Annotated in this window: 53 protein-coding genes and 2 tRNA genes (2 of these 55 cut by a window edge); 28 read left to right on the forward strand and 27 right to left on the reverse strand. The window is 68.6% G+C overall.

All coding sequences use genetic code 11. From position 1 onward, the window contains the following. Positions 1–1,853, forward strand: the 3' portion of a protein-coding gene (locus tag GVN21_RS07770) for a TonB-dependent receptor (RefSeq protein ID WP_166574157.1). Its footprint begins 1,282 nt before the window's first position; the window shows 1,853 of its 3,135 coding nt (coding positions 1,283–3,135); its start codon lies beyond the left edge, outside the window; the stop codon is at positions 1,851–1,853. A 521-nt stretch (positions 1,854–2,374) separates the two neighbouring features. Beyond that, entirely contained in the window at positions 2,375–2,512 is a 138-nt protein-coding gene (locus tag GVN21_RS07775; RefSeq protein ID WP_166574158.1) for a hypothetical protein, read from the forward strand. Positions 2,513–2,608: 96 nt separating this feature from the next. Here GVN21_RS07775 and sppA read toward each other — a convergent pair whose 3' ends face one another. Further along, complete coding sequence (gene sppA, locus GVN21_RS07780; protein ID WP_166574159.1) at positions 2,609–4,393, reverse strand: signal peptide peptidase SppA; 1,785 nt, start codon at positions 4,391–4,393, stop codon at positions 2,609–2,611. A gap of 131 nt (positions 4,394–4,524) precedes the next feature. After that, positions 4,525–4,601, reverse strand: a tRNA-Pro gene (locus GVN21_RS07785). Between the two features lie 133 nt (positions 4,602–4,734). Between GVN21_RS07785 and GVN21_RS07790 the strand changes: the two genes are divergently transcribed. Further along, a tRNA-Gln gene (locus GVN21_RS07790) sits at positions 4,735–4,808 on the forward strand. Between the two features lie 90 nt (positions 4,809–4,898). Beyond that, positions 4,899–7,418, forward strand: coding sequence for a CHASE3 domain-containing protein (locus tag GVN21_RS07795; RefSeq protein ID WP_166574160.1), 2,520 nt, complete (start codon positions 4,899–4,901; stop codon positions 7,416–7,418). Position 7,419: 1 nt separating this feature from the next. Here GVN21_RS07795 and GVN21_RS07800 read toward each other — a convergent pair whose 3' ends face one another. The 4 genes from GVN21_RS07800 to GVN21_RS07815 all read right to left on the reverse strand — a co-directional run bounded on the left by GVN21_RS07800 (position 7,420) and on the right by GVN21_RS07815 (position 12,090). After that, the gene (locus GVN21_RS07800; protein ID WP_166574161.1) at positions 7,420–8,769 is read right to left on the reverse strand and encodes a hypothetical protein; all 1,350 of its coding nucleotides are present in this window, start codon (positions 8,767–8,769) and stop codon (positions 7,420–7,422) included. 83 nt (positions 8,770–8,852) lie between these two features. Next, positions 8,853–9,149, reverse strand: a complete 297-nt coding sequence (locus tag GVN21_RS07805) for a hypothetical protein (RefSeq protein WP_166574162.1) — start codon at positions 9,147–9,149, stop codon at positions 8,853–8,855. A gap of 31 nt (positions 9,150–9,180) precedes the next feature. Beyond that, positions 9,181–9,732, reverse strand: coding sequence for a GNAT family N-acetyltransferase (locus GVN21_RS07810; protein ID WP_166574163.1), 552 nt, complete (start codon positions 9,730–9,732; stop codon positions 9,181–9,183). Positions 9,733–9,927: 195 nt separating this feature from the next. Next, positions 9,928–12,090: a S9 family peptidase gene (locus tag GVN21_RS07815; protein ID WP_166574164.1), complete on the reverse strand. Its 2,163-nt coding sequence runs from the start codon at positions 12,088–12,090 to the stop codon at positions 9,928–9,930. 138 nt (positions 12,091–12,228) lie between these two features. Here GVN21_RS07815 and GVN21_RS07820 point away from each other — a divergent pair, with 138 nt between their 5' ends. Further along, a complete protein-coding gene (locus GVN21_RS07820; RefSeq protein WP_166574165.1) occupies positions 12,229–12,447 on the forward strand; it encodes a CsbD family protein in 219 nt (72 codons plus the stop codon). A gap of 138 nt (positions 12,448–12,585) precedes the next feature. Beyond that, positions 12,586–13,713 (forward strand): N-acetyltransferase, encoded by a 1,128-nt coding sequence (locus tag GVN21_RS07825; protein ID WP_166574166.1) that lies wholly within the window; start codon positions 12,586–12,588, stop codon positions 13,711–13,713. Here GVN21_RS07825 and GVN21_RS07830 read toward each other — a convergent pair. Beyond that, positions 13,710–14,156, reverse strand: coding sequence for a MaoC family dehydratase (locus GVN21_RS07830; protein WP_166574167.1), 447 nt, complete (start codon positions 14,154–14,156; stop codon positions 13,710–13,712). The two genes, GVN21_RS07825 and GVN21_RS07830, sit on opposite strands and share 4 nt — an antisense overlap. A gap of 125 nt (positions 14,157–14,281) precedes the next feature. On the opposite strand from GVN21_RS07830, the gene GVN21_RS07835 reads away from it, so the two are divergent. The 3 genes from GVN21_RS07835 (at position 14,282) to GVN21_RS07845 (ending at position 16,559) form a co-directional block, all read left to right on the forward strand. Continuing rightward, positions 14,282–15,100 (forward strand): helix-turn-helix transcriptional regulator, encoded by an 819-nt coding sequence (locus tag GVN21_RS07835; protein ID WP_166574168.1) that lies wholly within the window; start codon positions 14,282–14,284, stop codon positions 15,098–15,100. Positions 15,101–15,168: 68 nt separating this feature from the next. Beyond that, positions 15,169–16,251 carry a TIGR03032 family protein gene (locus tag GVN21_RS07840; protein ID WP_166574169.1) on the forward strand — a complete coding sequence of 361 codons (1,083 nt, stop codon included), beginning with the start codon at positions 15,169–15,171 and terminating at the stop codon, positions 16,249–16,251. Positions 16,252–16,361: 110 nt separating this feature from the next. Beyond that, entirely contained in the window at positions 16,362–16,559 is a 198-nt protein-coding gene (locus GVN21_RS07845) for a hypothetical protein (RefSeq protein WP_166574170.1), read from the forward strand. Positions 16,560–16,619: 60 nt separating this feature from the next. Here the strand turns inward: GVN21_RS07845 and GVN21_RS07850 are convergent, their stop codons facing one another. Further along, a complete protein-coding gene (locus GVN21_RS07850) occupies positions 16,620–18,155 on the reverse strand; it encodes an acyl-CoA synthetase (protein ID WP_166574171.1) in 1,536 nt (511 codons plus the stop codon). 183 nt (positions 18,156–18,338) lie between these two features. Between GVN21_RS07850 and GVN21_RS07855 the strand changes: the two genes are divergently transcribed. The 3 genes from GVN21_RS07855 to GVN21_RS07865 all read left to right on the forward strand — a co-directional run bounded on the left by GVN21_RS07855 (position 18,339) and on the right by GVN21_RS07865 (position 21,596). After that, positions 18,339–19,250 carry an aminotransferase class IV gene (locus GVN21_RS07855; RefSeq protein WP_166574172.1) on the forward strand — a complete coding sequence of 304 codons (912 nt, stop codon included), beginning with the start codon at positions 18,339–18,341 and terminating at the stop codon, positions 19,248–19,250. 208 nt (positions 19,251–19,458) lie between these two features. Beyond that, complete coding sequence (locus GVN21_RS07860) at positions 19,459–20,187, forward strand: HAD family hydrolase (protein ID WP_166574173.1); 729 nt, start codon at positions 19,459–19,461, stop codon at positions 20,185–20,187. 80 nt (positions 20,188–20,267) lie between these two features. Beyond that, positions 20,268–21,596 (forward strand): cytochrome P450, encoded by a 1,329-nt coding sequence (locus GVN21_RS07865; protein WP_166574174.1) that lies wholly within the window; start codon positions 20,268–20,270, stop codon positions 21,594–21,596. A gap of 15 nt (positions 21,597–21,611) precedes the next feature. On the opposite strand, the gene GVN21_RS07870 is transcribed toward GVN21_RS07865, so the two are convergent. From GVN21_RS07870 to GVN21_RS07885, 4 genes are all read right to left on the reverse strand, one after another. Next, positions 21,612–22,505: a pirin family protein gene (locus GVN21_RS07870; RefSeq protein WP_166574175.1), complete on the reverse strand. Its 894-nt coding sequence runs from the start codon at positions 22,503–22,505 to the stop codon at positions 21,612–21,614. A gap of 63 nt (positions 22,506–22,568) precedes the next feature. After that, positions 22,569–23,138, reverse strand: coding sequence for a YbhB/YbcL family Raf kinase inhibitor-like protein (locus GVN21_RS07875; RefSeq protein WP_166574176.1), 570 nt, complete (start codon positions 23,136–23,138; stop codon positions 22,569–22,571). A gap of 30 nt (positions 23,139–23,168) precedes the next feature. Continuing rightward, the gene (locus tag GVN21_RS07880; protein ID WP_166574177.1) at positions 23,169–24,443 is read right to left on the reverse strand and encodes a hypothetical protein; all 1,275 of its coding nucleotides are present in this window, start codon (positions 24,441–24,443) and stop codon (positions 23,169–23,171) included. 81 nt (positions 24,444–24,524) lie between these two features. Further along, positions 24,525–25,022 (reverse strand): Lrp/AsnC family transcriptional regulator, encoded by a 498-nt coding sequence (locus GVN21_RS07885; RefSeq protein ID WP_166574178.1) that lies wholly within the window; start codon positions 25,020–25,022, stop codon positions 24,525–24,527. Positions 25,023–25,164: 142 nt separating this feature from the next. Here GVN21_RS07885 and GVN21_RS07890 point away from each other — a divergent pair, with 142 nt between their 5' ends. Beyond that, entirely contained in the window at positions 25,165–28,596 is a 3,432-nt protein-coding gene (locus tag GVN21_RS07890) for an indolepyruvate ferredoxin oxidoreductase family protein (RefSeq protein WP_166574179.1), read from the forward strand. A 13-nt stretch (positions 28,597–28,609) separates the two neighbouring features. Here GVN21_RS07890 and GVN21_RS07895 read toward each other — a convergent pair whose 3' ends face one another. Continuing rightward, a complete protein-coding gene (locus GVN21_RS07895; protein ID WP_166574180.1) occupies positions 28,610–29,707 on the reverse strand; it encodes a hypothetical protein in 1,098 nt (365 codons plus the stop codon). A 44-nt stretch (positions 29,708–29,751) separates the two neighbouring features. Then, positions 29,752–30,681 (reverse strand): hypothetical protein, encoded by a 930-nt coding sequence (locus GVN21_RS07900; RefSeq protein ID WP_240902806.1) that lies wholly within the window; start codon positions 30,679–30,681, stop codon positions 29,752–29,754. Positions 30,682–30,762: 81 nt separating this feature from the next. On the opposite strand from GVN21_RS07900, the gene GVN21_RS07905 reads away from it, so the two are divergent. The 4 genes from GVN21_RS07905 to GVN21_RS07920 all read left to right on the forward strand — a co-directional run bounded on the left by GVN21_RS07905 (position 30,763) and on the right by GVN21_RS07920 (position 34,754). Continuing rightward, positions 30,763–31,095: a DUF1491 family protein gene (locus GVN21_RS07905; RefSeq protein WP_166574181.1), complete on the forward strand. Its 333-nt coding sequence runs from the start codon at positions 30,763–30,765 to the stop codon at positions 31,093–31,095. 72 nt (positions 31,096–31,167) lie between these two features. Further along, complete coding sequence (locus GVN21_RS07910) at positions 31,168–31,548, forward strand: hypothetical protein (RefSeq protein WP_166574182.1); 381 nt, start codon at positions 31,168–31,170, stop codon at positions 31,546–31,548. Between the two features lie 68 nt (positions 31,549–31,616). Next, positions 31,617–33,089: a DUF1570 domain-containing protein gene (locus tag GVN21_RS07915; RefSeq protein ID WP_166574183.1), complete on the forward strand. Its 1,473-nt coding sequence runs from the start codon at positions 31,617–31,619 to the stop codon at positions 33,087–33,089. 75 nt (positions 33,090–33,164) lie between these two features. Next, on the forward strand, positions 33,165–34,754 hold the full coding sequence (locus GVN21_RS07920; protein WP_166574184.1) for a peptide chain release factor 3: 1,590 nt from the start codon (positions 33,165–33,167) through the stop codon (positions 34,752–34,754). Between the two features lie 3 nt (positions 34,755–34,757). Here GVN21_RS07920 and GVN21_RS07925 read toward each other — a convergent pair whose 3' ends face one another. Continuing rightward, the gene (locus tag GVN21_RS07925) at positions 34,758–35,039 is read right to left on the reverse strand and encodes a hypothetical protein (protein ID WP_166574185.1); all 282 of its coding nucleotides are present in this window, start codon (positions 35,037–35,039) and stop codon (positions 34,758–34,760) included. Between the two features lie 179 nt (positions 35,040–35,218). Between GVN21_RS07925 and GVN21_RS07930 the strand changes: the two genes are divergently transcribed. Further along, positions 35,219–35,566 carry a hypothetical protein gene (locus GVN21_RS07930; RefSeq protein ID WP_166574186.1) on the forward strand — a complete coding sequence of 116 codons (348 nt, stop codon included), beginning with the start codon at positions 35,219–35,221 and terminating at the stop codon, positions 35,564–35,566. On the opposite strand, the gene GVN21_RS07935 is transcribed toward GVN21_RS07930, so the two are convergent. Further along, positions 35,563–35,868 (reverse strand): hypothetical protein, encoded by a 306-nt coding sequence (locus GVN21_RS07935; RefSeq protein ID WP_166574187.1) that lies wholly within the window; start codon positions 35,866–35,868, stop codon positions 35,563–35,565. The two genes, GVN21_RS07930 and GVN21_RS07935, sit on opposite strands and share 4 nt — an antisense overlap. A gap of 139 nt (positions 35,869–36,007) precedes the next feature. On the opposite strand from GVN21_RS07935, the gene GVN21_RS07940 reads away from it, so the two are divergent. From GVN21_RS07940 to GVN21_RS07965, 6 genes are all read left to right on the forward strand, one after another. Next, positions 36,008–37,795 carry an ABC-F family ATP-binding cassette domain-containing protein gene (locus GVN21_RS07940; RefSeq protein WP_166574188.1) on the forward strand — a complete coding sequence of 596 codons (1,788 nt, stop codon included), beginning with the start codon at positions 36,008–36,010 and terminating at the stop codon, positions 37,793–37,795. A 460-nt stretch (positions 37,796–38,255) separates the two neighbouring features. Next, a complete protein-coding gene (locus GVN21_RS07945; RefSeq protein ID WP_166574189.1) occupies positions 38,256–39,245 on the forward strand; it encodes an ABC transporter substrate-binding protein in 990 nt (329 codons plus the stop codon). Further along, entirely contained in the window at positions 39,245–39,976 is a 732-nt protein-coding gene (locus GVN21_RS07950; protein WP_166574190.1) for an ABC transporter ATP-binding protein, read from the forward strand. The genes GVN21_RS07945 and GVN21_RS07950 overlap by 1 nt, the downstream gene beginning before the upstream one ends. After that, entirely contained in the window at positions 39,973–40,740 is a 768-nt protein-coding gene (locus GVN21_RS07955) for an ABC transporter permease (RefSeq protein ID WP_205689983.1), read from the forward strand. Before GVN21_RS07950 ends, GVN21_RS07955 begins: the two co-directional genes overlap by 4 nt. Positions 40,741–40,813: 73 nt before the next feature. After that, a complete protein-coding gene (locus GVN21_RS07960) occupies positions 40,814–41,470 on the forward strand; it encodes a hypothetical protein (protein ID WP_166574191.1) in 657 nt (218 codons plus the stop codon). Continuing rightward, positions 41,467–42,567, forward strand: a complete 1,101-nt coding sequence (locus GVN21_RS07965; protein ID WP_166574192.1) for a DUF2336 domain-containing protein — start codon at positions 41,467–41,469, stop codon at positions 42,565–42,567. Before GVN21_RS07960 ends, GVN21_RS07965 begins: the two co-directional genes overlap by 4 nt. Before the next feature lie 9 nt (positions 42,568–42,576). Here GVN21_RS07965 and GVN21_RS07970 read toward each other — a convergent pair whose 3' ends face one another. The 3 genes from GVN21_RS07970 to GVN21_RS07980 all read right to left on the reverse strand — a co-directional run bounded on the left by GVN21_RS07970 (position 42,577) and on the right by GVN21_RS07980 (position 46,978). Next, on the reverse strand, positions 42,577–43,224 hold the full coding sequence (locus tag GVN21_RS07970) for an energy transducer TonB (RefSeq protein ID WP_166574193.1): 648 nt from the start codon (positions 43,222–43,224) through the stop codon (positions 42,577–42,579). 6 nt (positions 43,225–43,230) lie between these two features. Continuing rightward, on the reverse strand, positions 43,231–44,565 hold the full coding sequence (locus GVN21_RS07975; RefSeq protein WP_166574194.1) for a hypothetical protein: 1,335 nt from the start codon (positions 44,563–44,565) through the stop codon (positions 43,231–43,233). A gap of 127 nt (positions 44,566–44,692) precedes the next feature. Further along, the gene (locus GVN21_RS07980) at positions 44,693–46,978 is read right to left on the reverse strand and encodes a PBP1A family penicillin-binding protein (RefSeq protein WP_166574195.1); all 2,286 of its coding nucleotides are present in this window, start codon (positions 46,976–46,978) and stop codon (positions 44,693–44,695) included. A 112-nt stretch (positions 46,979–47,090) separates the two neighbouring features. Between GVN21_RS07980 and GVN21_RS07985 the strand changes: the two genes are divergently transcribed. Continuing rightward, the gene (locus GVN21_RS07985) at positions 47,091–47,570 is read left to right on the forward strand and encodes a YcgN family cysteine cluster protein (RefSeq protein WP_166574196.1); all 480 of its coding nucleotides are present in this window, start codon (positions 47,091–47,093) and stop codon (positions 47,568–47,570) included. 67 nt (positions 47,571–47,637) lie between these two features. Next, a complete protein-coding gene (locus GVN21_RS07990) occupies positions 47,638–48,369 on the forward strand; it encodes a hypothetical protein (RefSeq protein ID WP_166574197.1) in 732 nt (243 codons plus the stop codon). A gap of 12 nt (positions 48,370–48,381) precedes the next feature. Here GVN21_RS07990 and GVN21_RS07995 read toward each other — a convergent pair whose 3' ends face one another. The 4 genes from GVN21_RS07995 to GVN21_RS08010 all read right to left on the reverse strand — a co-directional run bounded on the left by GVN21_RS07995 (position 48,382) and on the right by GVN21_RS08010 (position 51,019). After that, positions 48,382–49,626: a DUF6596 domain-containing protein gene (locus GVN21_RS07995; RefSeq protein ID WP_166574198.1), complete on the reverse strand. Its 1,245-nt coding sequence runs from the start codon at positions 49,624–49,626 to the stop codon at positions 48,382–48,384. Beyond that, the gene (locus GVN21_RS08000) at positions 49,623–49,988 is read right to left on the reverse strand and encodes a YciI family protein (RefSeq protein ID WP_166574199.1); all 366 of its coding nucleotides are present in this window, start codon (positions 49,986–49,988) and stop codon (positions 49,623–49,625) included. Before GVN21_RS08000 ends, GVN21_RS07995 begins: the two co-directional genes overlap by 4 nt. A 13-nt stretch (positions 49,989–50,001) precedes the next feature. Next, positions 50,002–50,406 carry a hypothetical protein gene (locus GVN21_RS08005; RefSeq protein WP_166574200.1) on the reverse strand — a complete coding sequence of 135 codons (405 nt, stop codon included), beginning with the start codon at positions 50,404–50,406 and terminating at the stop codon, positions 50,002–50,004. A 220-nt stretch (positions 50,407–50,626) separates the two neighbouring features. Further along, positions 50,627–51,019 carry a hypothetical protein gene (locus GVN21_RS08010; protein ID WP_166574201.1) on the reverse strand — a complete coding sequence of 131 codons (393 nt, stop codon included), beginning with the start codon at positions 51,017–51,019 and terminating at the stop codon, positions 50,627–50,629. 239 nt (positions 51,020–51,258) lie between these two features. Here GVN21_RS08010 and GVN21_RS08015 point away from each other — a divergent pair, with 239 nt between their 5' ends. Beyond that, complete coding sequence (locus GVN21_RS08015; protein ID WP_166574202.1) at positions 51,259–51,744, forward strand: hypothetical protein; 486 nt, start codon at positions 51,259–51,261, stop codon at positions 51,742–51,744. Between the two features lie 33 nt (positions 51,745–51,777). Here the strand turns inward: GVN21_RS08015 and GVN21_RS08020 are convergent, their stop codons facing one another. Further along, positions 51,778–52,809, reverse strand: coding sequence for an alpha/beta hydrolase (locus GVN21_RS08020; RefSeq protein ID WP_205689984.1), 1,032 nt, complete (start codon positions 52,807–52,809; stop codon positions 51,778–51,780). A gap of 155 nt (positions 52,810–52,964) precedes the next feature. Here GVN21_RS08020 and GVN21_RS08025 point away from each other — a divergent pair, with 155 nt between their 5' ends. Continuing rightward, complete coding sequence (locus tag GVN21_RS08025) at positions 52,965–53,597, forward strand: glutathione S-transferase (protein ID WP_166574203.1); 633 nt, start codon at positions 52,965–52,967, stop codon at positions 53,595–53,597. Positions 53,598–53,664: 67 nt separating this feature from the next. Here GVN21_RS08025 and GVN21_RS08030 read toward each other — a convergent pair whose 3' ends face one another. The 3 genes from GVN21_RS08030 to GVN21_RS08040 all read right to left on the reverse strand — a co-directional run. Beyond that, complete coding sequence (locus tag GVN21_RS08030; RefSeq protein WP_166574204.1) at positions 53,665–54,096, reverse strand: hypothetical protein; 432 nt, start codon at positions 54,094–54,096, stop codon at positions 53,665–53,667. A 120-nt stretch (positions 54,097–54,216) separates the two neighbouring features. Beyond that, the gene (locus GVN21_RS08035) at positions 54,217–54,687 is read right to left on the reverse strand and encodes a DUF1801 domain-containing protein (protein ID WP_346764228.1); all 471 of its coding nucleotides are present in this window, start codon (positions 54,685–54,687) and stop codon (positions 54,217–54,219) included. A gap of 48 nt (positions 54,688–54,735) precedes the next feature. Continuing rightward, positions 54,736–55,609, reverse strand: the 3' portion of a protein-coding gene (locus GVN21_RS08040; protein ID WP_166574205.1) for a retropepsin-like aspartic protease. It continues 44 nt past the right edge of the window; 874 of the gene's 918 nt are visible here — the last part of the coding sequence; its start codon lies beyond the right edge, outside the window — the gene reads right to left on this strand; it ends in the stop codon at positions 54,736–54,738.

The following is a 55,609-nucleotide window of genomic DNA, read 5'->3' on the forward strand; positions in this document are numbered from 1 at the left end:
TGACCCCGATCATTCCGCTTAAGTCGGACCGATCGCAGGAAGTGGACTACTGGCGCGCGGTTGTCGGCCTGCGGGGCGACATCGGCCGCTTCAGCTGGGATGTCTTCTACCAGCACAGCGACTCCGACGCGACGTACAACACGGAGTCGATCTACAACGACCGCGTCGTGGCCATCACAGGCGCGACCCCGGGCACCGGCTGCAATCAGGCGGCGATCACCATCTCGGGCGGCCTCTGCTCGTCGCTGCCGACCGTTCCGCTGTTCGGCGGCGGCACCACCAACGGCATCGACTTCACCTCGCAGCGGATCCTGGCGGGTGACTTCAACGACGCCGAACGGGCCTTCCTGTTCTTCAATGCCGTCGGTAACACCATCTACACCCAGGACCTGTTGGAAGCCTCGGTCTCTGGCGACCTGTTCAACATCTGGGCCGGCCCGGTCGGCGGCGCCTTCGGGATGACCTTCCGTGAGGACACCATCGACGATAATCCGGACCCCAACGAGCAGGCCGGTAACTTCTGGGGCTCTTCGGCCGCCGGCCGGACCCGCGGTTCCGACCAGGTGTTCGAAGTCTTCGGTGAAGTCGAGATCCCGCTGGTTAAGGGCGTCCCCGGCATCGAGAGCCTCGATCTGCAGGTCTCGGGCCGTTACACCGAGTACGACTCCTACGGCAACGGCGACACCTACAAGGTGGGCCTGAACTGGCAGATCACCCCGGCCTGGCGCATCCGCGCCACCAAGGGCACCTCGTTCCGCGCCCCGGCGCTGTACGAACTGTACCTGGCCAACCAGACCTCGTTCCAGAACCAGGCCGCGATCGACCCGTGCATCCAGTGGGAACTCGACACCAACCCGCGGATCCAGGCCAACTGCGCCGCCGCTGGCGTGCCGATGGGCTACACCGGCGCGGGCACCAGCTCGGCCCTGATCATCACCGGCGGCGGCGCCGGCGTTCTGGAGGCTGAAACCTCCGACGCCTGGACCGCTGGCGTGATCTGGACCCCCAGCTTCATCGACCTGTCGGTGGCCGTGGAATACTTCGACTTCCTCGTGAAGGACGAAGTGCGTCAGTTCGGTTCGGCCAACATCCTGAACCAGTGCTACACCTCGACCAGCTACCCGACCGACCCCTTCTGCACGCTCTTCACGCGGAACGGGCCTGGCGTGGCTCTGCGGCCGAACGAAATCATCTCGGTCAACAACAGCTACGTGAACGTCGCCGAACAGGTGAACCGCGGCGTCGACCTGACCGTGCGCTACCAGCACGAGTTCGAGTTCGGCCGCATGACCTTCGACAGCCAGTTCACCTGGCAGACGAAGGACACCGTCGTCCTCCTGGGCGGCGCGGCGACCGAAGACTACAACGGGTCGAACACCGAGCCGGACTTCACCGGCAACATGTCCCTGCGGTTCGACCGTGGTGACTGGACGGTGTTCTGGAACGCCGACCTGATCGGCAAGCAGTCGGACACCGAAGAGTTCGGCGGCGATATCTTCAACAGCACCCGCTACTCGAGCACCTGTAACTTCACCCCGACTGGCGGCGTGACGGTTCAGGGCACCTGCTCGAGCTTCCTGAACGCGGCGGGCGCCCTGGCGACCCCGGGCGCGCTCGCGGTGGTCGGTCAGCCAGTGTACTACAAGCAGTACAACGAGTTCACCGCCTACCACCACTTCTCGGTCCGCAAGAAGATGGACGACTGGACCTTCGCGGCCGGTATCCAGAACGTGTTCGACGAGCGTCCGCCGGCGCAGTCGACCGCCGCTGGTTCCCGCGCCGGTACGGCTTCGCTGTTCGCCTACGACATGCGCGGCCGTCGCGCCTTCATCAGCATCACCAAGCGCTGGTAGGGCACGACAGACCACAAGGTCTGAAGTCAAAGGTCGGGCCGGCGAGGGAAACCTCGCCGGCCTTTCCTTTGGGGGCTAGAGCAGGGCTCGATTTGATGGAAGCAGATCTCGCTTCCCGAGCGACTTGCTGGTCGCGCGTTTGATCCGGCCACCGATTCCCGCTCATCGGAACGCCCCGAAAAAGGGGACTGGCTTACCTCGCCCCGGCTCCCTCAAGGCTCGAAGATGAGCAGACGGCTTGCCCGTCCCTGACGGGTTGCCGGCCGCTCGTCAGGGATCGAGGACCGGTTCCCCGGACAATATCAGCGGGAGCTCGTCACCGGCTCGGCCTCAGAGAACCGGCTCCCACCGAAGGAGCTCCGCTCGCAACGCCTCGCTCGCTCAAGGTCCGATGATCGCCAGATGGCGCGCCTGTCCCAGACAGGCCTGCTCGATGGGTTGCTCCCAGGCGGATAATTTTACCCGGGTGAAATTCCAGCCCGGGTCCTGACGCTTCGGTGGCCGCCAACCCAATGCTCTCCATGGGTTGGCCTCCCGGCCCATCGGCCTGCATCGCCCGCAGCTGGGCCCACGGCGTGACCGCCGCCCTGGCCTGCAGCCAAAGCCATGGCGCCCACGCGGTAGCTCTCGAAAGCACGGCGACCTCCACAGCCGCCTAAACCAGGCCGGTTACAATGCCGCAGGTTTCGATAACCGCCCAAAGCAAAGGGCCCCGGATCGCTCCGAGGCCCCGCTGACGAAAGGAGGAAGGTCGGCTACCGCGCCAGTTCGACGCGCGGGGCCATCACCGTGGCGCCCTGTTCCCGCAGCCTGGCCTCCGCCAGGCGGTCCATGGCCGCTTCGGCGCGGGGATCGCCGAACACCCAGGCTGCGGCGGCCAGGGTCTTCAGTGAGGCGGAGCTGACGCCGAACAGCCGCTCCAGGGCTTCAAAGGGCGACTTGACCCCGCCGAACACCTTGAGCTTGACCTCGCCCTTCAGGCCGGCCAGGCGCTTGGCTTCATCGACCGCGTCGTAGAAGCCGCCCAGCTTGTCCACCAGGCCCAGCTGCCGGGCCTGGGCGCCGGTCCAGACGCGGCCCTTGGCCAGTTCGCGGACCTTGTCGGGGCTCATCTTGCGCCCGGTGGCCACCCGCTGGACGAAGCCCTCGTAGATGCTGTCCATCCAGCCGGAGAAGGCCGCCCGCTGGCTCTGATCGAAACCGCTCTCCATGCCGAAGGCGCCGGCGTAGTTGCCCCCGACGCTGGTCTCGCGCACGTCGATGCCCAGCCGCCCCAGGGCGTCGCCCAGCGCGAACTTGCCGCCGTAGACGCCGATCGAGCCGGTCAGGGTCGCCGGCTGGGCGACGATGGAGTCGGCCTGCGAGGAGATCCAGTAGCCGCCCGAGGCTGCGTACGTCCCCATGCTGACCACCACCGGCTTCCCGGCCTTTCTTGCCGCCTGGATGGCTGCCAGGATCTGTTCGGAGGCCGTGTCGGACCCCCCCGGCGAGGACACCCGGAAGACGATCGCCTTGACGGTCTTATCCTCGGCCGCCTCGTAAATGGCCTTGGAGACCTGGTCTGACCAGACCATCTGTTCGCCGCCGAACGGGCTGCCGCCCTCGCCATTGCCGGTCATGATCGCCCCTTCGGCGCCGATCACCGCGATGGTCGCGCCGGTCCCGGTGTCGGTCGGAGCGGTGTAGTCGTCGAAATCGATCAGCTTGGCGTTCTTGCCGGCCTTGGCCAGCAGGGCGTCGGACGCCTCCCGCACCTGGCCGACCCGGTCGATGAGTCGGCGCTCCCGCGCCTGGTCCGCCGACCAGGGCCCGCCTTCGATGGCGGCCACTAGCGCCTCCGGCGCCAGCTTGCGCTCGCCGGCCGCGGTCACCAGGCTGCTGCGATAGATCGAGCCCATCCACGACAGCTGCGCCTCCTTGTGGGCCGGCGTGTAGTTGTCGTGCAGGTAGGGATTGACCGCGTTCTTGTACTCCTTGCGCTGCTCGAAATCGGCCTTGACCCCGTACTTGTCGAACAGACGCTTGAAGAAGATGTCCTCGGTTGCGATGCCGGTGGCCTGGAACGCGGCGCCCGGCTGCATCCACACATCGCCGGTGGCGGCGGCCAGCATATAGGTCGAGGTCACCGCGCCGCTGGGATAGAGGCCCTGGCTGTGGGCCATCATCGGCTTGCCGCTCTTGCGGAACCGCACGAAGGCCTGGCGCAGCTCATCCGCCGCCGCCGGGGCCATACCGCCCTCGGGCAGGCGCACGAACACGCCCTTGACCTTGTCGTCGGTCTCCGCCGCCTTCAGCTTCTGGATCACCCCGATGACGGACCGGCCGCCGCCGCCGAACATGGCGAAGGGATTCTGCGGGTCCTGGTCGCTGAGGCCGGAGCGCAGGTCCAGCTCCAGCACCGCCGCCGCCGGCGTGGCCGGCCCCTCGGCGCTTTTGGCCGCAGCCCCGATCAACCCGAAGATCAGGATCATCGGAATCACGACCATGAACAGCACCAGACCGACGAACACGCCGGCCACGGTCAGCAGAAACTGTTTCATCTCTATCCCCAGGGACTTTCGCCGACAGGCTTAACCGCTCGCGCGTTGCGGTCAAATGAAGACGGCGCAACATAAGGCCTGAACCGGCCGGCGGCGGTGTTTTCACCACCGGGGAGAAATGAGGGGGAAAATGGTCGGAGTGGCAGGATTCGAACCTGCGACCCCCGCGTCCCGAACGCGGTGCTCTACCAGACTGAGCCACACTCCGACTTGAGGAGCGGGCTTATAGGGGAGGACGCCGCGCGCCGCAAGCGGCCTAAACACAGCCGTTGCATCGTCCGCGCGCCTGCGCTATTTCCCCCGACCTTGCCGGGGCGGAGACGCCCCCGCGCCGTTCCTGCTGGGGAATGGTGTAATGGTAACACTGCGGTTTTTGGTACCGTCATTCTAGGTTCGAGTCCTAGTTCCCCAGCCAACGTCCTCCCGTCGAAAAACACCTTCGCCGTCGGGCCTCGACCTGATAGCCGTTATCCCTGCCGTCCCCCGCCGGAAGGGCTGTTCCCGCGTGACCCGCAACCGTGCTCTGCTGATTCCGGTCGGTCTGATCGTGATCCTCGCCGTACTAACCGGCTGGATGGCCTTCAGCCACGTCACCGCCTTGCGCGAGAGTCGCCGCTGGGAGCGGCATACTTTCGAGGTGCTGGATACGGCGCGGGGCGTTTTCTCTCTGATTCAGGACGCCGAGACCGGCCAGCGCGGCTACATGCTGACTCGCGACGAGACCTATCTGGAGCCCTACCGCGCCGCTATCGCCAAGCTCCCGGCCCAGACAGCCCGGCTGCGCACTCTGATCCGCGACAATCCCGGCCAGGCCGTCACGCTCAAGGAGATCGAGCGCGCCCTGGGCCTGCGGCTGGCCATTATCGAGCGGACCACCGACCTGGCCCGCAACGGCGACATGGCCGGCGCCCGCGACATGGTCGAATCGGGCCGGGGCAAGGTGCAGATGGACCGCGTCCGCGACCTGACCGCCCAGATGATCGCCGCCGAGAAGACCCTGCTGGCCGACCGGCAGGCCCAGGCCGACGCGGAGGAGCAGCTGAGCTTCGTCATCGGCCTGGTCTTCGCCGCTATGGCGCTTGTCGGCCTGGGCTGGGGCGTGCTGGGCCTGGCCCGCGCCAATCGTGACCTGCAGAGCGCCCTGGGCGAACGGGACACCGCCCGCCACGGCCAGCGCGAGAGCGACGCCCTCTATTCGGCGGTATTCGCCAACACCGCCGACTATGTCTTCGTGATCGGGGTGCTTCCCGGCGGCGGGTTCATCCTGGAGGACCTCAATCCGGCGATTCAGAAGGCGACGGGCCTGAAGGTCGATCGCCTGCGCGGCCGCCCGGTCGGCGAACTGGCGCCGGGCCCGACGGCCGAGGCCCTCAGCGCCTACTACCAGCGGGTTGTCGATGCCGGCGAGCCGATCGCCACGCGCGATGTCCTTCCCTTGCCGAACGGAACCCGGACCTGGGAATCGGTGCTGGTGCCGGTGCGCGATGAAACCGGCCGGGTCGAGCGGATCGTCGGTTCGGCCCGTGACGTCACCGACCGCGACGCGGCCGAGGAACAGCAGCGCCGCTCGCAGCGGATGGAGGCCATCGGCCAGCTGACGGGCGGCGTCGCCCACGACTTCAACAACCTGCTGCAGGTCATCCGCGCCAATCTCGAGCTGATCGAGCCCGCCGTTTCCGACGACAAGGCGCGCCGCCGCCTGCGCAACGCCATCCACGGCGCCGAGCGCGCCGCCGACCTGACCCGCCGCCTGCTGGCCTTCGCCCGCCGTCAGCCGCTGGAACCGCAGCCGATCAATCTCGGCCGGCTGGTGGGGGAGGTGGCCGAGCTCATGCGCCGTACCCTCGGTGAGGGGGTGGAGGTCGAGACCGTGATCTCCGGCGGCCTTTGGAACACCCTGGCCGACCCGGCGCAGGTGGAAAGCGCTCTGCTGAACCTGGCTATCAACGCGCGAGACGCCATGCGCGATGGTGGCCGGCTGACCGTGGAGGTTGCCAACGCCTCGCTCGACGATCGCTACGCCGCCGCCGAGGCCGACGTGAAGCCGGGCCAGTATGTGATGTTGGCCGTCTCCGACACCGGACAGGGGATGACGCCCGAGGTGATGGCCCGGGTCTTCGAACCCTTCTTCACTACCAAGGCCGAGGGCAAGGGTACGGGGCTGGGCCTGCCGATGGTCTACGGCTTCGTCAAACAGTCCGGCGGCCATGTGAAGGTCTACAGCGAGGTCGGGCAGGGCACGACGGTGAAGATCTACCTGCCCCGCACCCGCAAGGCGGCGGCGGAGCGCGCGGTGGCGCCCCCGGCCTTCGTCGGCGGCCAGCAGCAGGCGGTGCTGGTGGTCGAAGACGAACAGGCGGTGCGCGACGCCGCCTGCGCCATGCTGACCGAGATGGGCTTCTCGCCCTTGTCCGCCGACGGGCCGGAGGCGGCGCTGGAAATCCTGCGGGGCGAGGCGGCGGTCGACCTGCTGTTCACCGACGTGATCATGCCCGGACCGATCAAGACCCGCGACTTCGTGGCCCAGGCCCGAAAGCTGCGGCGCGGCCTGCCGGTGCTCTACACTTCCGGCTACACCGAGAACGCCATCGTCCACCACGGACGGCTGGACGAAGGGGTCAACCTGCTCTCCAAGCCGTATGGCCGCGAGGACCTGGCCCGCAAGGTGATGCAGGTGCTGGGAGCGGCGAAGCCGGCGGTGCTGGTCGTCGAGGACGACGCCCTGGTCCGCGACCTGGCCGTCGATATGATCACGGCTCTCGGCTTCGGGGTCGAGCAGGCCGTGGACGGACCCAGCGCCCTGGCGGTGCTGGAGTCCGGTGCGAGGGTCGACCTGCTGTTCACCGATGTCGGCCTGCCCGGGATGACCGGCGAGACCCTGGCGGAAAAGGCCAAGACCCTCCGGCCGGGGCTCAGGGTCGTCTTTGCTTCCGGCCACGCCCCGCCGGAGAAGACGGGCGACGACGTCTGGCTCTCCAAACCCTATGACGCCGCCGCCCTATCTCAGGCCTTAGGCAGACCCTGACCTATTCGATCTTCAACCGCACGAACACCATCCCGCCGCTGGGATCGCCATAGGAGGCCGACAGGGGGGCGGGGATGTCATAGGCGTTGACCAGCCCGCCCAGGCCGACCGTGACATGCTCGCCGACCCGCCAGTCGTGCAGCAGGCCGATGGAGGCCTTGCGCACGGTGTACTGCGGGCCATGGTGGACCCCGAGGGTCAGCTCCGACTGGTCCACCTGCTCGGCGCGGCCGAAGATCGTCCAACTCCCCGGCTTGGCCGAGGCCTCCATCACCCAGGCCTGGGAGGTGTCGCCCGGAACCAGGTCCTTGCGGGCCCAGGCCAGGGTGGCGTTGACCGGGACCGCGCCGAGCTTGCCGCTGTAGAGGGCGCTCAGGGAGATCCGCCGCTCGTCATGGCCAGGCTCGAGCGCTTCGGGGCTTTCGATGCTGGCCCAGCTGGCCTGCAGGGCCCAGGCCGAGGTCGGGTTGAAGCTCAGCCGCACGGCGGTGGAGTCCAGGGCGCCGGTCTCGATGTCGTAGCGATGCTCGTCCGGCTCGCGGCCGCGGAAACGGGAGGCCTCGATCTTGAACGGCCCGGCGGCGTAGCCGGCGGTGAGCACCCCAAAGGTGATGTGGGTGGAGTCGAGCCAGTGGTGGCTGATCGGCGCCTCCGGGCTGTCCTTCGCGGCGGGGCGGTGCATGAAGGCCGGCGGGCCGAAGGCGGGCTCGCCCGGCAGACCGCCGTAGAGATAGAGGCTCTGGTTGTCGCCGATCCGGTAGGACCAGCTGGCCGACAGCTCCATGAACAGGTCGTGCGGATGCTGGCGGTCGACCAGGGGCTCAACCCCATCCGCCGTCTCCCCGGCGGCGAGCAACAGGGGGTAGCCCTCCTCGCCCATCAGCGGGTCAGGGGAGAGCATGACGCGGAACTGCACGGCCTGGCGGTCCCACTGGCGGCTGGCGGTCAACATCGCCATGCCGGCGACGAAGGCCTTGGAATCCCCACGCGGCCCGTTCTGGTCAGCATAGACGCCGTTCAGCAGGACGTGGCTCATCACCATCCAGTCGCCGACGCTGGCGTGGACGCCGCCGTGTTCGGCGTTGGCCGGTTGCCAGCTGGTGCCGCCGGCGTCCTGGTTCATCGACCAGGGGCCAAGCGGGCTTTGCATGCCGCCCGCCTCGCCGTGGTCGGCATGTCCGGCGTGTTCGCCGTCGGCATGCGCCATCGGAGCGGGCGGCGTTTCGGGGGCGGGCGGGTGGCCCTGGTGCTGGTCGTGGCCCTCGTGCTGGGCCAGGGCGGGGAAGGCCGCGCCGGCGAAGGCCAGCAGTCCGGCGGCGCCGATCACGGCGCGGTAGGTTCGGGAGGTCATCGGACCCCTCCTCTCATCTGATCGAATCCATAGGTCACGCCCCATCCGAGCGAAAGGGGCACGGTCGCGTCGGGGGGGATGGATCAGGCGCGCGGTGGCCGGGGTTCGGGTTCGAGGGCGAGGCCGGTCAGGGTGGGGAAGGCGATGCGATAGCGGGCGGGCGCGGTCGCTCTGGCCAGGTCAACAGGCGGCTCAAGACCCTGGGCGGCGGGCATGCAGCCGACGCAGCAGCTGATCGCCAGGGTCGCTTTGGCCGGGTCCGGCTTGTGGGCCGGCTCTTCATGGCAGGGCGGCTCTCCCACCGGCATGGCGCGCGCGGCGCCGCCGAACGCCAACAGGAGCGCGGTCAGGACCAGCAGAAGGGCGCGGGCGAGAGCCATGGCCCTCAGTTAGCGATCCGGAGGCCCAAGCTCAAGGCTCGCGCAGGGTCTGGCCAGCGCCGCTGGGGGGCGACGCATCGCCGCCGTTCAGCGGCCGTTGCATGAAGACGATGTCCACCCAGCGGCCGTGCTTGTGGCCAACGGACCTGAACACTCCGGCATGCTCGAAGCCCATCGACCGGTGCAGGCCGATCGAGCCGGCGTTCTGGCTGTCGCCGATCACCGCGGTCATCTGCCTAAGCCCCAGCGCCTCGCAGCGCGCAATGAGTTCGGTCAGCAGCACCTTGCCGACCCCGGTCCCCTGGGCCCCGGGGGCGATATAGACGCTGTCCTCGACGGTGAAGCGATAGGCCGAGCGCGGGCGGAACGGCTTGGCGTAGCAGAGCCCGACCACCGCCCCCTCGGCCTCGGCGACCAGATAGGGCAGGCCCATCTGCTTCACCTCGGCCAGGCGCCGGGCCATCTCCTCGGGGGGCGGGGCCTCCTCCTCGAAGGTGCCGAAGCCGTTGACGCAGGAGTCGCCGTAGATGGCGGATAGGGCGGGAGCGTCTGCTTCCGTAGCGTCTCGGACCGTCAGGGCCATCTCATCCTCCCGGCCCAAATGCAGGCTGAGCTAAACCAAAAAAGCCCGTCATCCCGGAAGACCGCGAAGCGGGCTATCCGGGACCCAGGGGTGATAGGGCGCCGACCCAAAGCTGCGTTCAAGAGCGAGATCACGCACCCCTGGGTCCCGGCTCTCCGGGCTTTGCCCTCCGGCCGGGATGACGGGAAGAAGGCGCTACTTCGTCCAACCCTTCTCCACCGCCCAGATCGCGAAGGCGTAGTCGAAGGCGATCTCCTTGAGGAAATCATACCGGCCCGAGGCCCCGCCGTGGCCGGCTTCCATATTGATCTTCAGCAGCACCGGGTTGCCGCTGGTGGTGTTGTCGCGCAGCTTGGCGGCCCACTTTTCCGGCTCCCAGTAGGTGACGCGCGGATCCGACAGCCCGCCGGTGGCCAGCACCGCCGGATAGGGCTTCTTCGTCACATTGTCGTAGGGGCTGTAGCTCATCATGTAGTCGTAGGCCGCCGGGTCCTCGATGGGGTTGCCCCATTCGGGCCATTCAGGCGGGGTGAGCGGCAGGCTGGTGTCGCTCATGGTGTTGATCACGTCCACGAACGGCACCGCGGCGATGATCCCGGCGTAGAGGTCCGGCCGCTCGTTTACCACCGCCCCCATCAGCAGGCCGCCGGCCGACCCGCCGTAGGCCACCGTCTTGGCGGGGCTGCCGTAGCCGGCCTTCTGCAGATGCTGGGTGCAGGCGATGAAGTCGGTGAAGGTGTTCTTCTTCTTGAACTTCCGCCCCTCCTGGAACCAGCCCCAGCCCTTGTCGGAGCCGCCCCGGATGTGGGTGGTGGCCCAGACCCAGCCGCGATCGACCAGGCTGAGGTTGCGGATCGAGAAGCCCGGCTCCTGCGGAATGCCGTAGGAGCCGTAGCCGTAGACCAGCAACGGCGCCTTTCCGTCGAGCTTGACGCTCTTGAGCTTCAGCACGGTGATCGGCACCTGCGCGCCGTCGGAGGCTTTCGCGTACAGACGCTTGACCTCGTACTTCGAAGCGTCGTGGCCCGAGGGGATTTCCTGGGTCTTGCGCAGGGTGCGGGTGCGTTTGGCCATGTCGTAGTCGAACCACTGACGCGGGGTCGACGGCGAGGTGTAGGTGTAGCGCATCACCTTGGTGTCGAACTCCAGGCTACCCTCGACGCCCAGAGCGTAGGCCTCCTCGTCCACCGCGATCGGGTGCTCGGCCTTGTCGGCGCGGTTGGTGATCACGATGCGGTTGTTGGCGTTCACCCGCTCGACCCGGACCAGGTAGTCCTTGAAGGCGCCAATGCCGACGATGAACCGGCCCGCCTCGTGGCCGATCCAGTCCTTCCAGTTCGCGGCCTCGGTCTTGTCCAGCGGTGTGGTGCACAGCTTGAAGTCCACCGCGTCGCCGGCGTTGGTGCGGATGACGAATTTGTCGTCCCAGTGCTCCACGTCATAGAGTGTGCCGACCTTGCGGGCGGCGAACACCTTGGGCTCGGCGGTCGGGGTCGCGGCTGGGATCAGCCGAAGCTCGCTGGTCTCCTGGTTGCCGATGCCGATGCTGATGAAGGCGTCGGACGACATCGTCCCCACGCCCATGAACATGCCGTCGTCCTTCTCCTCATAAACCAGGGTCGCCTCGCCCCCGCGGGCCGGCCGCCGGAAGATCTTGTCGGGGCGGCCTTCCTTGTCGCGGTTGGTCCAGAACAGCCACTGGCCGTCCGGCGAGAAGATGAAGTCGCCATAAGCGCCCTCGATCGGTGTGCCGAGCAGCTGGCCGCTCTCCAGGTCCTTGACGAAGATCTTGTAGAACTCCGAGCCCTGCTGGTCCTCGGAATAGCCGAACAGCTTGTGATCGGCCGTGTGGGCGGTGGTCCCGACCTCGGAATAGGCCTTGCCCTTGGCCAGGGCGTCGGCGTCCAGCAGGATCTGCTCGCCGTCGGTCTTGCCGCGCGGCCGGCGGCAGTAAAGCGGGTGCTGCCCGCCGACGTTGAAGCGGCTGTAGTATTCCCAGGGGCCGTCGGGGGCGGGGACGCTGCTGTCATCCTCCTTGATGCGGCCCTTCATCTCCTCGAACATCTTGCCCTGCAGCTCGACGGTCGAGGCCAGCATCGCCTTGGTGTAGGCGTTCTCCTCGGTCAGGTGCGCCTTGACGTCCGCCTTGATCAGGCTGGGATCGCGCAGCACCGCCTGCCAGTTATCGTCCTTCATCCAGGCATAGTCGTCGGTCCGCTTGCGGCCGAGCTGTTCGATGACCTTCGGCTCCTTCTTGACCACGGGGGGAGTGGGTTTGGCTGGACTTGCGGACATGACCTGACCTGGAAGGAGGGCTGCGGCGGCGGCGCTGGCCGCCAGGACTTCACGACGATTCATAGGGGAGCTTCCCGACATAGCTGAAGGGGGACCTTCGCCGCCGCCTGAGCGCGGGTCAACGGAACGACTGGCCAGATTAAGGGGTTTTCATGATCGACGGCGCCGCTACGGCGCCTGAAGCGTGAAAGGAGTATGCCCATGTGGGACCGTATCGAAGGCTCGTGGAAGCAATTTTCCGGAAAGGCCAAGGAACAGTGGGGCAAGCTGACCGACGACGATCTGACCGTGATCGCCGGCAAGCGTGACCAACTCGCCGGCAAGATCCAAGAGCGCTATGGCTACGCCAAGGACAAGGCCGAAGAAGAAATCCGCGCCTTTGAAACCCGGCACGCCGAGGACAAGAGCTTCCGGAGCTAGGATGTCGGCGGCCGGCCGGTCCATGGCCGGCCGCCAGCGACCTCGGCGCGGCGCGCCGTGTTACCCTTCGGTCGCAAATCGGCATGGCGCTTGCCACCGACCGTTCCAGCGCCCTCACGGCGCCCCGGAACGAACCATTTGACCTACGATCTGCGCCCCTTCGACCTCAACGATGTCCCCGCGGTGAACACCCTTTGCGATTGGGCTTGGTGGCCGCAGCGCAGCGCCGCCGGCTGGGGGTGGCTCGCCGCAGGTCCGCCGGGCGCGCGTGACCCGAGCGATCCGGGGCCTGCCGGCTGGGTCTGCGAACGGGATGGAAAGGTCGTCGCCTTCCTTGGCAACTTCGTACAGCGTTTCCATCACGGGGACGAAATCCTTCACGGGGCCAGCGGCCACACCTTCCTTGCACGCCCGGACGCCAAGGGGGCCGGTCGCATGCTGCTGCGGGCGCTGGCTGAGCAGCCCGGGCGGTTCGCCATTTATCTTTTCAACGCCAATGCCGTATCGGCCGGACACTATCGCCACTACGCCATCGATCCCTGGCCCGAGACCACCCATAGGGTGAAGTACCGCTGGTGGGTCGACCTGCCGGGCGCGCTCAGCGAACGGGTTTTGTGGAAGGTGAGCGAGCTGCGCGGCTTTGAAGGCGTGCGGGCGCGGGGCGAGCGCTACATTACCGACCGGCTGCGCCACGGCGCGGTCACCCGCCTGCAATCCGGGGTGAGGGTGATGGCCGAGACGGAGGTGGACGAGCGGTTCGATGACCTCTGGACCCGCCTCACCGGCGACGGCCGGCTGCTGGCCGCCCGCGACGCCGCCAGCCTGCGCTGGCGCCTGGCCGATCCGGACCTGACCCGGCGACCGATCCTGTTGGGTTATGAGGAGGACGGCCGGCTGACCGGCTACCTGCTGGCCTATTTCGCCAAACAGACCGAGATCGAACGGCCTTCGCTGGATATCGTTGACCTGGTCGCCACCCAGGACAGCGAGCTGACGGCCATTCCGGCCCTGGTCTCCACCCTTGTCGGCAACGCTCGAGACCTGGGCGTGGTGCGGGTGCGTCTGCAGACGGTGTCACCGGGTTTGGACGAAATCCTTTGCCGCCTGCCCGGCGCCCAACGGATCGTCACACACGGCCACTGCCATGCCCGCTTTGCCGACGGCCTGCCCGTCGGTGCGGCCGACGCCTGGCGCGCCACCCCCTACGACGGCGACTACAGCTTCTGCCTGCGGCCGCCGCCGTTGGAGGCGGTCAAGGCCGCCTAGCCGTAGATCACCGAGATGGTCTCAGCCACGCAGGCCGGACGCTCTTCACCCTCGATCTCGATGGTGCATTCGTTCTTCATCTGGATGCCGCCCGACTTCGGCTCGGCGGCCAACAGCTTCTGGCGCATCCGCACCCGCTTGCCGACCCGCACCATGTTGGTGAAGCGCACCTTGTCCGAGCCGTAGTTGATGCCGCGGGTCACGCCGTTGACCTTCAACAGGCCGGCGCCCAGAAACGGGATCAGCGACAGGGTCAGGTAGCCGTGGGCGATCGGCCCGCCGATTTCGCGAGTGGCGCGTTCGACATCCACGTGAATCCACTGATGGTCGCCGGTGGCTTCGGCGAACTGGTTGACCCGCTCCTGGGTGATCTCGACCCAGTCGCTGACGCCGATTTCCTGGCCGACCAGAGTGCCGACGTCCTTGTAATCCACTTCTTTCATGGCGTGTCCCCGTGTGTTGAACAGTTGTTTGAGGGTGTGCCACGGCTGGCGGGCGGCCTCAAGCGCGCGGGACGATTACCTGCCAGGTCATGGAGCCCGGCGCCGGCCGGCGCTAGGCTCACATCATGACCAGCACCCCTGCCTTTGGCGACCTCGTCCGTGACTGGCGCGCTCGCCGTCGGATGACCCAGATGGACCTGGCCCTGGAGGCGGATATCTCGCCCCGGCACATGAGCTTCCTGGAAACCGGGCGCTCGCGCCCCAGCCGCGAGATGGTGCTGCGCCTGGCCGAGCGGCTGGAGCTGCCTCTGCGCGACCGCAACCACCTGCTCACCGCCGCCGGTTTCGCCGCTGTCTTCCCACAACGCGCCCTGGACGATCCGGGTCTCGCCGCCGCCCGCCGAGCCGTGGACCTGATCCTGGCCGGTCATGAGCCGCATCCGGCCCTGGCCGTCGATCGCGGCTGGAATCTGCTGGCCGCCAACAGCGCGGCGCTGGCGCTGATGGGCGGCCTCGCGCCCGAGTTATTGACCCCGCCGGTCAACGTCCTGCGCGCCAGCCTCCACCCCGGCGGTCTGGCCTCCCGCATCCTCAACCTCTCCGAATGGCGCGCCCACGTGCTGGAACGCCTGCGCCTCGACCTAGCCATCACCGCCGACCCCAAGCTGGCCGAGCTGCTCGCCGAACTGAGCGCCTATCCCGCCCCGCCCGCCGCCGTCGGCCGCGCCCATGGCGCCGACTACGGCGGGGTCGCCATCCCCATGCGCCTGGCCAGCGACCAGGGACCCTTGAGCTTTATCAGTACGACCACGCTCTTCGGGACGGCGGTGGACGTCACCCTTTCCGAACTGATCCTGGAAACCTTCTTCGCCGCCGACGAGCATACGGCCAAGGTGATGGGCGAGATGGCCGCGGCCCGCGCCGCCCGTTCGGCGGCGGCATGACCCATTGCCGGTAGCAGGGCGAAAATGTGCACTCGCCAGCCTTCGCGGCCTGTGCCAAACCTCGCCCCATGACCGATACGACGACCGCCGCGCCGCCCGCTGAATCCCCGCCGAAGGAAGCCTTCGCCCTGACCACCTCGCGGGGGTTCCCCGAGTGGCTGGCCCGCACCGGCGCCTCGATCGCCTTCACCACCTACCAGGCGGGCAAGCTGTTCTTCATCGGCAGCCGCGAGCCCGGCCGCATCGCTGTGTTCGAGCGCACCTTCGCCCGCTGCATGGGCCTGGCCGCCAGCCAGGACGCCCGCAAGCTGGCCCTGGCCACCCACTACCAGGTCTACCGCTTCGACAACGTCCTGCCGCCCGGACAGTCGAACGGCGTCCATGACGCCGTCTATGCTCCGCGCGTCTCCTGGATCACCGGCGACGTGGACGCCCACGACATCGCCTTCGACGCCGACGGCAACATCGTCTTCGTCAACACCCTGTTCTCCTGCCTGGCGACGATCAGCGAGGGCCACAGCTTCAAGCCGATCTGGCAGCCGCCCTTCATCTCCAAGCTGGCCCCCGAGGACCGCTGCCACATGAATGGCATGGCCATGGAGAACGGCCGCCCCCGCTATGTGACCATGGTCAGCGCCTCGGACGTCGCCGACGGCTGGCGCGATCGCCGCACCGACGGCGGCATGGTCTACGACGTCACCACCGGCGAGCGGGTGCTGGAAGGGCTGTCCATGCCCCACTCGCCGCGGGTCCATGACGGCAAGCTGTGGGTGCTCAACTCCGGGGCCGGGGAGCTGGGCTTCTACGAACCGGAGACCAAGGCCTTCAAGCCGGTCGCTTTCTGCCCGGGCTATGCGCGCGGCTTGAGCTTCATCGGCAAGTACGCCCTGGTCGGCCTGTCTCAGGCCCGCGAAAACCGCACCTTCCAGGGCCTGCCGCTCGACGCGGCCCTGGCCAGCCGCGACGCGGTCGCCCGCTGCGGCATCCTGGTGATCGACACCGAGACCGGCGACACGGTCGAGTGGGTGCGGATCGAGGGCGTGGTGCGCGAGCTGTTCGACGTGGTCGCCCTGCCGGGGGTGCAGAATCCCTCGGCCATCGGCCTGATCAGCGACGAAGTGCGCCGGGTGATCAGCATCGACGAAGGCTGACGAATGCGCGGGCAAACCGGGTCTTTTTCTCGGTAGGACCGATTTTTTGCACTGCCCGACCAGGGGCCCTGTGGTTAGTCGTGTCGTCCCGCCACCGGAGGGCGGGCGAGATGTTCGGACTGAATCGCAGGAACCGCTTCGAGGAAGCGGTGGCCGAGGAAATGGCCTACATGCTCGGCCTCCATGGGGACCCGGCCGCCGCCGCCGAAGGCGCGGCTGAACGCGCCCGCCGCCCCAACATCGCCGCCAGCCGCGTCAAGGTGCTGCGCGAGGCCAGCGCAAGGCTGCGGGCCCGGGTCAAGGGGTAGGTTTACGACCTACCGCTGATCCCCGGCCTTCGCCGGGATGAGCGGAAGCAGGGGAGGACCCTAAACGATCTTCGCGTCCGTCTTGCCCCAGTAGGCATCGCGGATCAGCCGCTTGTACAGCTTCCCCGTCGGGTGCCGCGGTAGCTCCTCCATGAAGTCGATCACCCGCGGCGTCTTCACATGGCTGAGGTGCTCGCGGCAGTAGGCCAGCAGCTCCGCCGCCAGGTCCGCGTCGCCCTTGCCGGTCGCCGGCTGGACCACGGCGATCACCTGCTCGCCCATCTCCTCGTGCGGGCCGCCGACCACGGCCACGTCAGTCACCTTGGGGTGGGTGACCAGCAGGTTCTCGATCTCCTGCGGATAGATGTTCACCCCGCCGGAGATGATCATGAAGCTCTTGCGGTCCGTCAGGTAGAGGAACCCGTCCTCGTCCATCCAGCCCACGTCGCCCAGGCTGGTCCAGCCGTGCTTGTTGTAGCTCTCGGCCGTCTTCACCGGATCATTGTGATAGTTGATCGGCGGGCCGTTCTCGAAATAGACCTGCCCCTCCTGGCGAGGCCCCAGGGCGTCGCCTTCCTCGTTGCAGATGCGCAGCTCGCCCAGCACCGCCTTGCCCACCGAGCCCTTATGCGCCAGCCAGTCGGTCGAACCGATGTAGCAGAAGCCGTTCCCCTCGGTGCCGGCGTAGTATTCGTGGATCACCGGCCCCCACCAGGCAATCATCTGCTCCTTGACCGGCACGGGGCAGGGCGCCGCCGCGTGGACCGCCGAGGTCATCGAAGACAGGTCGTACTTGCTCCGCACATCCTCGGGCAGCTTCAGCATCCGCACGAAGTGGGTCGGCACGAACTGACCGCACTCGATCTTGTATTTTTCGATCAGCCGCAGGGCGTCTTCCGGATCGAACCGCTCCATCACGATCACGGTGCCGCCCAGCTTGTGCACGCTCATGCACCAGCGCAGCGGGGCGGCGTGATACAGCGGCGCCGGCGAGAGATAGACGCAGCCCTCTTTGAAACCGAAGAGGCCCTGGGTCATCATCGACAGCGGGTTGGGCGCATCGATCGCCGCGCCCGACAGCATCGGCTTGACCCCCTTGGGCCGGCCGGTGGTGCCCGACGAATACAGCATGTCCGACCCGGCCGTTTCGTCGGCTATCGGGTCGGTCGGCATGGCGTCACGCGCCGCCTCGAAGCTTTCGAACGGCCCGCGCGTGCCGCCGACCATGTAGAGCTTCAGGTCCGGAACCAGCGCCGCCACCTCGTCGGCCACGGCGCCCATCCCGGCCGAGGTGATCAGCACCTTGGCCCCGCAGTCGCGTAGGATGTACTCGACCTCGCCGGCCGTCAGCTTCGACGAGATACAGGTGTAATAGAGCCCCGACCGCTGGCCCGCCCAGGCGATCTCGAAATACCGCGGGCTGTTTTCCATGAAGATGGCGATCACATCGCCCACCCCCAGGCCCAGCGACCGGAACAGCTGCGCCCCCTGGTTCGACCGCTCGTCGAGCTGCTTGTAGGTCACCGTCTCCCCGCTGCCCGACATGATGTAGGCGGCGCGTTCGGGATGGCTCTTGGCGTAGTGGGTGGGGTGCATGGCTGCCTTGTTTTCCTCGATGAGTCCCGATCTTCCGCCGGGTTATCGCTGTTCACCTGATACAAGCGCGTTGCGCCGCCTCGCTCAAGGGCGCCGTAGCGGCGCCAGGCGCGATTTCTGCGCCGCGTTGTGAGCCCTCCGCTCCACCGCTAGGCTCCCTCCCAGGCATCCGGGGACTCATTGATGGCAGGCAGCCAGGACTTCGCCGCCGACCCGCGCAACGAAACCGCGCGCGTCTGGCTGAACGGTGCGCTGGTGGGCAAGGAGGACGCCAAGGTCTCCATCTTCGACGCCGGGTTCGTGGTCGGCGACGGGGTCTGGGAGGGGCTGCGGCTGCACAAGGGCGCCCTGGTCTTCCTGGACGCCCACCTGGGCCGCCTGTTCGCCGGCGCGGCCGCCATCGGCCTGGACATCGGCATGACCCGCGAAGAGGTTATCGCCGCCCTGGACGACCTGCTGACCTCCAACGGCATGGAGGACGGTGTCCACCTGCGCCTGATGGTCACCCGGGGTCCCAAGTCCGCCGCCAACCAGGATCCACGCAATGCGCTCGGAACCCCCACCGTGGTCATCCTGGCCGAATGGAAGACCCCCAGCCCGGCCATCGTCACCCAAGGCCTGAAGCTGGCGACCGTCTCCATCCGCTGCAGCCCGGCGGAGATGTTCGACATGCGGCTGAACTCCCACAGCCGCCTCAACCTGATCATCGCCCTCAACGAGGCCATCGCGCTGGGCGCCGACGAGGGGATCATGCTCGACCCCCATGGCTTCGTCTCCAGCTGCAACGCCACCAACTTCTTCTGGGTGAAGGATGGCGAGGTCCGGACCTCGAAGGGCGACTACTGCTTCAACGGGGTGACCCGCGCCAACGTCATCCGCCTGTGCCGCGACAACGCCATCCCCTTGGTGCTCGGCGACTTCCCCGTGGATGATGCCCGCTCGGCGGACGAAGCCTTTGTCACCGGCACGTTCGGGGGGCTCACGCCAGTGCGCGAGATCGACGGCCGGAAGTTGCCGCTGACCTTGCCGGGGCCTGTGACCACGCGACTGCGCGCCCTCTACGAAGCCCTGAAGGATGCGGAGGCCCGACAATGACAACCTCCCACTACATCCCCCATCTTCCGTCATCCCGGCCGGCGCGCAAAGCGCGGAGAGCCGGGACCCAGGGGGCGCGTGATCTCGCTAGCCAACGCGGCTTTGCAGCCGGCGCCTCGTCCCTCCTGGGTCCCGGCTCTCCGCTTCGCTACGGCCGGGATGACGGGTATTTTTCTGCGACGGCCCTGCCACAAGCGTTGAGTGCGAAATGACCCGCCGCATCGCCATGTGGTCCGGCCCGCGCAACATCTCCACGGCGATGATGCGCAGCTTCGAGAACCGCCCCGACACGGTGGTCGTCGATGAGCCCTTCTACGCCGCCTACCTGGCCGCCACAGGGCTCGACCACCCGATGCGCGAGGAGGTCCTCGCTTCCCAACCGACCGACTGGGCCGCAGTCGCCGCCGACATGACCGCCCCCACCCGCGCGCCGGTCTTCTACCAGAAGCATATGACCCACCACATGCTGCCCGGCGTCGATCTCGCCTGGACGGCCGCCTGCACGAACGCCTTCCTGATCCGCGATCCCGCCGCCGTCCTCGCCAGCTACGTCCGCAAGCGCGGCGAGGTGACCCTGGCCGACATCGGCGTGGAGAGGCAGGGCGAGCTGTTCGACCGCGAATGCGACCGCCTGGGCCATGCCCCGCCCGTCGTCGAAGGCCGCGACGTCCTCGCACGCCCGCGAGAAACCCTCACCGCCCTCTGCGCCGCCCTGGCGATCCCCTTCGACGACCACATGCTCGCCTGGCCGGCCGGCCCCCGCGACACCGACGGCGTCTGGGCTCCGGCCTGGTACGACGCCGTCGAGGCCTCCACCGGCTTTGGCCCCCCGCCGGAGGAGGAGGCGACGGTGGAACTGCCCGCCGAGTTGGCGAGGATCGCGGAGGCGGCCCACCCTCACTACGAGCGGCTGGCGGCCCACCGGATCCGCCCCTGACGCAACGTCACCGCTTGGCGCCGCCCCGTTGATCGCTAAGGTCCCGGGTAACCAACGATAACATACGCCAGGAAACCCCCATGCAGCTGCTCAGCCAGACCGTCGTCGAGGGCCGCGAAGGCCCCGGCGTTCCGCTCGCCTATCCGCGCCTCGACGGTGTCGACCTCACCGACATCGCCCGCTTCAGCAAGGGCCAGCCGTTCGCCGACTTCGCCCGCATGCGCAAAGAGGCCCCGGTCATGTGGCACGGCGAGCCGCGCGAGGGGCCCGGCTTCTGGGCGGTCACCCGCCACGCCGACGTGATGACCGTCAACGGCGACCCGGAAACCTTCTCCTCCCAGCGGGGCGGCATCCTGATGGCGGTCGGCAAACCGGAGCAGCGCCACGCCCTGCTGTTCCGCGCCAGCATGGACGCCATGATCAACATGGACGCCCCCAATCACCTGCAGCTGCGCCGCGAGCACATGCCCTACTTCACCCCAGGCTACCTGCGGGAGCTGACGGTGAAGGTGAAGGCCGAGGTCGGCCGGCTGCTGGACGAGATGGCTGGCAAGGGGGAGATCGACTTCGTCGAGGCCTTCGCCTCCCAGCTTCCTCTGTTCACCCTCTGCGAGATCCTCGGTGTGCCGGTCGAGGATCGGCCCAAGTTCCTGAAATGGATGCACTATCTGGAGCTGGCCCAGAACATGGCCTCAGAGCAGGCCAGCTTGGCCGCCAATGGCCCGACGCTCGAGCTGATGCAGTTCATCCAGGACTTCAACAGCAACGTCGAGGAGATGTTCGACTACGGCCGGGCCATGCTGCACAAGCGCCGCGCCGACCCCCAGCCCGACCTGATGAGCGCCATCGCCCGCGCCCAACTGGAAGGGGACTTCCTTTCCGACGAGTATCTCGACGGGTCCTGGCTGCTGATCGTCTTCGCCGGCAACGACACCACCCGCAACACCCTGTCGGGTTCGGTGAAGCTGATCAGCGAACACGATGGCGAGCGGGCCAAGCTGCTGGCCGACGGCGGCCTGTTGCCCAATGCGGTCAACGAGTTCATCCGCATGGTCAGCCCGGTGATCTACATGCGCCGCACCGCCACCAGGGACACCGAGGTCGCCGGCCAGGCCATCCTCGAGGGCCAGAAGGTGATCATGTACTACGGCGCCGCCAACCGGGACGACGCGGTGTTCACCGACCCCGACCGCCTGGACGTCACCCGCGCCAATGCCGACAAGCACATCGCCTTCGGCTACGGCCCGCACGTCTGCATCGGCAAGCGGGTCGCCCAGCTCCAACTCGAGGAAACCTGGCGCCAGCTGCTCGCCCGCTACCCCGACATCCGCTGGACCGGTGACATCGACATCGCCCCCAACAATTTCGTCCACGCCATCCGGCGGCTGGGCGTGGCGTTCAGCGGCTGAGCCGCCGGCGCGGCGTCAGGACATCGGGGGCGGCGGCGGGCTCGGCTCGGGCAGGGGGATGAACTCGCCGTCGTCCAGGTCGGGCAATTTCATGCGGCCGGCGCGCCAGTCGGCCTTGGCCTGGTCGATCCGCTCCTTGCTGGAGGAGACGAAGTTCCAGTCGATGAACCGCGGCCCCACGGGCTCGCCGCCCAGCAGCATGACGGTGCTGGGCTCCAGGGCCTTGAAGGCGATGGTGTCGCCGGGTTTGAACACCGCCATCTGGCCGGTATGGATCGTCCGGCCGTCCACCTCGACCGAGCCCTTGGCGACATAGGCGGCCCGCTCGGGATACTCGGCGGGCAGGGCGGCGACCGCCCCGGCCGCCAGCTCCCAGTGGACGTAGAACAGAGGGGAGAAGACCGGCACCTTGGCTTCGGCCCCGAACGCCTTGCCGGCGACCAGCCGGGCGCTCATCCCGCCGCCTTCGTAGAAGGGCAGTTCATCGTTGCCTTCATGGTGGCTGAAGGCGGGGGCGACCTCCTCCGACTCGGTCGGCAGGGCCAGCCAGGTCTGGATGCCGTCCATCCGCCCGCCGTCGGCCCGCAGCTCCTCGAAGCGTTCCGAGTGGGTGATGCCGCTGCCGGCGGTCATCCAGTTGACCTCGCCCGGCCGGATGACGATCTCGGAGCCGACACTGTCGCGATGGGTCATCGACCCTTCGAACAGATAGCTGAGGGTCGACAGGCCGATGTGGGGATGGGGTCGCACGTCGACGGTGCGTGGGAAGCCGGGCTGAAACTCGGCCGGCCCCATGTGATCGAAAAAGATGAACGGCCCGACCATCCGGTGCGGCGCGTAGGGCAGCACCCGTCCGACCTCGAACCCGCCCAGATCCTTGCGCCGCTGGTCGATGACGAGTTCGATCATGATGTCCTCCGTTGCGGCGGAAACCTTGCCCAGCCGCGCGACAGGCGCAACCCGAACCTTGGTTTAATGCCGCACGTAGGTGGTGACGATCATACCACGCGCAATGGCGTGCTTATGAAGCAGGGTCCGCACCGCCGCCCGACCCGGAGAGCCGGTGAAGCCTGACGGCGCGTCCAGCGCATAGATCTGGGCGGCATAGTGGTGCGGCCCATGCCCGGGCGGCGGGTCGGGGGGCAGGTAGCCGGTGTTGAGGAAGCTGTTCAGCCCGGTGTGCGGGTGGTCCTCGTCGTCGAGGGTAGCGATGGCGCCTTCCTTGAGGAGGCCGTCCGCCGGCGGCAGGTCATAGACAATCGCGTGGACCAGGGGGTGCGGCGTCGGACTGTCGGCGTCCTCGATGACCAGCAGCAGGGACACCGCCCCGTCCGGCACGCCTTTCCAGGCGAAGGGCGGCGACAGGCCCTCGCCGTCCTCGGTGAACCGCTGGGGCAGGATGGGGGCGTCGAAGGCGGGGCTCTCCAGAACCAGGGTCTCGGGGACGGTCTCGATCTGGGCGTCGTGGTAGAGCAGCTTGCCCCTGCCGGGCCGCAGGCCCTGCAAGGCGTGACCAACGATGGACGGCAGTTTCTCGAGCATGGGGGAACAACCCTCCAGGGCGCCGAGGGTTCAATCCAGCCGCAGGGGGATGGCGAGGATGGCCGGCTGCAGCTCGATGTCGGCCTCGCCTTGCGTCGCCCAGCCCGACCCCGCGATGAAGCCGGCCCAGCGCGGCGAGGCCGCCCCAAGGGTCAGGTCGGCCATGCCGGGAGTATTGGCGGCCATGGGTCTGACGATCCGGGCCTTTCGGCATTGGGAGTCGAGTGTGATGCTCAACAGCCGTTCAGGCGTCACGCCGTTCTGGGTGGCCAGGAACGGCCGGCCCATATGCTCGGGGCGTCGCGCATTCCATCGGCTCAGGCCGAACAGGCCATCGATTCCAGCCAGGGCCGCCGTCGGGCCCGCCGCGATGGGCTCGACCACGCCATCGGCCAGGGCGACACGGTGCAGTCCGGTCGAGTAGTCCGCCACTACCAGGGCCGCGCCGTCGCAGAGGGCCATGCCTTGCGGCGAGGCGATATCGCGTGATTTGGCGAACAGGTTCAGCGCCTCGCCGCCGGAGGGCAACCGCCAAATCCCGGCCCCGACGCTGTCGCTGGCGTAAACTTCGCCCTTGGGTCCCAGCAGGACATCGCCGAACTGGACAGCCTCCGGAGCGGGATAGCGGGCCAGGATGGCGCCGGACTTGAGGTCGACCTTCAACAGGCCGGTTCTCGCGGGCCCGGCCGATCCGGGAATCTCCGGCCCGGCCGCTTCGGCGACCCACAGCCAGCCCCGCCCGGCGTCCACAGCCATGCCGAACAGGCCTGCGATCGTCTCGTCGGGCTTCAGGAACGGCGTGGCCTTCCCGTCACGAACGATCAGGATGCTGTGGTCGGTGACGCTGCTGACCAGCCAGGCGCCGTCGTGGAAGGCCAACCCCTCATAAATCTGCCCAGGCTTCAGGGTGGCCAAGACGGTCGGCGAGCCGAGCGGCGCCGCGTTCGCCGCCAGTTGCGCGGCGACCGGGGCGAAGTCCGCCCGCTCGGTCAGGGACGCCAGCGCCTTGTCGCCCTTCACGTCCCAGGTCAGGCCTAGTTCGGCGTATTCCGCCAAGTGTGCGACCGCCTCGTGCGGCTTGCCGGCCGCGACCTCGACCCGCGCCAGCCGGATGAGGGACCACGGCGCGGTCGGATAGAGGAAGAGCGCCCGGCCGAGCAGCACCTCGCTCCGCGCGAGGTCGCCTGCGGCGGCCGCCTCACCGGCCTCCTTGCGTAGGCGGAAGTATTCCTCCAGCCGGCTCTCCGGCGCGGCGGCGCTGAGGCAGAAAACGGCGGCGAGCGTCAGGCCGGCGGCGCGGATCATGCGAAGGCTCCCCTCTTCGAAAGGGAGAGGGTGGCGCCGACCGGGGCAGGTCGCAAACTAAGGTTCGGTAATGTGGGCCGGTTAGCCGTGCGGGCTCACATAGGGGCTGACCAGGCCCAGCGGGACGGCGGTGCTGTTCTTCACTCCGCGGATGACGATCCGGCTCTCGATGTTGGACACCAGGCCCAGCGACAGGATCTTGTCGCGCAGGAAGTCGTCGAAGGCGTGCATATCGCGGGTGACGATGCGCATTTCGTAGTCGGCGGCGCCGGTCACGGTGGCGCATTGCACCACCTCCGACCACTTCAGGACGGAGCTTTCAAAGCGCTCAAGGTTTTCCTTGGTCGGAAGGGAGAGCTTGACGGTGCAGTACACCTCAAACGCCAGGCCCAGCAGTTCGCGATCCAGGATGGTCACCCGGCGCTGGATGACGCCCGCGTCCTCCAGCCGCTTGATGCGGCGCCAGCAGGGGCTGGAGCTCAGGCCGACGCGTTCGGCGATCTCGGCGACGGACAGTCCGGCGTCGTGCTGGATGAGATCGAGAATCTTTGCGTCAACTGCGTCGAGCGGCTCGGACAAACTTTGTTCCCCCTTTAGGGCCTTTATTGGCGTCGATCGTGCCGACTCATGCCCCAACCCAGGCATGGCTTTGGCAAACATTTTCCCCAGACTTATATGATCTTGCAAGCCAGGGAGCCTGCCGGGAAGGAAAGTTTTTTCAATGCGCCACTCTGAAGTGACGTTAGACGACAAATATCTTCTCGAAAACGGCCGCGCCTATATCACCGGCGTGCAGGCGCTGATCCGCGTCATGCTGGATCGCCGCCGCCTCGACGTGCGCGACGGGCTTAACACGGCGGGCTATGTTTCCGGCTATCGCGGCAGCCCCCTCGGTGGCCTCGACCAGCAGGCCGCCCGCTCGCGCAAGCTGCTGACCGCCCATGAGGTGGTGTTCCAGGAAGGGCTGAACGAAGACCTGGCCGCGACGGCGGTGTGGGGCAGCCAGCAGGCCAACCTGTTCCCCGGCGCCAAGTTCGATGGCGTCTATGGCCTGTGGTACGGCAAGGCGCCGGGCGTGGACCGGACGGGCGATGTGTTCAAGCACGCCAACTTCGCCGGCGTCATGCCCAAGGGCGGGGTGCTGGCCATCGCCGGGGACGACCACAACTGCAAGTCCTCCACCCTGCCCAGCCAGTCGGAGTTCGCCTTCCAGGACTTCGAGATGCCGGTGCTGTCGCCCGCCGATGTGCAGGAGGTGCTGGACTACGGCCTGCTGGGCATTTCCATGTCGCGGTTCAGCGGCCTGTGGGTGGGGATGATCGCCCTGGCCGACACCATGGACAGCGGCGTGACTATCGATGTGTCGCTGGACCGGCACCATCACGTCTTCCCCGACTTCCCCATGCCCCCCGGGGGGCTGCACATCCGCACCAAGGACCAGCCGCTGGAGAAGGAGACCCGTCTCCGCAATCACAAGATCCCGGCCGCGCTCGCCTTCGCCCGCGCCAACAACATCGACCGGGTGGTGCTGGCCGCCCGCCAGCCGCGCCTGGGCATCGTCTGCCAGGGACAGGCCTACAAGGATGTGCTGGAAGCCTTCCAGCAGATGGACATCAGCCTGGACGAGGCAGCGAGCCTCGGCATCAGCATCTACAAGGTCGGCATGCCCTGGCCGCTGGAGCCGCAGGGCTTGCGCGCCTTCGCCGCCGGTCTCGAGACCCTGATGGTCATCGAGCACAAGCGGGCCCTGATCGAGCCCCAGGCCCGCGCCGCCCTCTACGACCTGCCCGCCCATGCCCGGCCCAACGTCATCGGCAAGAAGAACGAACAGGGCGACTTCCTGATGGAGGACACCGGCAGCCTGACGGTCGCCGCCATCGCCCTGGACCTCTATGAGCGCCTGCCGGAAGGCCCGGCCAAGCAGCGGGCGTCGGCCTATCTGGACCGCGTCTCGGCCGCCGGTGTCGCGGCGGTAAGCTTGGCCAGCGACCAGCAGCGCAAGCCCTTCTTCTGCTCGGGCTGTCCGCACAACACCTCGACCCGGGTGCCGGATGGCAGCCGGGCGCTGGCCGGCATCGGCTGCCACTACATGGCCGGGTTCAACGATCCGAACACAGACCTCAACACCCACATGGGCGGCGAGGGGCTGACCTGGGTGGGCGCATCGCCCTTCACCACCGAAAAGCACGTGTTCCAGAACCTGGGCGACGGCACCTACAACCACTCCGGCTCGCTCGCCATCCGGGGCGCGATCGCGGCCAAGGCCAACATCACCTACAAGCTGCTGTTCAACGACGCCGTGGCCATGACCGGCGGCCAGACCGCCGAGAGCGGCTTCACCCCCGCCCAGATCACCCGCCAACTGGCCGCCGAAGGAGTGACCAAGACGGTCATCGTGGTCGATGAGGTCGAGCGCTACCAGGGCGTCACCGATCTGGCCCCCAATGTCGAGATCCATCCCCGCAAGGACCTGATCGCGGTGCAGCGCCAGCTGCGCGACACCGAGGGCGTCACCGTCCTGCTCTACGACCAGACCTGCGCCACCGAGAAGCGCCGCCGCCGCAAGCGCGGGCTGATGCCCAAGGCGGCGACCCGCGTCTTCATCAACCCGCTGGTCTGCGAAGGCTGCGGGGATTGTTCGAAGAAGTCCAACTGTGTCTCGGTGGAGCCAAAGAACACCGAATTCGGCCGCAAGCGGGCGATCAACCAGTCGACCTGTAACCAGGACTACAGCTGCGTCGACGGCTTCTGCCCCAGCTTCATCACCCTGGAGGGGGCCGAGAACCCGCAGGGCAAGAAGATGCCGGCCCTCACGGCCGACTCCACGCCGCTGCCGGAGTTCGAGCCGGTCAACGGGGTGCGCCGCATCCTGTTCACCGGCATCGGCGGCACAGGGGTGACCACGGTCGCCTCCATCCTGGCCATGGCCGCCCACGTCGATGGCCGCAGCGCCAGCGTGGTGGACATGACCGGCCTGGCCCAGAAGGGCGGCTCGGTGTTCAGCCATGTGAAGATCGGCGAGACGGAAACCACCATTGTCGGCGGCCGGGTGCCGGCGGCAAGCGCCGACGTGCTGATCGCCTGCGACCTGCTGGTGGCCGCGTCGCCGGAGGCCCTGGCGCTGTTTTCGAAACAGAAGACCGTGGCCTTCGGCAACGCCGACTTCTCGCCGACCGCCGACTTCGTGACCAACCGCGACGTCCGCTACGACACCGCCGGCATGGCCCGCCGGATCAAGGGCGCGACCAAGGACTATCACGCCTGCCCGTCTCAGGCTTTGTCGCTGCACAAGCTGGGCGACGAGATCTACGCCAACATGATCATGCTGGGCTTTGCCTGGCAGAAGGGCGTGATCCCGGTCTCCAGCCGCGCCATGTACCGCGCCATCAAGTTGAACGGCGTCGACGCCGAGGCCAACATGCAGGCCTTCGAGGTCGGCCGGAAGGCTGCGGTGGACGAGGGCTTCAAGGGCCTGCCGGAGGACGTCACCCCGACGCCGGAGACCATGCCGCTGGACGAGCTGATCGCCCACCGCAAGGCCGAGCTGACCGCTTACCAGGACGCCGCCTACGCCGAGCGCTACATCCGTCAGGTCGAGCAGGCGCGGGCGGCGGAAGCTGCGGCCGGCGGGGCTGAGGCCCTGACGCGGGCGGTGGCGGTCAACCTCTTCAAGCTGTTGGCCTACAAGGACGAATACGAGGTGGCCCGCCTCTACACTGACGGCCGCTTCGCCAAGGAGCTGGCCGGGACCTTCAAGGGCGGCAAGGCCAAGGTCTGGATGTCGCCCCCGTTGATCGCGCCGAAGGGCCCGGACGGCAAACCGCAGAAAATCGCCCTGGGCGGCTGGATGCTGACCACCGTGCTGCCGGTGCTGGCCAAGCTGAAGGGCCTGCGCGGTGGTTCATTCGATATCTTCGGCCACACCGATGAGCGGAAGATGGAGCGCCGGCTGATCGCCGAGTACGAGATCGGGCTGCGGCGGCTGCTGGGTGGGCTGTCTAAGGACCGTCTGGCCCTAGCGACCCGCATCGCCTCCATCCCGCAGGACATCCGCGGCTTCGGCCATGTGAAGGACGCCAGCGTGAAGGTAGCCGAAAGGGAAGCGGCGACGCTCTGGGCGCAGTGGGAGGCGTCGGAGAACGCGGCGGCTTAGGCTGCCCCAGTCCTCACTTTGCGGCCTCGGCCCTTGCGACGTGGGGCAGGCTCATGAAGGCGCAGATCCAGGCGGCGACGAACAGCAGGGCGGTGAGGCCGATGGCCGGCTGAGGGGATAGTCCCAACAGGCCGGCGATGGGGCCGAAGGCGGCGGCGAGGAACTGGGCCGCGGGACTGATCGCGCCCGCGCGGCGGCTGGGGTCGGCGGCGTTCAGTATGCCGAACAGGCTGGCGCCCAGCAGCAGGGCCGCGAAGGCTGCGAGGCCGAAGGCGGCGACGAACAGCGGGGCCGACGGGCTGGAGTTCAGGAGCCAGAGACCGCCTAGCCCGGTCGCCACCACGATCACGAACAGGGTGCGACGGCGCAGGCGCTCGGCCAGGGCGATGGCGGCCATGGCCCCGACCATCTGGGCGGCCAGGGTGACCAGGATGACCGCGCCGCTAAGCTGTCCCAGGCCTTGGATGGTGGCCAGGGGGCGCATCTGGAACCAGAGGCTGGAGTTGCCGGCGAAATAGAGCAGCAAGGCGGCGAGCGCGATCCAGCCCTTGGGCGAGGGCGCGCGGGAGGGGCGGCCGAGGTTGCTGAGGGTCGGAGGGCAGAGGAGGGCGAGGCCGATGCCGAGCGCCGACAGAGCGGCGGCCAGGGCGAGGGCGCCGAACGGGCCGAGCGCCACGGCCAGGGCGGCGACGAACACCTGTCCCGCCGACTGGATCAGGAAGAAGGCCGCCGCCCAGGGCTCTGGCCTGGCCTGGCGAGCGATGGTTCCGACGGTGATCCAGATCAGCACCCCGCCGGCCAGCCCGGCCAGGACGCGTAGCGGGATGACGGAAGCTGGCTCATGGGCCAGCAGGCCCAGACCGGCCACGACACAGACCGCACTGGCCCCGCCGGCCCAGGCGCGGAGATTCGTAGGTTTGAGGAGGAGGGCGCAGACCGCCACCCCGACCGCCAGGGCCAGCATCTCGGCGATGGCGGCCAGGACCGCCGTCTGGTGATCGACGATCTCGCCGAGCAGCAGGGGCTGCAGCCCGATGACGATCATCGCCGCCGAGCCGAGGCCGAGGGCGGCCAGGGCCTGTGCGCGGGACGGATCGACAGGCGAGGTCATGTGGTCAGGATGGCGCCGATTCCCTGGCGTGCGGCTATCGCGGTTTAACGCCCGCTCGCCGCCAGGAAGGCCCGACCCGCCGCGAAATCTCCCACCTCGATGTGGGCGGTGCGCACCACGTCGCGGCCGCCGGGGCCGGCGAAGACGAACTCCACCGTCACCGCCTCGCGCGGGTCGAGGTCGGCCAGGGCGGCCGTCGCTGCAGGGGAAAAGCGGAAGCTCCAGCCGGCCTTGGCGCCGGCGGGCAGCAGGGCGGGGCCGGCCGGGCCGCGACCGGCGGCGGTGAAGACGCGCGAGGCCGAGCGAGGCGCGGTCCTGGCGGACAGGGCCAGCTTGCCGCCCTTGGCCTTACCACGATGGTCCAGGTAGGGGCCGCTGGTGCGGGTGACGTCCCGCATCACCAGCCGGGCGGCATAGGGGGCGCCGGCGTCGTTGAACACCGCCACGGCGGTGAGGGTCGGCGGGCCGGACTGGCCGGCCAGGCCGAAGCGAAGCCGGTCCCAGCCAAAGGCGGAGCCTTGCGACAGCTTCCAGCGGTCACCCTGTTTGGAGGTCGAGCGGTCGGCGCTCCAGCCGGCCACCTCGCCCGGATAGTCCATCCTGATCAGCCTGGCGTAGCCTTCGAACGCCCCGCGCACCCGGCTGGCCGCCACCTTCAGATCGGGCGAGCCGCAGGCGGCGCCGGCCGCCTTGGAGCGGGCCCGGCGTTCGGTCTCGGCCAGGGTCTCGGGGCGGGCCCCGGCCCGCAGGGCGGCGCCGCGCGCCTGCAGGCGCGAGGCGTCGAGGGCCGCGGCGATCTGGGGTGAGAACAGGCCGCAGCGGTCGTCGGCCGCCACCATGACGGTGCGCTCGTAAAGGAGATCCAGGGCTGGGGCGGCGTGGGCCGGCTTGGTGGCCGCCAGCACGGCGACACAGGCCCCGCCGATCATCCACCAGCCGATCCGGTCCCGCAGCTGGTTGCGAAGGCTCGTCATCGGTCTGCTTTGGCTTATGCTCTTGCGCAGCCGTCATACTGCGGACGGGCTTGCTATCCGGTTACCGAAGGGACGCTTTTCTTGCTGCTTTCCACCGACATCTGGGTCGGCGCCCTGATCCGCCGCGCCGAATTGGGCGGCGCCTTCGGCGTGGTGGCGCGCAAGGGCGACGCACGGGCCGGCTCGGTGCTGGTCAAGGTGCTGAACCGGAGTGATGGCACGGCGCGTCTCTACAGCGAGGCGACGCGCGGCGATGGCGAGCGGGTGTGGATGCGGCCGGCGATGAGCGACAGCGAGCCCGACCTCGACGCCTACATCGAACGGGCGCTGCGCATCGACCCGGACCTGTGGGTGGTGGAGATCGAAGACCGCGAGGGCCGGCACTTCCTGACCGAAACCGTTGAGACGCGTTAACCGACTTCCTTGACGGAGCTGAAAGCGCGGGGTGCGCATATGACTCTCAGACGCCCCCATTCTGAGTGCTTCATGCTGTTTCTGCTTAACGACGTCGTGCTCAACCTCGAGACCGCCCAACTGGCCCAGCCGGTCGCCACGGGTCGGTTCAAGGCGCTGAGCATGAGCTTCGTCGAGAAGCTTGGCCGCGAGCTGTTTTCCGAAGAGCCGCTGCTGCATCGCCAGCACCCGGAGCGGGCCCGGCGGATCTCCAGCCTGATCGTGCTCAAGCAGCCGCAGATCAACGCCGCCCTGTTCGTCTCGCCGGCGCGCGGCTGTGACGAAGGCCTCGTGCAGGTCCGCTACGCCCAGATCAGCTTCGAGGTCATGGGCCTGCTCTACGAGCGCCAGCAGCACGGCGGCCTGACCACGGTCGAGGCCGACCGGCAGGTGTGGCGGCGACTGGCGGCGTAGAGCGGAGTCCGCTGGACGATCCGACAGCCTTCGGTTTTGCTGGGCGCGGGTGTTGTTCGGGGGCTGCAATGTTCACGCGTATTCTGGCCGCCTTGGCGGCGACCGTCGTCCTGGCGGCCATGGCCGGTCCGGCGGAGGCGCGGTGGATCCGCGCCGAAAGCCCCCGCTTCATCGTCTACAGCGACGGGGATGATCAGGTCCTGCGCACCTATGTTGCGGATCTGGAGATTTTCGACGACCTGCTGCGCTTCCGGCACGGGATGCCCACCGGCGGTCTGCCGCCGCGCAAGCTGGAACTCTACCTCGTCGCCAATTCCAACAGCCTGCGGCGCGTGGCGCCGGGGATGGGCGATGGCATCGGCGGCTTCTATTCGGCCAGTCTCGGCGACATCTTCGCGGTCGCCATCCGCACCCGAGGCGACAACAATGTCATCCAGCACGAGTATGTGCACCACTTCATGCTGCAGTACTTCCCGACCGCCTACCCGGCCTGGCTGGTGGAGGGCTACGCCGAATATTTCGACACCGCAAAGGTCGGCAAGAGCCAGGTGGAGGTCGGCAAGTGGAGTGAAGGGCGGGTGCTGGAGCTGCAGTACCTCGGCTGGGCCTCATGGGACGACGTGCTGGCCAAGAGCTTCTGGGAACTGCCGGCCCAGCAGCAGCAGACCTTCTATGGCCAGTCCTGGGTCCTGACCCACTATATGATGAGCGATCCCGGCCGCTATCAGAAGCTGCTGGCCTACATGAAGACGGTGGCGGCCGGAGGTCATCCCGCGAAGACCATGTATGAGGTGCTGGGCACCGACGCCGAGCGGCTGGAACGCACCCTGCGCGACTATCTGAAGGGCGGGCTGAAATACACCCAGTACACCCGCAGCGGCTTCGCCGATCCGAAGATCGAGATCACCACACTGCCGCCCTCCGCCGACGACCTGCTGCTGGAGGCCCAGCAGCTGAAGAGCGGTGGGATTCCTGAAAAGGAAACCGACAAGCTCCTGGCCATGATCCGCGAGCGGGCGGCGAAGTATCCGGGCGATCGGCTGGCGACCCTGACCCTGGCGCGGGCCGAGTTCCGGCTGGGCGACTGGAGCAAGGGCAAGACGCTGCTCGACGGCTGGCTGACGGCCAATCCCAAGGACGGAGCAGCGCTACAGCTGATGGGCACGGCGATGGTCGACAAGGCCTACAAGGACGACCTGGAGGGCGAAGCGCTGCGCGCCAGCTTCCTGGACGCCCGCAAGTTCCTGGCCCGCTCGCACGCCGCCGAGCCGGACAACTTCCGGACCCTGTTCTATTTCACCCAGACCCAGCAGTTCGAGCGGGACTATCCCAACGACAACACCATGGATGTGATCGACATCTGCTTCAACCTGGCGCCCCAGGTCGACGACGTTCGGCTGCTCTATGGCCGTGCGCTGATGCGCAACAGGCGGTGGGCGGAGGCCGAGATCGTGCTGGGCCCGGTGGCCAATGACCCGCACGGCGGCGGCGCGGCCGGGGTGGCGCAGGGCCTGTTGCGGCAGATCAAGGCGAACCGCTAGGGGACAGGTTGCGCGCATCAGCGCACGACCTGTCCCCAGGTGACATTCGCGCTGCGTCCCGCTACTTCCCCGCCCATGTCCATGACCCCCGCCGCCGAGGCCGCGCGCCGGCGCACCTTCGCCATCATCAGCCATCCTGACGCCGGCAAGACCACCCTGACCGAGAACCTGCTGCTGGCTGGGGGGGCGATCCGGGCGGCCGGGGCCGTGCGGGCGCGGGGCGAGAACCGACGGACGCGGTCGGACTGGATGAAGATCGAGCGCGAGCGCGGCATCTCGGTGTCGGCCAGCGTGATGACCTTCGACCACGACGGGCTCATGTTCAATCTGCTCGACACCCCGGGCCACGAAGACTTTTCGGAAGACACCTACCGCACTCTCACCGCCGCCGACGCCGCCGTCATGGTGCTGGACGCCGCCAAGGGGATCGAGCCCCAGACGCTGAAGCTGTTCGAGGTCTGCCGCCTGCGGGACATCCCGATCGTCACCTTCATCAACAAGATGGACCGCGAGGCGCTGGACCCAATCGAGCTGCTCGACGAGATCGCCACCAAGCTGCAGCTCGACCCCGCGCCCCTCTACTGGCCGGCCGGCTCGGGCAACCGGTTCAAGGGGATGATCGACCTGCGGGCCGAGACCTTCATCCCCTACAACCGCAACCGTGAGGAGGGGCACGACGCCCCCGTGCCGATGGGTGGCAACGCGGTCATCTCCTACCTCGACCCCGAGGAGCGGGAAGAGGCGGAGGAGGGGGCCATGCTCGTGCAGGAGGCCTCCAAGCCGTTCGATCACCAGGCCTTCCTGGAAGGCCATATGACGCCGGTGATCTTCGGCTCGGCCCTGCGCCATTTCGGGGTCGATCAGCTGTTGGCCACCCTGGGCGCCTTCGCCCCGCCGCCCAAGGCGGTGAAGGCCGAGAGGGCCGGTCAGGAGATGGCGGTCGATCCGGGCGATGCCGAGGTGTCCGGTTTCGTCTTCAAGGTCCAGGCCAACATGGACCCCAACCACCGCGACCGCATCGCCTTCTTCCGCCTGACCAGCGGCAAGTTCCAGCGCGGCATGAAGCTGAAGAGCCAGGGCACTGGCAAGCAGATGAGCGTCAACGCGCCCATCATGTTCTTCGCCTCTGATCGCGAGCTGGCCGAGGAAGCCTTCGCCGGCGACGTCATTGGCATTCCCAACCACGGTGTCCTGCGCGTGGGCGACAGCCTGTCGGAGACCGGCTCTCTGCGTTTTGCCGGCTTGCCCAACTTCGCCCCCGAGATTCTGCGCCGGGTGCGGGTCAAGGATCCGTTGAAGGCCAAGCACCTGAAGAAGGCGCTGGAGGGCCTGGCCGAGGAGGGGGTGACCCAGCTGTTCCGACCGGAGCTTGGCTCGGACTTCATCGTCGGCGCGGTGGGCCAGCTGCAGTTCGAAGTGATGGCCGATCGGCTGAACAACGAGTACCAGCTGGACGTGATCTTCGAGGCCTCGCCCTATGCCGAGGCCCGCTGGCTGGGCGGGACGGCGGCCGACATCGAGGACTTCGGCTCCAAGCACCGCACGGCCATGGCCACCGACATCGACGATTCGCCCGTGTTCCTGGGCAAGTCGGCCTGGGAAATCTCCTACGTCGCCGAACGTTACCCGAAGGTGGCGTTCCAGCGCACGCGGGAGCGGGGCTGACCCCTATTTCCCGAGCAGTTTTCCGAGCCGGTTGTATTCCTTCTGGGTGATGCAGCGCGGCGCGGCCCAGGCGGTCCCGTCCGTACGGCTGTCGACCACCTCGCGGGCGGAGACGAAGATCACCTCGCCATGCTCGCGCTTGAAGGCGCGGCGCGAGGCTTCGTCCTTGGCGCAGATATAGAGTTCGCGGCCGGCGCGGGGCGCCAGGGCTTCCTGAGCCTTGGCCGTCACCGGCGCGGCTTCGGCGGCCGACAGCGCCATGGCCATCATCGAAATCAGGATCATCTCCCAGCCCTCCTCAAAGCCACGGTTGCTTCCGGGCTCGAGGCACAGCGTACGCGCGATTCCGCCAATGTGAAGGTTTTTTGTCAGCCTGTGTATAACTCTGGCGTGGGCTGTATGTCGGCGGTCCGCTTGACGGCTCGCGGGGCCTCGCCGTTCAATACGGCCGGGGAGGGCTTGGCATGATTATGATCGCCATGGGCCTGTTGCTTGCCGTCTCGGAAGGGCCGCCGCCCTATCCGCAGTCGCTTAATTGCGCCGGGCTGACCATGGCCTGGTCCCAGCTGGAGGACACGGCCAAGTCAGAGGGCGCCGTCCAGGCGCGCGAGGACGCCGAGTTCTGGGCCTTCGCCCTGATGGATGCGGCCCGGCGGGACGGGAAGTCGCCGCGCGGCGCAGAAGCCGACTATGACCGCGTGACCCAGGAGGCCGGCAAACGGTTCGACCAGCGCGACGCCAACGCCTCGCGGGAACTGCTCGATTGCCAGTTAATGATCCCGACCCGCAAGTCGGAAGCCGCGATAAGCTAGGCGCCGACCGCCGTCTCGCTCAGGGCCCAGCGGTGCGACCCGGGGCCGAACGGCAGGCGGAAAGGACGGGGGTCGCTCGCCCCCGTCCCAAGATGGCGTTCGAAGGCGGCCACGATCGCTGCGGTCAGGGTCTCGCCGACGGGCCGCCCTGCGCGGCGATGGGCGGCCTCGATGAATTCGATGACCTGCTTGCGGTGGCAGACGCCCCGGAAATAGCGCAACGCCTCGACGATCTCGGCGGTCAGCGGCTCCAGCACGGTGACCACGGCCTCTTCTTCCGGCCGCACCAGCTTCAACGCCATGGCAGGTCCCGTCCCTTGGCCCGACTGTGGTTAAAGACCCTATCGCGCGGACGCGCTCGCCCGACAACCGAAAACCGAATCACCTGGACGCAAAGTTCGCCTCGACGCCGGGCCTGCCTGCGGCTAACTCAGCGCGCCCATGCGTCCGCCCGTTCTTGCCCTGAAAGATGTCCGTCTGATCGACGGCGCCACGACCCTGTTCGATGGGGTTGACTTGGCGCTTGAGCCGGGGGTGAAGGCCTGTCTGGTCGGGCGCAACGGGGCGGGCAAGTCGACCCTGATGCGGCTGTTGATCGGCGCCATCCAGGCCGACGCCGGCGAGCGGGTGGTCACGCCCGGCGCGCGGATCAGCGTGGTGCCGCAGGAGCCGGTGATCGCCGGTGATACCCTGGTCGACTACGCCACCGCCGGCGGCGCCGCGCCGCACGAGGCCGAGGCGGCGCTGGAGGCCCTGGGCCTCGATCCCGCCAAGGCCGCCACCGGACTGTCGGGCGGCGAGATCCGCCGCGCCGCCCTGGCTCGGGCGTTCGCCGAGCAGCCCGACGTCCTGATGCTGGACGAGCCGACCAACCATCTGGACATCCTGGCCATCGAGACCCTCGAAGGCCTGCTGAAGAGCTATCGCGGCGCCGCCCTGATCGTCAGCCACGACCGCGCCTTCCTGGAGCGCACGACCAGCCGCTGCTTCTGGCTGGAGACCCGTCGGGTGCGCCGGCTCGACAGGGGCTTCGCCGCCTTCGACGACTGGGCCGACAAACAGCTGGAAGCCGATGCCGACGAGTTCCGCCGGCTGGAGGTGGCCCTGGTCAAGGAGGAGCACTGGCTGCAGCGGGGGGTGACCGGCCGCCGGGCGCGCAACGAGGGGCGCCGCCGCCGGCTGATGGACATGCGGGCCCAGAAGTCGAGCTTCCTGCGCGAGCAGCGCGGCAGCCTGAACATGGAGATCGCCGCCGGTTCGGCCTCGGGCAAGCGGGTGGCGGAGGCCAAGGGGCTGTCCAAGGCGTTCGGCGACAAGGTTCTGGTCAAGGGTTTCTCGACCCGCATCCAGCGCGGCGACCGGATCGCCATCGTCGGGCCGAACGGGGCAGGCAAGACCACCCTGGTCAAGCTGCTGCTCGGCGAGATTGAGCCTGACGCCGGCACGGTGACCCTCGGGACCAACCTGCAGATCGCCTACATCGACCAGGCCCGTGGCCAGTTGAAGAACGGCGAGACCCTCTGGGAGGCGCTGACGCCGGGCGGCGGCGACCAGGTGATGGTCGGCGGGACGCCCAAGCACGTCGCCGGCTACGCCAAGGACTTCCTGTTCCGCGACGCTCAGCTGCGCCAGCCGGTCTCGACCCTGTCGGGCGGGGAGCGGGCACGGCTGCTGCTGGCGCGGGCGCTGGCGACGCCGGCCAACCTGCTGGTGCTAGATGAGCCGACCAACGACCTGGACATGGAGACGCTCGACCTCCTCGAAGACCTGCTGGCCGGGTTCGAGGGGACGCTGATCCTGGTCAGCCACGACCGCGACTTCATTGATCGGCTGGCCGGCTCGACCATCGGGCTGAACGGCCGGGGCGAGGTGGTCGAGACGCCCGGCGGCTGGGCCGTCTTCATCGGCCAGAACCCAGGCTTCTTCGGCGCGCCGGCCTCCAGCACGCCCTCCGCCGCGAAGGCCGCCCCGCCGCCGCCGGCCAAGAAGGCGACCAAGCTGACCTACAAGGACCAGCGGCGGCTGGAGGAGCTGGATGGCCTCCTCGCCAGTCTGCCGGCAGAGATCGCCAGGCTTGAGGCGGTGCTGGCTGACGCCGGCCTATACGCGCGGGACCCGACCACTTTCGATCGCACCATGAAGGCCATGGACGCGGCCCGGGCAAAACTCGCCGGGGCCGAAGACGAGTGGCTGATGCTGGAAGAGAAGCGAGAGAGTCTGTCCAGCTGAAAACGGTGGATAACTTCGATCCATTGCCCGGCAAGGCTTCGCGGGCGCCGATACGGGCTTATCCACCACCGACCCACATCTGATCCGACTGCGGCCCACAGCCCGCCCGATCTTGCCCGTTGCGGCCCGGGGGGAGTGGGGACACACTCCATTTGTCGAGAGGAACCGCGGCGCGGGCGAGACGGGAAACCGGAAGGCCAGGCGAGCGGAACGGCTCCAGACTTTAGGACCGAGGGGAGACCTTCGGAAACCGGTCAGGGGTCGGTCGGAGCGAAGACCAGGGCAACCTGGACCCCCACGCCGGCCACCACCACTCGGCCATCAGACCCCCTCGGGGATCTGGGTAAGAGGGTGAGGCCGCCGGGCGACCGGATGCTTCGCCCTCTTTCTCGTTTGGGCTTCCCCCTTGGCGACCGCCCCCGCGCGACCTACCCTTGTTCCCAGTTCATGGGAGGGTGGAATGACGTCACGCCGCATGGTCCTGGGCGCCGGTCTGGCCGCGCTCGCCGCCGCCTGTTCGAAGACGCCGGACACCCCGCCCGGCCGCACTCGAATCCGCTTCGCCACCGACTGGAAGGCGCAGGCCGAACACGGCGGCTTCTATCAGGCCCTGGCCATGGGCGAGTACGCCAAACGGGGACTGGAGGTCTCGATCCTGCAGGGTGGGCCGGGGGTCAACGTGCCCCAGCTGCTGGCCGCCGGGGCGGTGGAGCTGGGTATGGGCTCCAACGGCTTCATCGCGCTCAACCTGGTGAAGGAGAAGGTGCCGGTCAAAGCCGTCGCCGCCTTTATGCAGAAGGACCCCCAGGTGCTGCTCGCCCACCCCGACCAGGGCATCAAGTCGATCGCCGACATGAAGGGCCGGCCGATCCTGCTGTCCGCGGCGTCGAAGGAGGCCTTCTGGGTCTGGCTGCGAGCCAAGTACGGCTTCACCGACAGCCAGATCCGCGCCTACAACTACAGCGCAGCCCCCTTCCTGGCCGACAAGCGGGCCATCCAGCAGGGCTATGTCTCCAGCGAGCCCTACACCATCGAGAAGGAGGCCGGGATGAAGCCGGCGGTCTTCCTGCTCGCCGACGAGGGCTACCCCGGCTACGCCACGATGGTCCTGGCCCCCGACAAGCTGATCAACCGTAATCCGGACGCCGTTCGCGCCTTCATCGAGGCCAGCGCCATCGGGTGGAAGGCCTACCTGACCGGCGACGCGTCGGCCGCGGATGCCCTGATCCTCAAGGACAACCCGGAAATGACCCCGGAACTGCTGGCCCACGCCCGCAAGGTGATGAACGACTACGGCATTATCGACAGCGGCGACGCGAAAACCCTGGGCATCGGCGCCATGACCGACCAGCGCTGGGCCGAGTTCTTCCAGGTGACGGCGGACCAGGGAGTCTATCCGAAGGACATGCCCTACAAGGACGCCTATACCCTGGCGTTCTTGAAGACCTGATGATCGCGGCCCTCAAGGACGTCGAGGTCCGCTACGGCGAGAGGCCGGTGCTGGGGCCGATTGATTTCGCCCTGGGGGCCGGCGAGATCGTCGCCCTGGTGGGGCCCTCGGGCTGTGGCAAGTCGACGGCGATGCGGTTGCTGGCCGGGCTGGAGCAGCCGAGCGGTGGCGCCGTGGTCCGCGAGATCGGCAAGGGCGAGACCTCCCTGGTCTTTCAGGCCCCGACCCTGGCGCCCTGGATGGACGCGGCGGCCAACGTCGCCCTGCCCCTCGAATTGATCGGGACCCCGCGTGAGGCGGCCCGCCGCCAGGCGGTCGACTGGTTGTCCCGCGTAGGCCTGGCCGGGGCCGAGACCAAACGGCCGGCCCAGCTGTCCGGGGGCATGGCTATGCGGGTGTCCCTGGCCAGGGCCCTGGCGGCCAGCCCCCGCCTGCTGCTGCTCGATGAGCCGTTCGCGGCGCTGGACGAGATCACCCGCCGGCGCCTGGCCGATGATGTCCTCGGCCTGTGGGCCGATCTGGAGCCGACCATCCTGTTCGTCACCCACAACGTCGAGGAGGCCGTCTACATGGCCCGGCGGGTGGTGGTGATGAGCGCCGGGCCAGGCCGCATCGCCGGCGAGCTGGCCATCGAGGGCCCGCTGCCCCGGCCGGAAGGCTTCCGCGCCACCGCGGGCTTCCGCGAGGCGGCCGAGACGGTTTCGCGCCTGCTGGCCGGAGGGCGGCCATGAGACGGATCATCGAGCTGATCGCACCCCTGGCGCTGGTCGCCGTGCTGCTGGCCGGCTGGGAGATCGCCTGCCGCGTGATGGAGGTTCCGGTCTACCTGCTGCCGGCCCCCAGCGCCGTCTGGACCAGCCTGATCGCCGACTGGGCGGCCCTGGCCCATGCCGCCTGGACCACCCTGTCGATGGCCCTCAACGCCCTGGCCATCGCCAGCCTCTGCGCTTGCGCACTGGCCTTGGTGGGGGGGCTCAGCCCCTTTGTCGAGAAGGCCATCCAGCCGGTGGCGGTGACCATCCAGGTGACCCCGGTGATCGCCATCGCCCCACTGGTGATGATCTGGACAGGGCTGGACCATCCCGAGCGGGCGATCATCGTGCTGGCCACCATTGTCGCCTTCTTCCCCATCTATTCGGGCGCGGCCACCGGCCTGCGGGCCGCCGACCCGGACCTGCAACGCCTGTTCGCCCTCTATGGCGCCTCCCGCTGGCAGACCCTGACCCGCCTGCGCCTGCCCTCCGCCGTCCCGGCCCTGGTCGAAGGGCACAAGGTGGCCACGGCCCTGGCGGTGATCGGGGCCGTGGTGGCCGAGTTCGTCGCCGGATCCGGTGGGGCCCAGGGCCTGGCCTGGCGGATAATCGAGTCGGCCAACCGCCTGCAGACCGCACGGGTGTTTGCCGCCCTGGTCACCCTGGCGGTCATGGCGGCGCTGCTCTACGCGCTGGTCGATATCCTGGAGCGCAGAATCCTGGCCTGGTGGCGCGGCCGTTAGCGCCACCTTAAGGCGCCAAGCGCAAACTCCGATTGAATCAACTGCCGGTTTTGGGGCGATGCGGTCGGGTCTGTTGCTGTTGTTCCTCGCGCTTCCGAGCGTCGCCCTGGCGGCGGAGGATCGCTATGGCCCCACCCGCCGGGCTGATCCCGTCCTCAATACCAGCCAATCCGTCGCCGCCTCGCCGCGCGAGACCTCCGGCTACACCGGCCAGATGCTGAACTGGTCGAACAAGCCCGCAGCCCCGGCGGCGCAGCCCGCTCGCCAGCAGGCGATGGCCACTCCCGCGCCCCAGGCGCCCGTCCAGAGCCGCCTGCCGACGGGACTGTATGACGGCCCCGCGCCACAGACTGCGCCGGCCGCCGCGCCACGGACCGCGCCGACCCCCGCGCCTCAGGCTCCGGCCCCGCAACCGATCACCCAGGCCCCGCCCGCCTGGCATGTCCCTCAGTCGGCCGCCGCCCTGCCGGCGCCGCCCAGCCCCGCGCCGATCGCCAGCCCGGCCATGGCCGGTTCCGCCTACAGCGCGCCGCGCGCCTATTCGGTGGTGCGCGAGTACGGCGGCACGCCCGATCGTATTGCCCCGCCCCCGCCCCAGAGCGCCTTCACCGGCCGTGAGGTGACGCTCGACCCCGGCCTGCTCTCCGAACCCCGCGAGGATCGGCGGGACGAGGACGAGGAGGAAGACATCGAACAACCCCGCAAGCCGGCCGCCAAGGATCGCAAATGAGCGCCGAACCCAACCGCCTGCGCGAACTGATCGACCTCGCCCACGAGGGCTCCAGCGAGCGCCGCCGCGACCTGCTGCGCGGCCTGACCGACGCCTTCTTCGCCCGCAGCGAGCACCCCGAAGCCGAGATGGCCCTGTTCGACCAGGTGCTGACCCAACTGGCCGGCGAGATGGAGGAGGCGGTTCGTATCGAGCTGTCCGGCCGCATCTCGGGGAGGGCCGACGCCCCCAGCGGCCTGTTGCGTCGTCTGGCGCATGACGAGATTTCCGTGGCTCGGCCGGTTCTGGCCGCCGCCCGCGGCCTGACCGAACGCGACCTGATCGACGTCGCCCGCTCGCGCGGCCAGGGCCACCTGCAGGTCATCTCCCAGCGTCCGCGCCTGTCCGCCGCCGTCTCCGAGGTGATCGTCGAGCGCGGGGACGAGGAAACCCTCAGCGTCCTGATCGCCAACGACACCGCCGACATCTCCCGCGAGGCCCACGAGCGCCTGGTCGACAAGGCCGCCGACAGTCCGCGCCTGCAGGAGGGCCTGGTCAACCGCAAGGCCCTGCCCGTCGATCTGCTCAACGAGATCTACTTCGTCGCCGAGGCCAAGATTCGCGAAAAGATCCTGGCCCGCAACGCCGAGATCGACCCGGCCACCCTCGAGGCGGCCCTCGAACGCGGCCGCAAGAAGCTGGCCACCGAGGACGGCGCCCTGCCGGCCGACTATGCCCAGGCCGAAAGCGAAGTGGCGGGGATGGCGGCGCGGGGCGAGCTCGGCCCCCGCACCCTGGCCGCCCTGCTGCGCGGACGCCAGTCGACCCGCTTCCTGGTCGCTCTGTCACAGCTGGCCAAGGTCGATTTCCACACCGCCCGGCGCATCGTCGAGCGGCGCGAGCTGGACGCCCTGTCGATCATCTGCAAGGCGGCCGGCTTCGAGCCCAGCCTGTTCCTGACCTTCGCGGTGCTGATCCTCGACAGCGAAGCCGACGCGATGATGCGTGCCCGCCAGTATGGCCAGCTCTACAACGAACTCCCCCTCGAGGTGGCCCAACGCACCCTGCGTTTCTGGCAGCTTCGCCGTCGGACAGGGGATGTGGCGGTCGCGGCCTGAACCTAAGGCTCAGGGCAGTTTCGACGCCGCCTTCGGGAAGTCCAGCACCACCAGACGACCGCGTGTCGGCTTGCCGTCCGCGTCCAGGGGCTCGGCCTGGAACTGGCGGAGGGTCCATTTCGCCGGCCCGTCGTACGCCCGCCGCTTGCCCGGCTCGGCGCAGGGCGACAGCCGCCCCGTTTCGGTGATCCGGCAGATCAGGGTCATGGTCTCGACATCGCCGACGGCCTTGCTCGGTCGGACCCGGCCCTGCCAGCGCAGCTTGTCGCGCGGCGCCAGGTCATAGGGGCCGTTGTCGGCCAGGAACCGCCCCGGCGGCGTCCAGACCACCGGAATGCGGACCACGCGGCCGGTGACCGGCAGGCCGTCCGGCCCGATAGGCTTCATTTGGTAAAGCTTGGCCAGTTCCAGGGTCGGCTTGGCGAAACCGGCATTGGCGGGGCTCTCCGACACCACCTTGCAGCCGTCCAGCGCGCCGGTCGAACTGGCCCGGCACTCGATGACCACGCGCCCGGCCAAGGCCCGTTCCAGCGCCTTGGTCGGATAGGCGTCGATCATCTGGTCGGCGGTCGGCCTGGCCGTCCACTCGGGCTTGCCAAAATCCGGCGCGGGCGCGGCGGCGGGCGCCATCAACAGGGCAAACAGCAGGGAAAACATGATCCCCTAGCTTTCGGCCCGTTCCCGAATCCGTTCAAGCCCCTGCGCCGCAAGGTCGCTCAACGACCGCAGCCCCTGTTCGGCGAAGACCTCCAGCGCCGCGTCATAAGCCAGCGCCGCGCCTTCCAGCCGGTTCGCGCCCCGGCCGGTGATCTCTACCCGCAGCTCATAGAGCCGCGCCAGGCCCAGTTGGCGCATGGCCCAGGCGGTTGGATCGCCGGCGCCTTGGGCGGTCAGTTCGGTCCGCAGGGCAGCCTCCGCGGCGTCTAGGACGGCCAGGTCTCCGGTCAGCTCCGCCAGCCGGCCCAGGCAGTTGGCCCGGCCGGCCGCCACCGCCGCCTGCAGCGACAGGGCCGTCTGGTTGCGCAGGCCGAAATGGGCGCGGTCGTAGCAGCGCAGCGCCTGTTCGAAAGCGCGCGGCGTATCGGTGGCCTCGCCCAGCACCTGGAGCGCCAGGCCCAGTTGCGCCTGGGTGCGGGTCCAGTCGAGCGGGCTGTGGTCGCGGGGCAGGGCCTCGACCGCGTCGGTCAGCAACTGCACCGCGTCGGCCGCTGCACCGGCATCACCCGTCAGCTCGGCCAGCAGGGCGCTGGCGGCGCCGGCCTGGGCGTCCAGCCGGGCGGCCATCAGCGGCTCGTACTCCGCATCGACATGGCCGCGGGCCAGGCTGAGTTCGCGCAGGGCGCAATCGATCAGCGGCTGGTCCTTCAACCGCGCGCCGCAGCCGGCCAGGATATCGGCCAGCACTCCCCGCTGCTCTGCGGCGGCCAGGCGCAGGGACGCGCTGCCTTTGCCGGCGCGGTCCAGCCGTCGCAGCGGCGCCTCGAACCGGGCGGCCGCCGACAGGGCGTCCTCCATCGTCCCACCGGCCAGCGCTCGGCGCCCGGCCAGCCCCGCCAGCCCGCACAGGGCCAGAGCCCCAGCGGGACCGGGATCGCTCGCCACCGGCGTCAGGGTCGCGGCCACAGCGGCCTCCAGCCCCTCATCCCCGAACAGCTCAGCCCCCAGCAGGGCGCAGAACGCCTGTTCAACCCGCGCCCGGGCGAGGCCGGACGGCCGGCGCGTGGCCTCGAATTTCGTGGCGGCGCTCTGGGCGCAGGCCGCGGCCTTGCGCAAGGCCACCGCATCGCCCGAACGCCGGGCGACCTCGCGCCAGACCAGGGCGGCTTCCAGCTGGCGGGCGGCGGGGTCCCTGGCGCTGATGCGGCCGGCGGCCACATCGGCGGCCTTGGCTTCCGCCTTCAGCAGCCGCAGGTCCAACAGGTCGAGCAGGGCGGCGTCGCCCCCGGTCATCCCATCGCGTGGGACGGCCTTGCCCAGTTCCCGACCGAAATCGAACATGCCCAGACGCTCCGACGTTTCGTCCCGCTCCGGCACAGTCCGGTGGGTCTCACGTCGGTTCAGAGCAAACCCCGAACCGCAGGCGTTTACAACTCGTTAACCATGTTTTCTGACCTTGATCCCCAACTCAGTAGGGGATGGGCTCGCTTGGGGCCGGCGGCGCGGTCGCTCCGGGCGGCGCCTGGCCGGGCGGGGGCTCGATCACCGGGTCCGGCTCCCGCGTCAGGATTTCCAGCTCTCCGGCCTGACGGCTGAAATCGCTCGCCAGCCCCTCATAGAACCCGTTTCGCGGATCGGGCTCGGTCTGCGGCTCCGGATCGGGCAGCAGCCAGTCGAAGTCCCGCGCCGGCAGGCCCTGGTGCGCCGCCACCATATATTGCCGCCAGATGGTGGAGGGCATGCCGCCGCCGGCGACCCGCTCCATCGGCGTATCATCGTCATTTCCGACCCAGACGCCGGTCACGATGTCGGGGGTGAAGCCGATGAACCAGGCGTCGCGATAGTTCTGGCTGGTGCCGGTCTTGCCCGCCGCTGGTCGGCCGAACGAGGCCCGCGTGCCGGTGCCCTTCTCGACCACGCCTTTGAGCATCTTCACCATCATGCTGGCGTACTGGATGTCGTAGACGGGCGTGGCCTGGCGCTCCGCCCGCGAATAGATCGGCTGGCCGTCCTGGGTGGCGATACTCTCGATGATGTAGGGCCGCACCCGCTGGCCCGCCTGCTGGAACACCTGGAAAGCGCTGGTCAGCTCCAGCAGGTTGACCTCATAGCTGCCCAGGGTCACCGACAGATCGGGCCGTCCCGGAATGGTGGTGAAGCCGAACCGGCGGCTGATCTCGCCGATTGCCGGGCTGCCCACCTCTTCGCCAACCTTCACCGCCACGGTGTTGATCGACCGGGCCAGGGCGGTCTCGATGGTCACCGGCCCGGCATAGCCGCCGCCATAGTTGGCCGGCTCCCAGTCGCCGAACTTCACGGGCCCGTCGATGCGGATATCCTTGGGCAACAGGCCGGTCTCCAGCGCCGCCGCATAAACGAAGGGTTTGAAGGTCGAGCCCGGCTGGCGCTTGGCCTGGACGGTCCGGTTGAACGGGGCGACGTCGAAATTGGTGCCCCCCACCATGGCCCGGATCGCCCCGTCGCTGCTCATCGACAGCAGCGCCGCCTGGCTGGCCTTGGCCTTGACCCCGTCGGTGGCCAGCACCTTGCGCACCGTCTCGGCGCCCACCTTCTGCAGCTTGCTGTCGATGGTCAGCCGCACGGTCAGATCCGGCGCATTGGCCCCGGCGATCTTGACCGCCTCGGTGGTGGCGTAGTCGAGGATGTAGCCGATATCCCCCTCTTCCTGCAGCGCCTTGGCCGACAGGGTGGGGGGGCTGTCGATGGCCGCCAGTTCCTGCTCGCGGGTGATCCAGCCCTCGCGCCGCATGCGGTCCAGCACCAGGTGGCTGCGCTCCAGCGCCGCGCCCATGTTCTTGTTCAGCGCCAGCCGCGAGGGCGCCTTGGGCAAGGACGCCAGCAGCGCCGCTTCGGCGATGTTCAGCTCCGCCGCCGGCTTGCCGAAATAACTGCGGCTCGCCCCATCGATGCCGAAGGTGTTGGCCCCGAAATAGATGCGGTTGAGATAGAGCTCGAGGATCTCGTCGCGGCTCAGCACCTTGTACAGCCGCCGCGCCATCACCGCCTCGTGCAGCTTGCGCTTTATGGTCTGCTCAGGCGTGAGGAACAGCCCCTTGGCCAGCTGCTGGGTGATGGTCGAGCCGCCCTGCACCGTCCGTCCGGCCCGCCAGTTGATCCAGGCGGCCCGGCTGATGCCATAGAAGTCCAGCGCGCCGTGCTTGTAGAACCGGCGATCCTCGGCCGCCAGGAAGGCCTGGGTCACATGCCTGGGCAGCTTGTCGAGGGTGATGCGTTCGCCGTAGCGCGGCCCGCGCGTGGCGATCAGCTCACCCTCGCGATCGAGGAACCGGATTCCCGGCGCCCGGTTGACCGCGAACAGGGCCGCCCGCTCGGGCAGCGGCGGCACGTCGGTCAGGTATTTCTGCCAGATATAGACACCGCCCGCGACCGCCGCCCCGGTCCCGATGACGAATAGCACCAGCAGGGTGATCCACAGCCACTTCAGCCGCCCCAGCCCCGCGCGGAACCCGTCCCAGTCGAAGCGCTTGCGCTCGCCGCGCTCGACGGTGGCCTTGGGCGGCTTCTCCTTGCGAACCTTGGGCGGCTTCGGCTCCCGGACCTTGGGCGGCTTCGGCTCCCGGACCTTGGGCTCCCGGACCTTCTTCTCCTTAACCGGCCGCTCACGGCGCGGCGGCGGCTCGTCCTGTTCCGGCGCGGAATCCTCCTCCGCCGGCTGGGAGTCCGGGAACTTGAAGGGTTCGAGGGACCAGTCGTTGTTGTCGGAATTGGACACGGGCGCGGGATACCTGAGCGAATTTCGAGCCTGAGCGGTAGACCAGTCCTGCCACCCCCCCGACGCCTGAGTGTATCCACCCGGCGCCGGAAAGGTCTATGACGCAAGGACCATGCCGCGCAAACCCTTCTGGGAACACAAGAGCCTCCGCCAGATGACCGTGGCGGAATGGGAGAGCCTATGCGACGGCTGTGGTCTGTGCTGCCTGGTTCGCTTCGAGGATGAAGACTCTGGCGAGGTGATCCCGACCCGCGTGCATTGCCGCCTGTTTGACCCCGACCGCTGCACCTGCGTCGACTACGCCAACCGCCGCGCCCACGTCCCCGACTGCGTCAAGCTCACCCCGCACAATATCGACGACCTGCCCTGGATGCCGCCCAGCTGCGCCTATCGCCGCCTGAACGAGGGCAAGACCCTCCCCGAATGGCACCCCCTGATCACCGGCGATCCGGAAAGCGTCCACCGCGCCGGCGTGTCGGTGCGCGGCCAGACGATCAACGAGGACACGCTGGCCGACCCGGAGGATGCGCTGGAATTCGCAGCCTGGGATCTGACCGAAGACAGAGGCGACGAGCCCTACGATCCCGATTGACCGCTATCGCGGAGCCAGTGACGGATCGCCGACCTGTGTTATCCTGACCCCTTGGCAGGAGTTAGCGATGTCGCTGGCACAAGGTCGTCTGCAGTTTCCGGCGCTGGCTTTGGCGATCTCGCTCACCGCCTTCGCCGGTTTCGCCCTGACCTATCTTGGGCCGCTCGCCGCAGGGGCCTATCCGGCCGTGTCCTGGGCGGTCCACGCCCACGGCGTCATCTATCTCGCATGGTGCCTGCTGCTGCCGGTCCAGGCCGCCCTCGCGACCCGCCTTTTCCGTGTTCATCGCGCGCTGGGCCTCAGCAGCATCCTGCTGGTCGCCGCAATGGCCTTCACCGGCTTTCTGGTGATCGGCGTGCGAGTGCAGGCGGCCATGCAGGGGTCTGGCCCACCCTTCTGGAAGGCCTTCGGGCTGCCGATTGCCGCCGGGCTGGTCGTCTTCCTCGGGCTCTACGTCGCCGCCCTGTTACTCAGGTCGCGGCCGGACTGGCACAAGCGCCTGATGATCTCGGCGGCCGCGACGGTGATCGCGGCGGCGACCTGGCGGCTGTGGGTGGGCGCCTTCGGATTCCATGACTGGGCCATGCCGGCCGCCCTGGCCACCACGAAGCTGTTCATCATCGCAGGCGCCGTCTGGGACTTCGCTGCCCGCCGCTCTGTCCACCCCGCCTGGTGGGTCGGGCTCGGGGTGTCGGTAGCGCTCGAGGGGGGGAGCCTGGTGATCGTCGGCACCCCGCTGGAGGCGCCCGTGGCGGGAGCGATCGCCAGCTTCGCGGATGTCTTCGGCTCGCTCTACTAGACTTCCGTCCCGTCATCCGGAAACGGGCGGCGCGCCTCTTTGCAGAAGGTAGGCCCGCACAGCCGGATCGGCCGCCAGACCGGCGGCGTGGGTGAATGCCCGCCGCGCCTCTTCTCGCTGGCCCGACGCCGCCAAAGCATGCGCTCGTGTCGCCCAGTAGGGCTGGTAGTCGCCCACCTGGGCCCCGAAGGCCAGCTGGTCGAGCGCCGCCAGTGCGCGGCGCGCCTCGCCTGCCTGAACCATGGCGGCGGCCCTCGCCACCAACACCCCGACCGTCGGTGAGCGGCTGGCGAGCAGGTCGTAGAGCATGGAGAGGGCCTGATGGTTCAGAACTCCGGTCACCGCCCGCTGGCTGTGCACCGACTGGATCGCCGCCTCGCACTGATATCGGCCATAGACCCCCGCCCGCGAGGCCTCGACCAGCAGGCCCTCGGCCCTGACGATCTGGTCACGCGACCACAGCCGTGCGTCCTGTCGGTCGAGCGGGATGAACCGGCCCTCCACGTCGCGCCGGGCCGGGCGTCGCGCCTCGCAATGGAGCATCAGCGCCAGCAGCCCCTTGGTCTCAGCCTCTTGAGGCATCAGCTGAACCAGCAGCTCGGCCAGGAAGATGGCCTCGCCGGTCAGCCCCGCCCCCTGTGCATCGGCCCCATGCATGTCGTCCCAACCGACGCCGAACGCCGCATAGATCGCGCCCAGCACCGCCTCCAGCCGGTCAGGCAGGTCCGACCGGTCCGGCGTCTCGAACGGCAGGCCGGCCAGCCGGATCTTGGCTTTCGCGCGCGACAGTCGCTGACCCATGGCCGCCGGCGCGCTCAGAAAGGCGCCGCCGATCCGCTCGGCGCTCAGCCCCATCACGGTCTGCAGCATGAGGGGGGTGCGGATCGCCGGATCTATCGCCGGGTGGGCGCAGACGAACAGCAGCTTCAGCCGCTCGTCGGGCAGGGCGTCGTCTCCGGCGGCGGCCGCCGCGGCGGCCTGATAGCGCCGCTCGATCTCCCGCGCCGCTCCGTCCCTCACGCCCGCATGGCGGCGCATGTTCAGGATGTTGCGCCGCGCCGCCGTCAGCAGCCAGGCGTCCGGGTTGTCCGGTACGCCCTTCACCGGCCAGACCCGCAAGGCCGAGGCGAAGGCCTCCGACAGGGCGTCCTCCGCCGCCGCGATATCCTTCGCACCGGCAGCCAGATAGGCCAGCAGCCGGCCGAAGGAGGTGCGGGCCGCCCTTTCAGCGGCCTCGCTGGCGGCGGTCAGGCTCAAGTGGCCGGCTCCGGCGGCGGCATGACCGGCCGCACCTCGACCGAGGCGCTGGCGGCGCTGGGCGCCTTGGCCGCCCAGGCCAGAGCCGCGTCCAGGTCCGCCACCTCAATGACGAAATAGCCGCCCAACTGCTCCTTGGCGTCGGCGAACGGACCGTCCTGGACCAGCCGCTGGCCGTCGCGCAGTCGCACGGTGGTGGCGGTCGCCGGTCCGAGCAGCCCGTCTCCCCGCACGATGATTCCCGCCTGGGCCATGGCCCCGATGAAGGCGTTCCAGCCGCCCCAATAGGCCTGCGCCTCTTCCGGGTTGTCGCGCCGAGCGAAATCCTCGGCAGTCTCGTTCAGCATCAGCATGTACTGCATGACGTGGACTCCTTCAGGCTTGGCTGGCCGCGGGGGCCGCCCCTGAGGTGGGTTGGGAGAAGACGGCGAGCGCGAGAAGTCCGCCCGCAATGATCACGGTGGCGGAGATCACCACCACCTGGCCGGCCCCGAACAGGGCGAAGACGCCCAGTGCCAGGTCGCCCAGGAACAGGGTCACATAGCCAGCCAACGACACGGCCAGGACCGCGACCGCCTCCCGCCGCCGAAGCAAGAGCAACAGACAGCCGGCCGCTCCGCCGAACACCCCCAGTGCGAAGGCGCCGGTCAGCCAGGCCGGCAGCGAGACGTAGAGGTCGGCCAGGGCCGGACTATAGCCCTTGGCCAACAGGTCGGACCGGGAAGCGAAGGCCGTTCCGGCGAATTGGACGATGCCGTAGGCGTTCCACAGCAGGCTCATGGCCGCGATTACGGCCGGGCCGTATCGCTGCAGAGGTGCGGGTCGTGATGGCATGATGAGCTCCCGTTCGATGGCAGGCAGGAACGCCTGCAAAGGGATGACACGCGCGCGAACTCCGTTTCGACATCGGGCCGAAAAAATCTCGGCGGTCCCCCTCAGGCCAACCCTTGGACGGCTATCAGCATCGCCCCGCCCAGGAAGACGACAGGACAGGACAGGCTCATGCCGCGCGCTCCACGATCGTCGCCCAGATCAGCCCGGGCCACAGGGCGATGATCAGCAGGAACGAGAGGGTCACACCCTGCGGCGCCGCTCCCCAGCCCTGAGCCCGGATCAGGGGCAGGATGAAGACCAGGAGGTAGGCGCTCTTGTAGACGACCTGCAGCACCATCACCCCGATGAAGGCGCGCGGCCAGGCCAGCCCCAGCGCCGAACAGACCAGGATCGCCCCCCACAGGCTGGCGACCAGCAACCTCAAGCCCGGCGAGTCGGCCACCTTATGCTCGAACGCCTGCACACCCGCCCCGTTGGCGCCGACCAGCATGGAGCCGACCACGGGCAAAAGGATCAGGATGTTAAGGCCATAGGCGGCCCGCAGCAGACCCTCCAGCATCCCACACCTCCCGCTTACACTGTAAATGGAAAGCTAGGTTGGCCGGGCGCGCCGGCAAGGAGGGCGTCGCAGCTACAAGTTGGCGTGAGAGGACCGCTTGTCGGATCGCGGGATACGAGGGTGGTCGCGCCGCCGCCAGTCCCAGGACGACTCCGGACGTTTGACCCGAAAGCCGGGAATCTCCCGCCTGTATCCATGAAGGGGCGCGAGTCGCGACCCACACTCCCGGGAGGCCTGGTGTGAAGCGCATGATACTGGGCGGTCTGTTCTTGGCTCTGGCGGGCGGGGTCGGCAGCGCGGCGACCGCGCAGGGCGGCGTCGATCTGTCCTTCCAGGGCCGTCCAACGACCCCCCAGGGCGGCCAGGACCCTGTACCCGTGGACGACTGGCGCTCGCGCATGAACGCCACTCACGCCGACAACATGGCCCGGCTCCGCGCCCAGGCCGCCGCCGGGCAGGCAGCCCACCGGGCGCGCCAGGACTCCTATGCATCCATGAACCAGGCCTGGGCCGACCGCCAGGCCGCGGGGGAACGCGAAACCGGCCGCTTCATCGACATGATCTATGAACGCACGACCGTCCAGGCCGGCGGGGTGCGCGCCGACGTCCCCTACGGCTCGGCGGCCTTCACCGACGGCTACGGCGCCGTCATCCTCCTTCCGGAGGACCAGGAGGGTCCGGCGGGCTGGCCGAAGATGACGCCGCTCTACGGGGCGCCCGACTGACAGGCGGCGAGGGGAGGGCGGCCGGCGCCGAGGTCACAGCACCCCCAGGCCGAGCAGCCATGTCCTCACCTGTTCCGGCCAGTCCGTCGTGACCGGATCGGCCGTCGGCCGCAGCCCGAAGGCGTGGCCGCCTTTCGCATAGAGGCGCATGTCCACCGGCACGCCGGCGTCGTTGAGCGCCAGGGCATAGGCCATCGGCTGTCGGATATCGTCGACGGAGTCGTCCATCGCGTGGATGATGAGGGTCGGCGGCGCCTTCGGGCTGATCTTCACCCAAGGCTGCAGTTGGAGGCTGTTGCGCCCCTTGCTGCTGTCCAGCATCCGGGCGGTGTAGGCGATGATCGCGAAGTCCGGCCGCGAGGACTGCTGGTCCGCCGCGTCGGTCCGCGGATAGGTCCTCGCCTCTGTATTGCTCATCTCGGCGGCCAGATAGGCGCCCGCCGAAAAGCCGATCACGCCGATTTTCCCTGGGTCTATGCCGTAGGTCCGGGCCTGGTGGCGCAGCAGGGTCATGGCGCGCTGGCCGTCTTCGAGCCCCAGCAACACCTCCGGTCGCTGCTGCCGTCCGTTCCGCTTCGGCCAGACCTGCGGCGTGCGGTACTTCAGCACCACGCAGGTCATCCCCTGCTGGACGACCCACTCGCAAATCTCCGTGCCTTCCAGGTCCATGGCCACGGCGTGGAAGCCGCCGCCCGGCAGCACCAGGATCGCGGCTCCGGTGTTCCGCCCCTTCGGCCGATAGAGGGTCATGGTCGGCCGAGTGACATAGGTCGCCCAGTGCCACCGCCGTCCTCCGACGAGGGGCGAACCATTGCCGGTGGCCTCCGGACGATCGCCGCTGTCGGGCTTGGCAAGCGGGACACCGGCGGGCCAGAGCGGAACCTGGGTTCCACCCGGACCCGGCTGCCAGACGCCCTCACGTTCGATCTTGGGAACCTCGATCCGTTCACTTGAAGCCTGGACCTTGCTCGTCATGCCGACGACGTCGCCGGCCTGATCGCAAGCGCCCAGGATGGCCGCCAGCGCCAGGAGGAGACAAGGCAGGGCTGAGAGGCGTCGCGACAATCGATGGCTCCTGTCGTGAAACGAAATCGGCCGGCTCAACGCGCCGATCGGAACCGTGGAGACTACAGCAAATCGGCTCTGCGGCCCTGTGTCATGCTGCTGCCAGTCGCTGTCAGCAGGCATGGGCTAGGGTGTCGCCAACAAAGGAGCCAGCCATGTCCGACCTCGTCTTCTACACCAACCCCATGTCGCGCGGCCGCATCATCCGCTGGATGCTGGAAGAGGTCGGTCAGCCCTACGAGACCAGGATCCTGCACTGGGAGACCGGAGACGCAAAGGCGCCCGAGTACCTGGCTATCAATCCCATGGGCAAGGTGCCGGCGATCGTTCACGACGGGGTGGTGGTCACCGAATGCGCCGCCATCTGCGCCTACCTGGCCGACGCCTTCCCCGAGGCCGGTCTGGCGCCCCCGGCGAAAAGCCCGCTGCGCGGCCCCTACTATCGCTGGCTGTTCTTCGGGGCCGGGCCGATCGAGCAGGCGGTGGCCGCAAAGTCGATGAGCCTGGAGCCGACGGCCGATCAGAGCCGCATGCTGGGCTTCGGCTCAGTCGAGGACGTGCTGGACGCCATCGAGGGGGCGGTAAAAGGCCGCCGGTTTCTGGTCGGCGACAGCTTCACCGCCGCGGACCTCTACCTGGCCTCACATCTGTCCTGGGGCATGAACTTCGGCACGATCGAAAAGCGGCCGGCGTTCGAGGCCTATGTCGAGCCGCACCTTCAGCGACACGCCAATCTGCGCGCCGAAGAGATCGACGACGCTCTTATCGCACCGGCGCCGGCGGCCTGACCCGGAAGGCGCCCGCGCGGCCACCGGCTCAGAGGGCCTGGTGGATGGCGCGGGCCACGCCCGGTGCTTACCGACGACGGCTGCAGCTCTTGCGGGTCTCATCGATCCTCGAGACGACCCGCTCAGCGTCCCGGCCCTTGTCGAACGGAATGCTGTGCTGGCTGATCTGGTCGGTGGTCAGGCTCAGATGGCCCTTGTTGATGCAGCGCACGCCGGCGCGGCAGCGGATCTCAAGTCGGGCGTCGGCGTCGGGTCCGGCGGCCGTGACCGAGAACTCGACCTTGTCCAGCGGCATGACCCAACGTCCCCAGGCGGCGTTGCGGCCGAACGCATGGGTGAAGGTCTCGCAGTCAAGGATCAGCCGGTTGTAGAACCGCCCCCCCTTGCCCGTACCCCAGAAGTCGAACCCGGGCTCGGCCTTCGGCGGGGCCGAGGCGCCGAGCACGACGGCGACGCCCAGGACGCCGAGGCAGGGGATGGCGGTTCGTTGGATGCTCATCGTTTCGCTCCAGGGCGGTGACCTGAAGTCCCCGAACGTCTGTAGAAGAGCGCCTGCGGCCGCTGGACGGAATACCCATTTGCGGGGTGATCGCCGATGGCCGGGTGCGGGGACGCCGGGTCAGTCCCCTCGATCCAGTCGCGAGCGCATGTCCCGCCCCGCCGCCAAGATCAGCGTCCGCAGCGCCGCTTCATTCACCGCCTCGCCCCAACGCAGCTTTACATGCCGCATCTGCTTTCCCGCACCTTCCAGCAGCCCGGCCGGATCGGGCAGGCCCGCGCCCTGAAAGAAGCCGATGGCGGCATGGCCGCTGAAAGCGTCTACATAGGCGAAGGCGGCGTCGCCGGCGCAGGCGGTGGGCCGACCGTCGTGGATCAACTCCCGCGCATCGGGGTCGGCGGCGCGCAGGGCCTCGAACCAGGGCAGCACGAGGCGACGCAGCGGCTCGTTGTCGCCGCAGCCGAACCAAGCCTCGACGTCGGGGTCGCGGCGGGCGGCGGCGGGGAAGCGGAACAGGGGGCTCACCCTTGGAAGCATGCCATCCGCCGCCGGGATTTGCTCGGCCGAATCGCCATGGGTCGATCGTTTCACTGTCGATGCTCCCGCGCCGGGCGACATATGGCGCCGGCTGGTCGACGATCAGGGTTCGATCAGTGTCATCCGGCCGGAGCCGGCGTCCATGATCACCCGCCATCGGCGCAGGGTCTCGGCGCCCAGCAGGCCTTTGGGAAACCCTGGCGCGGCGGGTAGCTGGATCAGGTGGACGGGCACATCGGTGAAGCTCTCGCCGGCGAAGGCCAGATGGGCGACCTCGATCACCTGGCTGGAGGCGATGCCGCCCAGCACCAGGTTGCGGGCCGCGCGGGCGGGGCGGTCGAGCAGGCCGAGGTCGCGGGCCGCCGCTTCCGACAGGCTGATGTGCCCGCCCGAGCCGGTATCGACCAGCAGCTCTATGCTTCGGCCCTCGACCAAGACCTGCGCCAGCAGGGCCCGGCCCTGACGGCGAACGGGCGCCGGGACGCCGGCCATGGCAGGAGCGGCGGGCAGGAAGCGCAGGCGGCGTCCGGGAAAGTCGATATCGGCGACCAGGCTGGCCAGCACGTCGAAGCCCAGGATCAGCGGCGTCTCCGCCTCCATCGCCACCGACAGGGTCGCCAGGTCCAGGGCGGCGCTCATCACCCGGGGAAGGGTGACGCCGCCGGCCTCAAGCGCCAGGGGGATACGGGGGGCGACATGGGTGGTTCCGCCGACCCCCATGGCCATGATCGGCGGGCCAAGGGCATGTTCCAGGCCCAACCGTTCGGCGAACCCCCTGTCGATGGCGCTGTACTGCGCCCCGCTGTCGACCAGGGCCTGGACCACTCGCCCGCCCAGCCCGACCGGAATGACCGCCAGGCCCGACCGCGACCCGACCATCGGCAGCCAGCCCCCGCCGGCCGGATCGGCGAACCGGGGCTTGGGCGGCGGCAGAAAGACATGGTCCTTGGACCACCACAGCCCGCCGCCGACGAGG

Origin of the sequence: Caulobacter sp. SLTY (genome assembly GCF_009905535.1) — a bacterium.
Classification (GTDB): domain Bacteria; phylum Pseudomonadota; class Alphaproteobacteria; order Caulobacterales; family Caulobacteraceae; genus Caulobacter.

Bases quoted from the DNA above. Each gene is read 5' to 3' on its own strand.
- GVN21_RS07775 (WP_166574158.1), top strand. From the start codon at position 2,375: ATGGGTTGGCCTCCCGGCCCATCGGCCTGCATCGCCCGCAGCTGGGCC.
- sppA (WP_166574159.1), bottom strand. From the start codon at position 4,393: ATGAAACAGTTTCTGCTGACCGTGGCCGGCGTGTTCGTCGGTCTGGTG.
- GVN21_RS07800 (WP_166574161.1), bottom strand. From the start codon at position 8,769: ATGACCTCCCGAACCTACCGCGCCGTGATCGGCGCCGCCGGACTGCTG.
- GVN21_RS07805 (WP_166574162.1), bottom strand. From the start codon at position 9,149: ATGGCTCTCGCCCGCGCCCTTCTGCTGGTCCTGACCGCGCTCCTGTTG.
- GVN21_RS07810 (WP_166574163.1), bottom strand. From the start codon at position 9,732: ATGGCCCTGACGGTCCGAGACGCTACGGAAGCAGACGCTCCCGCCCTA.
- GVN21_RS07815 (WP_166574164.1), bottom strand. From the start codon at position 12,090: ATGAATCGTCGTGAAGTCCTGGCGGCCAGCGCCGCCGCCGCAGCCCTC.
- GVN21_RS07820 (WP_166574165.1), top strand. From the start codon at position 12,229: ATGTGGGACCGTATCGAAGGCTCGTGGAAGCAATTTTCCGGAAAGGCC.
- GVN21_RS07830 (WP_166574167.1), bottom strand. From the start codon at position 14,156: ATGAAAGAAGTGGATTACAAGGACGTCGGCACTCTGGTCGGCCAGGAA.
- GVN21_RS07835 (WP_166574168.1), top strand. From the start codon at position 14,282: ATGACCAGCACCCCTGCCTTTGGCGACCTCGTCCGTGACTGGCGCGCT.
- GVN21_RS07840 (WP_166574169.1), top strand. From the start codon at position 15,169: ATGACCGATACGACGACCGCCGCGCCGCCCGCTGAATCCCCGCCGAAG.
- GVN21_RS07845 (WP_166574170.1), top strand. From the start codon at position 16,362: ATGTTCGGACTGAATCGCAGGAACCGCTTCGAGGAAGCGGTGGCCGAG.
- GVN21_RS07850 (WP_166574171.1), bottom strand. From the start codon at position 18,155: ATGCACCCCACCCACTACGCCAAGAGCCATCCCGAACGCGCCGCCTAC.
- GVN21_RS07855 (WP_166574172.1), top strand. From the start codon at position 18,339: ATGGCAGGCAGCCAGGACTTCGCCGCCGACCCGCGCAACGAAACCGCG.
- GVN21_RS07860 (WP_166574173.1), top strand. From the start codon at position 19,459: ATGACCCGCCGCATCGCCATGTGGTCCGGCCCGCGCAACATCTCCACG.
- GVN21_RS07865 (WP_166574174.1), top strand. From the start codon at position 20,268: ATGCAGCTGCTCAGCCAGACCGTCGTCGAGGGCCGCGAAGGCCCCGGC.
- GVN21_RS07870 (WP_166574175.1), bottom strand. From the start codon at position 22,505: ATGATCGAACTCGTCATCGACCAGCGGCGCAAGGATCTGGGCGGGTTC.
- GVN21_RS07875 (WP_166574176.1), bottom strand. From the start codon at position 23,138: ATGCTCGAGAAACTGCCGTCCATCGTTGGTCACGCCTTGCAGGGCCTG.
- GVN21_RS07880 (WP_166574177.1), bottom strand. From the start codon at position 24,443: ATGATCCGCGCCGCCGGCCTGACGCTCGCCGCCGTTTTCTGCCTCAGC.
- GVN21_RS07890 (WP_166574179.1), top strand. From the start codon at position 25,165: ATGCGCCACTCTGAAGTGACGTTAGACGACAAATATCTTCTCGAAAAC.
- GVN21_RS07895 (WP_166574180.1), bottom strand. From the start codon at position 29,707: ATGACCTCGCCTGTCGATCCGTCCCGCGCACAGGCCCTGGCCGCCCTC.
- GVN21_RS07900 (WP_240902806.1), bottom strand. From the start codon at position 30,681: ATGACGAGCCTTCGCAACCAGCTGCGGGACCGGATCGGCTGGTGGATG.
- GVN21_RS07910 (WP_166574182.1), top strand. From the start codon at position 31,168: ATGCTGTTTCTGCTTAACGACGTCGTGCTCAACCTCGAGACCGCCCAA.
- GVN21_RS07915 (WP_166574183.1), top strand. From the start codon at position 31,617: ATGTTCACGCGTATTCTGGCCGCCTTGGCGGCGACCGTCGTCCTGGCG.
- GVN21_RS07920 (WP_166574184.1), top strand. From the start codon at position 33,165: ATGTCCATGACCCCCGCCGCCGAGGCCGCGCGCCGGCGCACCTTCGCC.
- GVN21_RS07925 (WP_166574185.1), bottom strand. From the start codon at position 35,039: ATGATCCTGATTTCGATGATGGCCATGGCGCTGTCGGCCGCCGAAGCC.
- GVN21_RS07930 (WP_166574186.1), top strand. From the start codon at position 35,219: ATGATTATGATCGCCATGGGCCTGTTGCTTGCCGTCTCGGAAGGGCCG.
- GVN21_RS07935 (WP_166574187.1), bottom strand. From the start codon at position 35,868: ATGGCGTTGAAGCTGGTGCGGCCGGAAGAAGAGGCCGTGGTCACCGTG.
- GVN21_RS07940 (WP_166574188.1), top strand. From the start codon at position 36,008: ATGCGTCCGCCCGTTCTTGCCCTGAAAGATGTCCGTCTGATCGACGGC.
- GVN21_RS07945 (WP_166574189.1), top strand. From the start codon at position 38,256: ATGACGTCACGCCGCATGGTCCTGGGCGCCGGTCTGGCCGCGCTCGCC.
- GVN21_RS07950 (WP_166574190.1), top strand. From the start codon at position 39,245: ATGATCGCGGCCCTCAAGGACGTCGAGGTCCGCTACGGCGAGAGGCCG.
- GVN21_RS07955 (WP_205689983.1), top strand. From the start codon at position 39,973: ATGAGACGGATCATCGAGCTGATCGCACCCCTGGCGCTGGTCGCCGTG.
- GVN21_RS07965 (WP_166574192.1), top strand. From the start codon at position 41,467: ATGAGCGCCGAACCCAACCGCCTGCGCGAACTGATCGACCTCGCCCAC.
- GVN21_RS07970 (WP_166574193.1), bottom strand. From the start codon at position 43,224: ATGTTTTCCCTGCTGTTTGCCCTGTTGATGGCGCCCGCCGCCGCGCCC.
- GVN21_RS07975 (WP_166574194.1), bottom strand. From the start codon at position 44,565: ATGTTCGATTTCGGTCGGGAACTGGGCAAGGCCGTCCCACGCGATGGG.
- GVN21_RS07985 (WP_166574196.1), top strand. From the start codon at position 47,091: ATGCCGCGCAAACCCTTCTGGGAACACAAGAGCCTCCGCCAGATGACC.
- GVN21_RS07990 (WP_166574197.1), top strand. From the start codon at position 47,638: ATGTCGCTGGCACAAGGTCGTCTGCAGTTTCCGGCGCTGGCTTTGGCG.
- GVN21_RS08000 (WP_166574199.1), bottom strand. From the start codon at position 49,988: ATGCAGTACATGCTGATGCTGAACGAGACTGCCGAGGATTTCGCTCGG.
- GVN21_RS08005 (WP_166574200.1), bottom strand. From the start codon at position 50,406: ATGAGCCTGCTGTGGAACGCCTACGGCATCGTCCAATTCGCCGGAACG.
- GVN21_RS08010 (WP_166574201.1), bottom strand. From the start codon at position 51,019: ATGCTGGAGGGTCTGCTGCGGGCCGCCTATGGCCTTAACATCCTGATC.
- GVN21_RS08025 (WP_166574203.1), top strand. From the start codon at position 52,965: ATGTCCGACCTCGTCTTCTACACCAACCCCATGTCGCGCGGCCGCATC.
- GVN21_RS08030 (WP_166574204.1), bottom strand. From the start codon at position 54,096: ATGAGCATCCAACGAACCGCCATCCCCTGCCTCGGCGTCCTGGGCGTC.